Source organism: Halorussus amylolyticus, from assembly GCF_004143485.2.
Classification (GTDB): Archaea; Halobacteriota; Halobacteria; order Halobacteriales; family Haladaptataceae; genus Halorussus; species Halorussus amylolyticus.
Genome location: NZ_ML974134.1, coordinates 119,262 through 176,932 on the forward strand (window position 1 = coordinate 119,262; position 57,671 = coordinate 176,932).

The 57,671-nt window shown below is 64.6% G+C and carries 49 protein-coding genes (1 of these 49 only partly in view); 37 read left to right on the forward strand and 12 right to left on the reverse strand.

The genetic code is table 11. The annotated features are described in order from the left end of the window. Nucleotides 1-392: 392 nt before the first annotated feature. Entirely contained in the window at nt 393-866 is a 474-nt protein-coding gene (locus tag EKH81_RS11450) for a DUF5793 family protein (protein WP_132057587.1), read from the reverse strand. 147 nt (nt 867-1,013) lie between these two features. Here EKH81_RS11450 and EKH81_RS11455 point away from each other — a divergent pair, with 147 nt between their 5' ends. The 7 genes from EKH81_RS11455 to cdd all read left to right on the forward strand — a co-directional run bounded on the left by EKH81_RS11455 (nt 1,014) and on the right by cdd (nt 9,875). Continuing rightward, on the forward strand, nt 1,014-2,393 hold the full coding sequence (locus EKH81_RS11455; RefSeq protein ID WP_132057588.1) for a phosphohexomutase domain-containing protein: 1,380 nt from the start codon (nt 1,014-1,016) through the stop codon (nt 2,391-2,393). A 113-nt stretch (nt 2,394-2,506) separates the two neighbouring features. Then, nucleotides 2,507-3,673: a BMP family lipoprotein gene (locus tag EKH81_RS11460; RefSeq protein WP_132057589.1), complete on the forward strand. Its 1,167-nt coding sequence runs from the start codon at nt 2,507-2,509 to the stop codon at nt 3,671-3,673. A 95-nt stretch (nt 3,674-3,768) separates the two neighbouring features. Further along, a complete protein-coding gene (locus EKH81_RS11465) occupies nt 3,769-4,821 on the forward strand; it encodes a BMP family lipoprotein (protein WP_132057590.1) in 1,053 nt (350 codons plus the stop codon). A gap of 80 nt (nt 4,822-4,901) precedes the next feature. Further along, the gene (locus EKH81_RS11470; RefSeq protein WP_132057591.1) at nt 4,902-6,458 is read left to right on the forward strand and encodes an ABC transporter ATP-binding protein; all 1,557 of its coding nucleotides are present in this window, start codon (nt 4,902-4,904) and stop codon (nt 6,456-6,458) included. Further along, nucleotides 6,455-7,783: an ABC transporter permease gene (locus tag EKH81_RS11475; protein ID WP_132057592.1), complete on the forward strand. Its 1,329-nt coding sequence runs from the start codon at nt 6,455-6,457 to the stop codon at nt 7,781-7,783. Before EKH81_RS11470 ends, EKH81_RS11475 begins: the two co-directional genes overlap by 4 nt. Next, nucleotides 7,780-8,862: an ABC transporter permease gene (locus tag EKH81_RS11480; RefSeq protein WP_132057593.1), complete on the forward strand. Its 1,083-nt coding sequence runs from the start codon at nt 7,780-7,782 to the stop codon at nt 8,860-8,862. The genes EKH81_RS11475 and EKH81_RS11480 overlap by 4 nt, the downstream gene beginning before the upstream one ends. Nucleotides 8,863-9,488: 626 nt before the next feature. After that, complete coding sequence (cdd, locus tag EKH81_RS11485; protein WP_132057594.1) at nt 9,489-9,875, forward strand: cytidine deaminase; 387 nt, start codon at nt 9,489-9,491, stop codon at nt 9,873-9,875. Here the strand turns inward: cdd and EKH81_RS11490 are convergent, their stop codons facing one another. Continuing rightward, nucleotides 9,876-10,346 (reverse strand): hypothetical protein, encoded by a 471-nt coding sequence (locus tag EKH81_RS11490; RefSeq protein WP_132057595.1) that lies wholly within the window; start codon nt 10,344-10,346, stop codon nt 9,876-9,878. A 115-nt stretch (nt 10,347-10,461) separates the two neighbouring features. Here EKH81_RS11490 and EKH81_RS11495 point away from each other — a divergent pair, with 115 nt between their 5' ends. Then, a complete protein-coding gene (locus tag EKH81_RS11495; protein ID WP_132057596.1) occupies nt 10,462-11,283 on the forward strand; it encodes a nucleoside phosphorylase in 822 nt (273 codons plus the stop codon). Nucleotides 11,284-11,707: 424 nt separating this feature from the next. Here the strand turns inward: EKH81_RS11495 and EKH81_RS11500 are convergent, their stop codons facing one another. The 3 genes from EKH81_RS11500 to ribH are packed head-to-tail and all read right to left on the reverse strand — an operon-like array spanning nt 11,708 to nt 13,743. Beyond that, nucleotides 11,708-12,157 (reverse strand): hypothetical protein, encoded by a 450-nt coding sequence (locus tag EKH81_RS11500; protein WP_132057597.1) that lies wholly within the window; start codon nt 12,155-12,157, stop codon nt 11,708-11,710. 45 nt (nt 12,158-12,202) lie between these two features. Continuing rightward, nucleotides 12,203-13,345: a pyridoxal phosphate-dependent aminotransferase gene (locus EKH81_RS11505; RefSeq protein WP_132057598.1), complete on the reverse strand. Its 1,143-nt coding sequence runs from the start codon at nt 13,343-13,345 to the stop codon at nt 12,203-12,205. Beyond that, nucleotides 13,342-13,743, reverse strand: a complete 402-nt coding sequence (ribH, locus tag EKH81_RS11510) for a 6,7-dimethyl-8-ribityllumazine synthase (RefSeq protein ID WP_132057599.1) — start codon at nt 13,741-13,743, stop codon at nt 13,342-13,344. Before ribH ends, EKH81_RS11505 begins: the two co-directional genes overlap by 4 nt. Nucleotides 13,744-13,823: 80 nt before the next feature. On the opposite strand from ribH, the gene EKH81_RS11515 reads away from it, so the two are divergent. From EKH81_RS11515 to EKH81_RS11610, 20 genes are all read left to right on the forward strand, one after another. Continuing rightward, the gene (locus tag EKH81_RS11515) at nt 13,824-15,596 is read left to right on the forward strand and encodes a flippase activity-associated protein Agl23 (RefSeq protein ID WP_132057600.1); all 1,773 of its coding nucleotides are present in this window, start codon (nt 13,824-13,826) and stop codon (nt 15,594-15,596) included. Between the two features lie 57 nt (nt 15,597-15,653). After that, nucleotides 15,654-16,898: a 5-(carboxyamino)imidazole ribonucleotide synthase gene (locus tag EKH81_RS11520; RefSeq protein ID WP_394352041.1), complete on the forward strand. Its 1,245-nt coding sequence runs from the start codon at nt 15,654-15,656 to the stop codon at nt 16,896-16,898. Continuing rightward, nucleotides 16,895-17,527 carry a 5-(carboxyamino)imidazole ribonucleotide mutase gene (gene purE, locus EKH81_RS11525; RefSeq protein ID WP_132057602.1) on the forward strand — a complete coding sequence of 211 codons (633 nt, stop codon included), beginning with the start codon at nt 16,895-16,897 and terminating at the stop codon, nt 17,525-17,527. Before EKH81_RS11520 ends, purE begins: the two co-directional genes overlap by 4 nt. Before the next feature lie 265 nt (nt 17,528-17,792). After that, nucleotides 17,793-18,206: an NADH-quinone oxidoreductase subunit A gene (locus tag EKH81_RS11530; protein ID WP_132057603.1), complete on the forward strand. Its 414-nt coding sequence runs from the start codon at nt 17,793-17,795 to the stop codon at nt 18,204-18,206. Then, a complete protein-coding gene (locus EKH81_RS11535; protein WP_132057604.1) occupies nt 18,203-18,904 on the forward strand; it encodes an NADH-quinone oxidoreductase subunit B in 702 nt (233 codons plus the stop codon). The genes EKH81_RS11530 and EKH81_RS11535 overlap by 4 nt, the downstream gene beginning before the upstream one ends. Then, the gene (locus EKH81_RS11540) at nt 18,901-20,559 is read left to right on the forward strand and encodes an NADH-quinone oxidoreductase subunit D (RefSeq protein ID WP_132057605.1); all 1,659 of its coding nucleotides are present in this window, start codon (nt 18,901-18,903) and stop codon (nt 20,557-20,559) included. The genes EKH81_RS11535 and EKH81_RS11540 overlap by 4 nt, the downstream gene beginning before the upstream one ends. Continuing rightward, nucleotides 20,559-21,641 carry a complex I subunit 1/NuoH family protein gene (locus tag EKH81_RS11545; protein ID WP_132057606.1) on the forward strand — a complete coding sequence of 361 codons (1,083 nt, stop codon included), beginning with the start codon at nt 20,559-20,561 and terminating at the stop codon, nt 21,639-21,641. The genes EKH81_RS11540 and EKH81_RS11545 overlap by 1 nt, the downstream gene beginning before the upstream one ends. After that, nucleotides 21,641-22,102 (forward strand): NuoI/complex I 23 kDa subunit family protein, encoded by a 462-nt coding sequence (locus EKH81_RS11550; RefSeq protein ID WP_132057607.1) that lies wholly within the window; start codon nt 21,641-21,643, stop codon nt 22,100-22,102. Before EKH81_RS11545 ends, EKH81_RS11550 begins: the two co-directional genes overlap by 1 nt. Nucleotides 22,103-22,160: 58 nt before the next feature. Next, nucleotides 22,161-22,430: an NADH-quinone oxidoreductase subunit J gene (locus tag EKH81_RS11555; protein WP_132057766.1), complete on the forward strand. Its 270-nt coding sequence runs from the start codon at nt 22,161-22,163 to the stop codon at nt 22,428-22,430. Continuing rightward, nucleotides 22,427-22,828, forward strand: a complete 402-nt coding sequence (locus tag EKH81_RS11560) for an NADH-quinone oxidoreductase subunit J family protein (protein ID WP_238392172.1) — start codon at nt 22,427-22,429, stop codon at nt 22,826-22,828. Before EKH81_RS11555 ends, EKH81_RS11560 begins: the two co-directional genes overlap by 4 nt. Then, on the forward strand, nt 22,828-23,130 hold the full coding sequence (gene nuoK, locus EKH81_RS11565) for an NADH-quinone oxidoreductase subunit NuoK (protein ID WP_132057608.1): 303 nt from the start codon (nt 22,828-22,830) through the stop codon (nt 23,128-23,130). The genes EKH81_RS11560 and nuoK overlap by 1 nt, the downstream gene beginning before the upstream one ends. Nucleotides 23,131-23,134: 4 nt before the next feature. After that, nucleotides 23,135-25,174 carry an NADH-quinone oxidoreductase subunit L gene (gene nuoL, locus EKH81_RS11570; RefSeq protein WP_132057609.1) on the forward strand — a complete coding sequence of 680 codons (2,040 nt, stop codon included), beginning with the start codon at nt 23,135-23,137 and terminating at the stop codon, nt 25,172-25,174. Further along, nucleotides 25,175-26,704: a complex I subunit 4 family protein gene (locus tag EKH81_RS11575; RefSeq protein WP_132057610.1), complete on the forward strand. Its 1,530-nt coding sequence runs from the start codon at nt 25,175-25,177 to the stop codon at nt 26,702-26,704. Next, a complete protein-coding gene (locus tag EKH81_RS11580; RefSeq protein WP_132057611.1) occupies nt 26,705-28,186 on the forward strand; it encodes an NADH-quinone oxidoreductase subunit N in 1,482 nt (493 codons plus the stop codon). A gap of 620 nt (nt 28,187-28,806) precedes the next feature. Next, complete coding sequence (locus tag EKH81_RS11585; RefSeq protein ID WP_132057612.1) at nt 28,807-30,297, forward strand: DHH family phosphoesterase; 1,491 nt, start codon at nt 28,807-28,809, stop codon at nt 30,295-30,297. 62 nt (nt 30,298-30,359) lie between these two features. Beyond that, nucleotides 30,360-31,184 carry a CBS domain-containing protein gene (locus EKH81_RS11590; RefSeq protein ID WP_132057613.1) on the forward strand — a complete coding sequence of 275 codons (825 nt, stop codon included), beginning with the start codon at nt 30,360-30,362 and terminating at the stop codon, nt 31,182-31,184. A gap of 110 nt (nt 31,185-31,294) precedes the next feature. Next, a complete protein-coding gene (locus EKH81_RS11595; protein WP_132057614.1) occupies nt 31,295-32,995 on the forward strand; it encodes a methylmalonyl-CoA mutase family protein in 1,701 nt (566 codons plus the stop codon). Between the two features lie 220 nt (nt 32,996-33,215). Next, the gene (locus tag EKH81_RS11600; RefSeq protein WP_132057615.1) at nt 33,216-33,818 is read left to right on the forward strand and encodes an N-acetylmuramoyl-L-alanine amidase; all 603 of its coding nucleotides are present in this window, start codon (nt 33,216-33,218) and stop codon (nt 33,816-33,818) included. A 449-nt stretch (nt 33,819-34,267) separates the two neighbouring features. Further along, nucleotides 34,268-36,241 (forward strand): acetate--CoA ligase, encoded by a 1,974-nt coding sequence (acs, locus tag EKH81_RS11605; RefSeq protein WP_132057616.1) that lies wholly within the window; start codon nt 34,268-34,270, stop codon nt 36,239-36,241. 52 nt (nt 36,242-36,293) lie between these two features. Continuing rightward, a complete protein-coding gene (locus EKH81_RS11610) occupies nt 36,294-37,460 on the forward strand; it encodes an MBL fold metallo-hydrolase (protein WP_162224606.1) in 1,167 nt (388 codons plus the stop codon). Between the two features lie 2 nt (nt 37,461-37,462). Here EKH81_RS11610 and EKH81_RS11615 read toward each other — a convergent pair whose 3' ends face one another. Next, the gene (locus tag EKH81_RS11615) at nt 37,463-37,882 is read right to left on the reverse strand and encodes a hypothetical protein (protein ID WP_132057618.1); all 420 of its coding nucleotides are present in this window, start codon (nt 37,880-37,882) and stop codon (nt 37,463-37,465) included. Nucleotides 37,883-38,403: 521 nt separating this feature from the next. On the opposite strand from EKH81_RS11615, the gene EKH81_RS11620 reads away from it, so the two are divergent. Further along, the gene (locus EKH81_RS11620) at nt 38,404-38,997 is read left to right on the forward strand and encodes a flavin reductase family protein (RefSeq protein WP_132057619.1); all 594 of its coding nucleotides are present in this window, start codon (nt 38,404-38,406) and stop codon (nt 38,995-38,997) included. Beyond that, a complete protein-coding gene (locus tag EKH81_RS11625; RefSeq protein WP_132057620.1) occupies nt 38,994-39,812 on the forward strand; it encodes an AAC(3) family N-acetyltransferase in 819 nt (272 codons plus the stop codon). The genes EKH81_RS11620 and EKH81_RS11625 overlap by 4 nt, the downstream gene beginning before the upstream one ends. 5 nt (nt 39,813-39,817) lie before the next feature. On the opposite strand, the gene EKH81_RS11630 is transcribed toward EKH81_RS11625, so the two are convergent. Further along, nucleotides 39,818-40,150 carry a 2Fe-2S iron-sulfur cluster-binding protein gene (locus EKH81_RS11630; protein ID WP_132057621.1) on the reverse strand — a complete coding sequence of 111 codons (333 nt, stop codon included), beginning with the start codon at nt 40,148-40,150 and terminating at the stop codon, nt 39,818-39,820. 548 nt (nt 40,151-40,698) lie between these two features. Between EKH81_RS11630 and EKH81_RS11635 the strand changes: the two genes are divergently transcribed. After that, the gene (locus tag EKH81_RS11635) at nt 40,699-42,069 is read left to right on the forward strand and encodes a geranylgeranyl reductase family protein (protein WP_132057622.1); all 1,371 of its coding nucleotides are present in this window, start codon (nt 40,699-40,701) and stop codon (nt 42,067-42,069) included. Between the two features lie 118 nt (nt 42,070-42,187). Here EKH81_RS11635 and EKH81_RS19375 read toward each other — a convergent pair whose 3' ends face one another. Further along, nucleotides 42,188-42,337: a hypothetical protein gene (locus EKH81_RS19375; RefSeq protein ID WP_202935127.1), complete on the reverse strand. Its 150-nt coding sequence runs from the start codon at nt 42,335-42,337 to the stop codon at nt 42,188-42,190. A 164-nt stretch (nt 42,338-42,501) separates the two neighbouring features. Here EKH81_RS19375 and EKH81_RS11640 point away from each other — a divergent pair, with 164 nt between their 5' ends. Both EKH81_RS11640 and EKH81_RS11645 read left to right on the forward strand, forming a co-directional pair. Further along, nucleotides 42,502-42,921 carry a Rieske (2Fe-2S) protein gene (locus tag EKH81_RS11640; protein ID WP_132057623.1) on the forward strand — a complete coding sequence of 140 codons (420 nt, stop codon included), beginning with the start codon at nt 42,502-42,504 and terminating at the stop codon, nt 42,919-42,921. Nucleotides 42,922-43,096: 175 nt separating this feature from the next. Further along, on the forward strand, nt 43,097-48,160 hold the full coding sequence (locus tag EKH81_RS11645) for a S8 family serine peptidase (RefSeq protein WP_132057624.1): 5,064 nt from the start codon (nt 43,097-43,099) through the stop codon (nt 48,158-48,160). A gap of 169 nt (nt 48,161-48,329) precedes the next feature. Here EKH81_RS11645 and EKH81_RS11650 read toward each other — a convergent pair whose 3' ends face one another. Next, nucleotides 48,330-49,265 carry a thiamine pyrophosphate-dependent enzyme gene (locus EKH81_RS11650; protein ID WP_132057625.1) on the reverse strand — a complete coding sequence of 312 codons (936 nt, stop codon included), beginning with the start codon at nt 49,263-49,265 and terminating at the stop codon, nt 48,330-48,332. Nucleotides 49,266-49,267: 2 nt separating this feature from the next. Next, a complete protein-coding gene (locus tag EKH81_RS11655) occupies nt 49,268-51,166 on the reverse strand; it encodes a 2-oxoacid:acceptor oxidoreductase subunit alpha (RefSeq protein ID WP_132057626.1) in 1,899 nt (632 codons plus the stop codon). A gap of 245 nt (nt 51,167-51,411) precedes the next feature. Between EKH81_RS11655 and EKH81_RS11660 the strand changes: the two genes are divergently transcribed. Together EKH81_RS11660 and EKH81_RS19580 are read left to right on the forward strand one after the other, a co-directional pair. Then, nucleotides 51,412-54,843, forward strand: a complete 3,432-nt coding sequence (locus tag EKH81_RS11660) for a PKD domain-containing protein (protein ID WP_132057627.1) — start codon at nt 51,412-51,414, stop codon at nt 54,841-54,843. A gap of 271 nt (nt 54,844-55,114) precedes the next feature. Next, nucleotides 55,115-55,813 carry a hypothetical protein gene (locus EKH81_RS19580; protein ID WP_238392173.1) on the forward strand — a complete coding sequence of 233 codons (699 nt, stop codon included), beginning with the start codon at nt 55,115-55,117 and terminating at the stop codon, nt 55,811-55,813. Between the two features lie 3 nt (nt 55,814-55,816). Here the strand turns inward: EKH81_RS19580 and EKH81_RS11670 are convergent, their stop codons facing one another. Together EKH81_RS11670 and EKH81_RS11675 are read right to left on the reverse strand one after the other, a co-directional pair. Beyond that, nucleotides 55,817-56,029, reverse strand: coding sequence for a DUF7976 family protein (locus EKH81_RS11670; protein ID WP_132057628.1), 213 nt, complete (start codon nt 56,027-56,029; stop codon nt 55,817-55,819). Between the two features lie 3 nt (nt 56,030-56,032). Next, on the reverse strand, nt 56,033-57,067 hold the full coding sequence (locus EKH81_RS11675; protein WP_132057629.1) for an Mrp/NBP35 family ATP-binding protein: 1,035 nt from the start codon (nt 57,065-57,067) through the stop codon (nt 56,033-56,035). A gap of 133 nt (nt 57,068-57,200) precedes the next feature. On the opposite strand from EKH81_RS11675, the gene EKH81_RS11680 reads away from it, so the two are divergent. Beyond that, nucleotides 57,201-57,407 carry a TRAM domain-containing RNA chaperone gene (locus EKH81_RS11680; protein WP_132057630.1) on the forward strand — a complete coding sequence of 69 codons (207 nt, stop codon included), beginning with the start codon at nt 57,201-57,203 and terminating at the stop codon, nt 57,405-57,407. A gap of 105 nt (nt 57,408-57,512) precedes the next feature. Beyond that, a protein-coding gene (gene moaA / locus EKH81_RS11685) for a GTP 3',8-cyclase MoaA (RefSeq protein ID WP_132057631.1) crosses the window boundary here: on the forward strand, nt 57,513-57,671 show its 5' end (the start). 822 nt of this gene lie beyond the right edge of the window; only the first 159 of its 981 coding nucleotides appear in the window; the start codon lies at nt 57,513-57,515; its stop codon lies off the right edge, out of view.

The following is a 57,671-nucleotide window of genomic DNA, read 5'->3' on the forward strand; positions in this document are numbered from 1 at the left end:
CCCCACGGGGGGGGGTGGCCCACTGCCACAGGCGGGGGGGGGAGGGGGGGCGGCGTCCGCGCCCCCGCGCCCGGTTTACGCGCCACATCGAATCGGCGATACTTAAATCAACGGTGAGCGTCGCGCGTCGTCGCGGTTCGGTCGGTCTCCCGAACGTCTCGCCCATGAAACATAAGCCCCCTGTCGTCGTAGCGCGGTGTATGAAGCTTCCGAGTCTCACGACCCCGGAGGGGTTGTTCGACTACCTCATCGGGGGAATCGTGTTGCTGGCGGCGCTCGTCGGAATCGTGCTACTGCTCGCGGTGTTCGGGTTTCTCTGACCGTTCGGTGGGCGGCCTTTTCTGACGGACCTATCGGTGAAAACCCCCGCGAGGCGCGTCCGGGGACCCCGGTTACAGTTCGACGCCGCTCGGGATGAGACTGTGCTGACGGAGCAGATTGCCCTCGCTGTTGTAGACGAGGAACGTTCCCTTGTCGTACTCCACGAGGTCGTCGCCCTCGATGCTGATTTCGACGTGGTAGCGCCCGTCGGCGTCGCCAGCCTTCTTGCCGTACTCGCGGGCGGCCCGGATGAACTTCAGCACGTCGTCGGCGTCCTCGTTGAGTTCGAGCACGAAGTCGCCCGTGATGCGATTCGTGACGCTCACGACGCCCGCCGTCTCCGGGTCGTCAACAGGTCCCTGGAGGCGGAACGCTACGTCCGTCTCCGTGGCGTCGAGCAGTTCGTCGTTCGTCCCCGTGAGGCGCTCGCGGAGCGTCGAAGACGGGCCTTCGAAGTCGATGAGTACCGTCGGTTTGCGAGCCTCGTCGCCCGTTTCGACCCAATCGACGTTTCTGACATCCAGCGTGAAGTAGTCGCGCCTCATTCCGTACCGGGTGGTACGGTCCGGCGCGTCATGAACGTAACGCCGTCGGGTGTCCGCAAGGCGCGGGCCGAACGCGCCCCGACCCGACTCGGAGACATCCGACACGAACCGCGGAAAGCTAAGTACGCGGACCCGTGAGTGTCGGGCATGGACCTCTTCGGAACCGCGGGAATCCGCGGAAGCGCAGTCGAGACGGTGACGCCCGAGTTGGCGCTGGCGGTCGGCCGGGCCGCCGGGCGAGCGGCCGAGCGGGGCGACCCGGACGGACGCGAGTTCGTCGTGGCTCGCGACGGACGACAGACCGGTGCCGCGCTCGCGGCGGCGATGGAGGCCGGACTGGAGAGCGCCGGGGCCGACGTTCGCCGCGCGGGCAGACTCCCGACGCCCGCGCTCGCGTTCGCCTCGCGGGGGCGGCGCGGCGCGATGCTGACCGCGAGCCACAATCCGCCGACCGACAACGGAATCAAACTGTTCGCCGACGGCCAGGAGTACGACCGCGAGGCCGAGACGACCGTCGAGGACCGCGTCGAGGCCGACGACCCGCCTGTCGCGTGGGACGAGTGGGGCGAGAGCGAGCGCGCGAACGTCCTCGACGCCTACCGGGAAGCGGTCGTGGACTACGCCGCCGAGCAGGGCGCGCCTCTCGACGGTCTCCGGGTCGCGGTCGATTGCGGCAACGGGATGGCCGCGGTCGCCACGCCCCAAGTCCTCCGGGAACTCGGCGCGAACGTGGTCACGCTCAACGCGAACGTGGACGGTCACTTCCCCGGCCGGGAGAGCAAGCCGACGCCCGAGACGCTCACTGACCTCCGGGAGTTCGTACGAGCCGGTGACTTCGCGCTCGGAATCGCCCACGACGGCGACGCCGACCGAATCGTCGTTCTCGACGCCGACGGCGAGGTCGTCCACGAGGACACCGTCCTCGCGATTCTGGCGGCTCACTACACCGAGCGAAGCGACGCCGCCGACCCCGTGGTCGTGACGACGCCGAACGCGTCGGGGCGCATCGACGAGCAGGTCGAAGCTGCGGGCGGGCGAGTCGAGCGCGTCCGACTCGGCGCGCTCCACGAGGGCATCGCTCGGGTCCGCGAGGCGGGCGCGCCCGAGACCGAGGTCGCGTTCGCGGCCGAACCGTGGAAGCACATCCACACCGGCTTCGGCGGCTGGATTGACGGCGTGGCGAGCGCCGCGGTCGTCTGCCGACTCGTCGCCGAGGCGGGCGGCGTCTCGGCGCTCCGGGACCCCGTGACCGAGCGACCCTACCGAAAGGAGAGCGTCTCGTGTCCCGACGACGCGAAAGCCGACGCGATGGCGCGCTTGGCGACCGACGTTCCCGAGCGGTTTCCGACCGCGTCGGTCGAGACCGAGCACGGCGTCCGGGCGTCGTTCCCCGACGACTCGTGGGTGCTGGTCCGGCCGAGCGGCACGGAGCCGTACGTCAGAGTGTACGCCGAGAGCGACGATGTGGACGCGCTGATTGCGGACGCGGTCGGCGTCGTCGAGAACGCCATCGCGGAGCTCGAGTGAACGCTCGTCGCGGACGTCGAAGGTATATCTATCATCTGTCTTTTTCTCTCGAATTGGAATTTTGATTCCAAAGCGACGGTTTTATGGCTGATTGTCGAACTCGATACAGTAAGATGTCGAATATTGACAAACGGAGACGGCGATTGCTGAAGGTCGGCGGTACCGGTGCGGTCGGCATGACGCTCGCTGGCTGTACCGGCGAGGGCGACGGGAGCGACGAGACGACCGCCGAGGAGAGCGGAAGCGACGAGAGCGGCGGCGACGAAAGCGGTGGCGACGAGACGACCACCGAGGAGAGCGGCGATAGCGACGAGGGCAGCGACTCCCTCGACATCGGGATGGTGTACGCCACGGGCGGTCTCGGCGACAATTCGTTCAACGACATGGCCCACACCGGCGTTCAGGACGCCGAGTCCGAGTTCGGCGTCTCGTACCAGAACTCCGAACCCGGCAGTCCGAGCGAGGTCGCGAACCTCCAGCGTCGGTTCGCCCAGTCGAGCGACCCCGACTACGACCTCATCTGCTGTATCGGCTTCGTACAGGCCGAGGCGCTCGCCGAGAACGCCCAGCAGTTCACCGACCAGAACTGGACCGTCGTGGACGAAGTCGTCGAGGAGGACAACGTCGATAGCAACGTGTTCCGCGAGGAGGAGGGGTCGTTCCAGGTCGGCCACATGGCTGGTCTGCTGACCCAGATGGACTTCAGCGCGGGCGCTGGCGAGACCGACACCGACAACACGGTGGTCGGGTTCGTCGGCGGGCAGGAGACGCCGCTCATCGAGAAGTTCGAAGCCGGGTACACCGCGGGCGTCGAACACGCCAGCGAGGACATCGAGGTCCGGTCGGCGTACGCTGGCGCGTTCAACGACTCTGCACAGGGTCAGGAAATCGCGCTCTCGATGTACGACGAGGGTGCGGACATCGTCTTCCACGCCGCGGGCGGCACGGGCAACGGCGTGTTCCAGGCGGCCCAGGAACGCGGTCGGTTCGCCATCGGCGTGGACGCCGACCAGTCGATGAGCCTCCCCGACTACGACGACGTGATTCTCGCGAGCATGGTCAAGCGCGTGGACGAGGCGGTCTACCGCTCCATCGAGAACCTCGAAAACGGCGAGTTCGCGGGCGGCGAGATCAACACGCTCGGTCTCGAAGAGAACGGCGTCGAAGCGGTGTACGGAAACGGCATCGGCTCTGAGATTCCCGACGACGTCACGTCCGCAGTTGACGAGTCCCGCGAGGCGATTATCGACGGCGACATCGACGTCCCGACCGAAGTTTGAACGAGTCGAGTTCGCTCGTCGTCTTCGTCGGTTTCGGGCGGCCGAACCGGTAACAAAGCGTCGATTTCTTTGTTCCTGATATCGAGAGAGTGGGTATGCGGGGGAGAACCACAAGAAGGCGGGTGCTGGGGGGTATCGCGGGTGCGGCGGCGTTCGGAGCCACCGGACTCGTTCAAAACGACACGACGAACGTCGGGATGGTGTACGCCACGGGGGGTCTCGGCGACAATTCGTTCAACGACATGGCTCTCACCGGGGTCGAGAACGCGGCCGAGGAGTACGACGTGGAGTTTCGGAACGCCGAACCCGGCAGTCCGAGCGAGGTGGCGAATCTCCAACAGCGATTCGCCCAGTCGAGCAGTCCTGATTACGACCTCATCTGCTGTATCGGCTTCGTCCAGCAGGACGCACTCGCCGAGAACGCCCAGCAGTTCTCCGACCAGAACTGGATGGTCGTAGACACCATAGTCGAGGCGGACAACGTCTCTAGCTACGTCTTTCGCGAACAGGAGGGGTCGTTCCAGGTCGGCCACCTCGCCGGACTCCTCACGACCGAGGAGTTCAGCGGGGGCGCTGGCGAGACCGACCCCGACAACACGGTGGTCGGATTCGTCGGCGGCCAAGAGGTGCCGCTCATCCGGCGGTTCGAAGCCGGATACCGGGCCGGGGTCGCGTACGCGAACGACGACGTGGAAGTCCGGGTGGCGTACGCAGGGGAGTTCAACGACCCCGCGCAGGGCCAAGAAATCGCGCTCTCGATGTACGACGAGGGTGCGGACATCGTCTACCACGCCGCGGGCGGCACGGGCAACGGCGTGTTCCAGGCGGCCCAGGAGCGCGGCCGGTTCGCCATCGGCGTGGACGCCGACCAGTCGGTGAGTCTTCCGGAGTACGACGACGTGATTCTCGCGAGCATGGTCAAGCGCGTGGACGAGGCGGTGTTCCAGTCGGTCGAGAGCGTCGTGAACGACGAGTTCGCGGGCGGGTCGGTCAACGAACTCGGACTCGAACAGGACGGCGTGGCCGCGGTGTACGGGCAGGGTCTCGAATCCGAGATTCCCGAGGCGGTCAAAGAGAGCGTCGCGGAGTCGCGCGAAGCCATCATCGCGGGCGACATCGAGGTGCCGACCGAACCGGGCGAGGTCTGACCCTCGAAGTGGTCACTTTTCCGAGAATCGCGTCGGAAATCCGGGTATCTTAAGCGTACCGGCCCGGAACACCGACTAAGATGAGCGTAGCCGTCTATCTCGACGGAATAACCAAACGGTTCCCGGGCGTCGTCGCCAACGACGAGGTCGACCTCGAAGTCGAGGCCGGGACCGTCCACGCCCTGCTCGGCGAGAACGGCGCGGGCAAGACCACGCTGATGAACGTGCTGTACGGTCTGTACCGCCCGAACGGGGGAACGATACATCTCAACGGGGAGCCACGCGAGTTCGCGACCCCGCGGGATGCAATCGACGCCGGAATCGGGATGATACACCAGCACTTCATGCTCGTAGACACCCTCACCACGGCCGAGAACATCGTCCTCGGCCACGAACCCCGAAAGTGGGGCGGCCTCGCGGTGGACCGCGAGCGCGCCGAGCGCGAAGTTCGGGAACTCAGTCAGCGCTACGGCTTCGACGTGGACCCCGAAGCCCGCGTCGAGGACGTGAGCGTGGGCGTCCAACAGCGCGTCGAGATTCTCAAGGCGCTGTACGGCGGTGCCGACGTGCTGATTCTCGACGAACCGACCGCCGTCCTCACGCCCCAGGAGGTCGAGGACCTGTTCGGGGTGTTCGACGAACTCGCAGACCAGGGCAAGACGATTATCTTCATCACCCACAAACTCGGCGAGGCGATGGAGGCCGCCGACGACATCACGGTGCTTCGGGACGGCAAGAACGTCGGGAGCGTGGACGCCGACGCGACGACCCGCGAGGAGCTCGCGGAGCTGATGGTGGGGCGCGAAGTCCTGCTCGAAGCTGACAAGGACCCCGCGAATCCCGGCGAGGTCGGACTCGCGGTGTCGGACCTCCGCGTGACCGACGACCGCGGCGTCGAGCAGGTCAGCGGCGTGGACATCGAAGCCCGCGAGGGCGAGGTGTTCGGCATCGCGGGCGTGGACGGCAACGGCCAGTCCGAACTCGTGGAGGCCGTCACCGGTCTCACGACGCCCGAGGAGGGACGCGTCTCGATTCACGGCGAGGACGTGACCGGGCTTTCCCGGCGCGACCGAATCGACGACGGGATGGCCTACGTGCCCGAGGACCGACAGGAGCGCGGTCTCGTGATGGAGTTCGACCTCGTGGAGAACGGCCTGCTCGGGAGCCAGCACGCCCAACCCTACGCCGAGGGCGGGCGCATCGACTGGACCGAGACTCGCGGCCACGCCGAAGCCATCATCGAGGAGTACGACGTGCGCCCGCCGGACCCGGACGCCGACGCGAAATCACTGTCGGGCGGCAACCAACAGAAGTTCATCGTGGGCCGGGAGTTCGCTCGCGACCCCGACGTGGTGGTCGCCTCGCATCCGACTCGCGGGGTGGACGTGGGGTCCATCGAGTTCATCCACGACCGACTGCTCGACCTCCGCCGGGAGGGAAAGACCATCCTGCTCGTCTCCTCGAAACTCGACGAGGTCCAACAGCTCTCGGATAGGCTCGCGGTGATGTACGAGGGCGAAATCGTGGACATCGTGGACCCCGACCGCGTGACCGAGGAGGAACTCGGCCTGCTGATGGCCGGAGAGATACCCGAGGACGCGCCGAGCATCGCCGACTCCACGGGGGGTGAGCGATGAGCGATTCCGACCGCGACGAGTCGGGACCGGGACGAATCGGTCGCACGCTCGGGCGACTCGTGGACGCCTCGGCGGTCGAGCGCATCCTCATCAGTCTCGCCGCGCTCGCGCTGTCGGTCGTGGTCGGCGCGCTGGTCGTCCTCGTCTCGGGGTTCATCCTCTCGCCGTGCGCGTCGTCGCCGTTCCTGGCGACCGGCTTCGGCGACTTCTGTTACGACCCCCTCGAAGTGTACTGGGTGTTGCTTCAGGGCGCGTTCGGCTCGACGTTCAACCTCGCGATTACGCTGAAAGAGACCACCCTGCTCGTGTTCACCGGGCTGTCGGTCGCGGTCGCGTTCCGCGCCGGGATGTTCAACATCGGGACGCAGGGACAGCTCGTGCTGGGCGCGCTCGCGACCGGCCTCGCAGTGCTGTGGGTCGCGCCGTTCGTGCCCGCCGGACTCGTCGGCGGCGTCGTCCTGATGGGAGTCGGGCTGCTCGCCGGTGCGGTCGTCGGCGGCGTCTGGGGCGCGATTCCGGGCGCGCTAAAGGCCTACGCCGACGCGAACGAGGTCATCACGACCATCATGCTCAACTTCGTCGCGACGGGGCTGGCGTTCACCCTCGTCTCGGAGGTGTTCAAAGACCCCGAGAGCCAGACGGTCCAGACGCGGTCGGTCCCCGGCAACGCGGAGTTCCCGCCGTCGCTCCTCGAAGTACAGGACTTCTCGATTTTCGTCCTCGTCGGCGCGATTCTCCTCGCGGTCGGCATCTTCTGGCTCCTCAGAGGCACCACGTTCGGCTACGACCTCCGGACCAGCGGCGAACAGCCCGAGGCCGCCGAGTACGGCGGCGTGGACTCGAAGCGAATGATGGTGTCGAGCATGGCGCTGTCGGGCGCGCTCGGCGGTATCGGCGGCGCGGTGTACGTGCTGATGGTCGCGGGCTACTGGCAGTCGGGCATCCCGGACCTCGGTTTCGACGGCATCACCGTCTCGATTCTGGCGGGCAACAACCCCATCGGGGTGCTTCCCGCGGCGCTCCTGTTCGGCGCGCTCAAGGGCGGGAGCCTCGCCATCGAGTTCGACCTCGCGGTTCCGAAGGAACTGGTCGGCGTCCTCCGGGGGCTGGTCATCCTGTTCGTCGCCATGCCGGAGTTCTTCCGGATGATTGGCGCGCGGTACGGCTACGGCGGCGACGACTACGCGGTCGCCGCCGACGGGTCGGGCGCGGATGATGCGTCTGACGCCGACACCGACTCGGAACCCGACGACGCTTCCGAAACCGACGGTGAGACGAGCCAAATCGACGATTCGGGCCTCGAAGACGGAGGTGATGGCCGATGAGCTTCGGCCGACTCCCGACCGACCGGCGACTGCTCGCCGGGGTCGCCGGTCTCGTCCTCGCGGCGCTCCTCGCGGTCGAGGTGCTGTTCCCCGCGAATCCGGTCACCGACGTCGGGGCCGTCCTCGTCACCATCGTCGCGGACGCCAACTACGTGAGTTCGGTGCTCCGGCTGACGGTTCCCATCGCGTTTGCGGCGCTCGGCGGTATCTTCGCCGAGAAGTCCGGCGTCATCAACATCGGACTCGAAGGCCTGCTCATCATCTCGGCGTTCACGTCGCTGGCGGCCGCCGCCGCGCTCGGCGGCGGCGACCCGAACCAGACTCAGCTCTGGCTCGGGTTCGGCATCGCCGTGCTGGTGAGCACGCTGTTCGCGCTCCTGTTCGCAATCGTCTGCATCGAGTTCAAGGCCGACCAGATTATCGCGGGCCTCGCGGTGTGGCTCATCGCGCTCGGTCTCGCACCGTTCGCCAGCAAGGTCATCTGGGGGCAGGTCAACAGCCCGACCATCGGTACGTTCAACAACTGGACGATTCCGGTCCTCTCGGAGATACCGTTCGTCGGTCCCGTGCTGTTCGACGCCAGCCCGATGGTCTACATGCTGCTCGTCGCGGTCGTCGCGTCGTGGTACGCCCTGAATCGAACGTCGTTCGGCCGGTGGATAGAGGCCTCCGGCGAGAACCCGAAGGCGCTCGACACCGTGGGCGTGGACGTGCGGCGGGTCCGGTACACCGGCGTCCTGCTTTCGGGATTCCTCTCGGGCATCGGCGGTGCGGGGCTGGCCATCGGTCGCGTCGGCCAGTTCATCGGCGGCGGGACCACGATGGTCAACGGTCGGGGCTGGATAGGCATCACCGCGTACCTGTTCGGCAACTACAACCCCTTCGGCGCGTTCGGCGCGTCGTTCCTGTTCGCGAGCCTCGACGCGCTCCAGTTCCGCCTCCAGCAGGTCGGCTACAACATCCCGAGCGAACTCATCGGCATCATCCCCTACGTGACCGTGGTGGTCGTGCTGGCGTTCGTGGGCCGGACTCGGATTCCGTCTGCGGCGGGCGACCACTACGAGTCTGGCGAGGAGTAGGACTGAACGGTTCGTTTGGCTTCCGCGCTCGAATCTGAACGCTATTCGTCTTCGGTGTTCATTTTCGATGTGAACGTCGTCGAGCCTGAGTCTCGTTTTTCTTCGTGACCGCTACTTGCACGGTACCTATGAAGACCGCACAGCACCGCGACCGCAGGCCACGCCCTCCCCAACCGACTGCGTTTCTCAGTCGCTTCGCTCCCTGCGATACTCATCCCTCGCACGCATGGGCGCGCCACGAGGGCGCGCCAGCGCGCGCCGTGAATCAAAAGCGGGGATTCGCGCATCTCAACTTCGGCGCGGCGCGTGCGGTCGCACCCCTGGTGGGTGCGACCAGCCGCGCGAGGGACGACCGAATGCCCCGAAGGGGCAGGAGGGAGTCGGTTGGGGAGGACGTGGCCTGCGGTCGCGGTGCTGTGCGGTTTCATATGTACCGGGAGTAGCTAGCTCTGGCTCGTTTACGTCGGTCTCATCTCGAATGCTATCACTTCAAACAGTGTCATCTCGAACAGTCCCATCAGGAATAGTCTCATCTCGAAAACATACCTCCTTCTCACGTCCGACTCCCGAGTTCGAAATCGAGAATCCCCGAAGTATTTCGTCCCCCCGGCCAACGTTCGAGTACCATGAACGACCTCATCGAGGCCGCCCGCGAAGTCCAGGACCGCGCGCACGTCCCGTACTCCGACTACCCGGTCGGTGCCGCCCTGCGGACCGCCGACGGCACGGTGTACGTCGGCTGTAACATCGAGAACGCGAACTACAGCAACAGCCTTCACGCCGAGGAAGTCGCCATCGCGGAGGCGGTCAAGCAGGGCCACCGCGAGTTCGACGCGCTCGCGGTGAGTTCCGCGCGCCGGGACGGCGTCACCCCCTGCGGGATGTGTCGCCAGACGCTCTCGGAGTTCTGCGACGACGACCTGCCGGTGTACTGCGACGAGGGCGACGGCGCGAGCGAGTACGCGCTCGGCGAACTCCTGCCGAACACCATCACCGAGGAGATGCTGGAGTAGTTACTCTCGAACGTCGGGGAAGCAGTTGAACTCGACTGTAATTGAATCGACCGTCTCGTCGCTCTCGTCCACCGCGACGACTCGGTATCGCCCGTGCAAGGGACGCTCGCCGAGGTACTGCTCGTACCGGAGTTTGCCGTCGCTGACGCCGTCCTTGTTCGCCATCACGTCGGCGTCGCCCGCCGAGACGGGAATCACGTGAGCTAGTTTCCCGGCGGCGTCGTACAGTTCGAGGGCGTTGACGTTCTGCTCGCGCACGTCGTCGACCGAGAGGGGAACGGCGAACCGCACGTCGTCGTCTTCGACCGTCGCCATCGCACCGCCGTCGAGAAAGTCGCCGTCGCCGTGTTCGATCGCGCTCGTATGACAGCTGATCGTATCTGACCTGCCCGAGTCGGACCCGCTACAGCCAGCGAGTCCGACGGCTGTCGCGCTCCCGAGGAGGGAGAGTACTCGTCGTCTGGAGGGCATAGAATGGGGTTGAGATGATGACAATATAACCGTTTTTACTGCGTGGCGATGTTCGGCGGGCGTGTCCGGACGGAACGGCGTCCCTTTATGTCCGGCCGTAGAGTAGTCACGAGTCATGACCGGCGACAGCGAAGACCCCAACGACGAAGTCCAGTACCACGTCGAAGTCGGCGAAGGAGACGTGGCCGACGCCGTGCTCCTCCCCGGCAACCCCGAGCGCATCGAGAAGATTACCCGATTCTGGGACACGGCCGAGGAGGTCGCCCACCACCGCGAGTACCGCACCGTCACCGGCGACTACGAGGGGACGCCCATCAGCGTCACCTCGACCGGCATCGGAAGCCCGTCGGCCGCAATCGCGGTCGAGGAACTCGCGCGCGTCGGGGTCGAGACCTACATCCGAGTCGGCTCCTGCGGGGCCATCCAGCCCGACATGGAAGTCGGCGACCTCGTCATCACGACCGGCGGGGTCAGACAGGAGGGGACCAGCGAGGCGTACGTCCGCGAGGACTACCCCGCGGTCGCCGACTACGAGGTGGTCTCGGCCTTGGTCGCGGCCGCCGAACGACTCGGCTACGACTACCACACCGGTATCACGATGAGCGCCGACAGCTTCTACGCCGGGCAGGGCCGCCCCGGATTCGAGGGGTTCGAAGCCGCCGGAAGCGACGAACTGGTCGAGAGCCTGAAAGAGGCGAACGTGAAGAACATCGAGATGGAGGCCAGCGCCATACTCACGCTCGCCAACATCTACGGACTCCGGGCGGGCGCGGTCTGCTCGGTGTTCGCCAATCGCGAGACGGGCGAATTCCTGACGGAGGGCGAGAACCGCGCCGCAGAAACTGCGAGCCTCGCGGTGAAGTTACTGGCGCAGATGGACGAGGTGAAAGCAGAAGCGGGCGTGGACAGGTGGCATCCGGGGCTGAGTCTGGAGTAGTCCGGCGACTGTTTCTCAGGAGAGCTCTGACGCGAGATTTTAAATACGAAAACGGAACCAACTTCGTCCGGACGCTTCGTGCGGTTACGGGCAGATAGCTGGCGAGTCAGTCAGCAGTGTCCCAAAGCGGTTTCGCCGCCAAGCGGCGGCGAAACCGCCCCACCTCGTGACCGCCAGTCCGACTAACCTGAAAAGGCTGAGCCAACACCAAGCGCGACTAGCGGGTCAATCCACGGCCAGCGCACCGAAGGTGCGCGCACGAGCAGTCGCACCGCGAGCGGTAGCGAGCGGCTTTTTGGTCCAGATTTTTGCGCCGAGCGGTGCCCGAAGTACTCGAACGAAGTGAGAGTACGAGGACACCCGAGGCGGAAAAAGGTGGGTCTCGACTACCCTGAAAGAAGGCTGAGCCAACGCAGAACGGGAATCAGCCGACACGACGGGCGACCGCTTGCGCGGCCCGCCACCCGAGACCGGCGACCAGCGCCGACACGGCGGCGAGCGACAGTACCAGCCACGCGAGAACCGAAAATTCGGTCGCGAAGACAGTCGAAGCCAGCACCGGCCACGCGACGAACGGCACGACGAGACTCGCGACCGCCGCCACCGCGGCACCGACGAACAGGCGACGTTGCCATCGGTTGAACCGAATCCCGACGTTTTCGCCCGGCGGGATGGCGAGTCCGAGCGCTGCGACGACGAACCCGACGAAGCCGACTGCAAAGAACAGGAGGACGGCCAACCCCTCGACGAAGCCGTCGCTGTCCGGCGGTGACGGCGGAATCGCGGAGAGTTGGCTCGCTGCGAACGCCACTCCGAGAAAACCGACGCCTGTGACCGGGAGTTGGAGGACACCGAGCCGGGACCGAAGACTCATGCTCTCTGCTGGACGTGTCGCAAAAATAAGCCTTGTGTCGGCGGGCTACAGCAGGTCGGCGTCCACGAGTCTATCGACTGCTTCGCCGATTCGCTTCTTACTGTTGGCGTAGGAGATGCGCGCGTAGCCCGGCGCGCCGAACGCGCTTCCGGGGACGGTGGCGACGTGGGACTCTTCGAGGGCCTCCTCGCACCACGCCTGGTCGTCGTCGGCGACCGGCATCATCAGGTAGAACGCGCCGTCGGGTTCGGGGGCCTCGACGCCCTCCTCGCCCAAGCGGTCGAGCAGGAACTCGCGGCGCTCGGCGAACGCTTCGACCATCTCTTCGACGGCCTCGTCGGTGTTCTGGAGGGCTTCGACGCCCGCATGTTGGACGAAGTTGGTCGCACACGACACCGAGTGGGAGTGGAGCTTTCCGGACTCCGCGAGCAGTTCCTCGGGACCCGCGTAGTAGCCGAGTCGCCACCCGGTCATCGAGTAGGCCTTCGAGAAGCCGTTGACGGTGACAGTCCGGTCGGCCATCCCCTCGAAGGTGCCGAGGCTGGTCGGCTCCGCGCCGTAGGTGATTTCGCCGTAGATTTCGTCGCTGATGACGGTCACGTCGTGTTCGACCGCGAGGTCGGCGACCCCTTCGAGCGCGGCGTCGGAGTAGACCGCTCCGGTGGGGTTGCTCGGCGAGTTCACGATGAGGAGTTGAGTGTCGTCCGAAATCGCGTCGGCGAGGTCGTCGAGTGCGGGTTCGAGTTGGAAGTCGTAGGGCGCGAGGTCCACGCGGTTGAGGTCGCCGCCCGCGAGTTTGACCATCGCCTCGTAGGACACCCACGCGGGGTCGAGCAGGACGACCTCGTCACCATCGTCCACGAGCGTCTGGACCGCCTCGTAGAGCGCCTGCTTCGCACCGGGCGTGACGATGACGTTTCCGGCTTCGTGGTCGAGACCGTCGTTCTGGAGTTTTTCCGCGATAGCTTCTCTGAGCGCCGGAACCCCGTTCGAGGGCGTGTAGCCGGTGTGGCCCGCGTCCATCGCTTCCTTTCCGGCCTCGACCACGTTCTCGGGCGTCGGGAAGTCGGGTTCGCCCACGCTCAGGTCCACCACGTCCGCGCCCTCGGCTTCGAGTTCCGACGCGAGGTTGCTGATGGCGAGGGTCGCGCTCGGTTCGACGCGCTGAATGCGGTCGCTGAAGTTCATAGTGCCTCCACGAGGTCGGCAGCGGCGTTTACCGCGTCCGCGCCCTTCTCGACTCGCTCGCGCGCTTCGGCCCCCGACATTCCGGGGCCGCTGACGCCGAACGCGACCGGCGTGTCGCGGTCGAGGCTCACGTCGGTCAGCCCCTGCGCGGCGGCGTCGGCGATGACTCGGTCGTGGTCGGTGTCGCCGGTCACGATGGTTCCGACGACGGCCACGGCGTCGATATCGTCTTTACGGGCAAGCCGGTCGGCCGCGAGCGGCGTGTCGTACGCGCCGGGGACCTGAATCGTCTCGACGACCGCGATATCGCGGTCGTCGGCCGCCTCGTGGGCGTGCGCTTCCATCTGCTCGGTTACCTCGCGGTTGAACCGCGAAACCACCAATCCGAGGGAAATCATGGTCGGAAGGTCGCTTGGGCGGGTAAAAGAACTACCGTTCTCCGGAAAATTTGTATCCCTTCGAATGTTTTCGACGGGTAATGAGTCGGGATGCGGCGTCCGCGGAGTCCCGCAGTGCGGGACTCCGCGGACGCGCTGGCGAGTACGCGAGTGCGCTCGGCCGGGCCACCGGAAATCGGACGCTGGCCGCTATCGTCGCCATCGCGGTCCTCTCGCTCGCGATTCGGCTGTTCGCGCTCGAATCGCGTGTGTTCCACTGGGACGAGGGCCGGGTCGGCTACTGGATTCTGCGCTACGCCGAGACCGGCGTGTGGGAGTATCGCGCGGTCATCCACGGCCCGTTTTTCTATCACGTCAACAAGTATCTGTTCTGGTTGTTCGGGCCGAGCGACTTCCTCGCGCGCCTGCCGGTCGCAGTCGTGGGCGGATTCCTCCCGCTGACCGCGTGGCTGTTCCGCGAGCGCCTGCGCCGGGCCGAGATGGTCGCGCTCGCGGTGCTGTTCGCGCTCAATCCGCTCTTGCTCTACTACTCGCGGTTCATGCGTAACGACGTGTTGCTCGCGGCGTTCATGCTCTACGCGCTGGCGTTCTACGTTCGGCTGTTCGACACTCGAAAACCTCGGTATCTCTACCTCGGGTCGCTGATGGTCGCGCTGGCGTTCACCACGAAGGAGAACGTGCTGGTGTACGTCGTGACGTGGCTCGGGGCGGCCGTCCTCCTGTTCGACCACCGACTCATGCTCGCGGCGAACGCCGACGGCCGGCGCGCGGTCGCGTTCGAAACGCTCCGGCGCGGACGAGTCGGGCTTCGACGGTGGGGACCCCATCTCGTCGGCGCGCTCGCGCTCTTTTTCGCCGTCGTAGTGTTCTTCTACGCGCCGCGCGCTCGCGGCGTTCCGGGTCCGGGTCTCTGGAAGGCGTTCTCGAACCCCAGCCTGTTCCCTGCGGTCGTCGAGGAGGCGACTCTGGGTTCGTGGGAGAAGTTCGTGGGCAAGTGGGGCGACGGCAATCAGACCGCGTATCTCTCGACGTTCGGGCCGCTCTGGAAGGTCGTCCGGGCGGGCGCGTTCGGCGTGTTCGTCCTCTCTATCGTCGGATTCGTCGCCGACCGCTACGGAGGTGGCTCTCCCCGCGACCTCGTTTCGTTCACGTTCTACTGGGGGTTCGTCAGCGTCCTCGGCTACCCCGTCATCGTCGAGAACCCCTTCCCGTGGGAGCCGATTCACGCCGTCGCGCCGCTGGTGGTCCCCGCCGGGGTCGGTCTCGCCGTGTTCGTTCGGTGGGGTCTCGAAGCCATCGCGGACGACGACGGTCTCAGTGCCGTCCTCGCCGCGCTGGTCGTGCTGGTCGCTGTCGGACAGGCTGGAGCGATAGCGGTCGAGACGTCGTTCGTCCACCCGCAGGACCAGTACCTCGGCGAGAGCGACGAGGAAGAGAACCGACTCGTTCAGTTCGGCCAGCCAGCAGACGGACTCCGACCCACGCTCGACGTGATTCAGTCGGTCGCCGACCGAAACGACGGCATCGACGTGCTGTACTACGGGTCGGACTTCCACGTCGCCGACGAGTCCGAAAACGACGACTGGGCCGCGGGCGGCGGATGGTACGACCGCCTGCCGCTCCCGTGGTACACCGAACTGTACGGCGCGGAAGTCGATAGCACCGACAGGCTCGGCATCGTCGAGTCCGACCCCGCGCCGGTCGTCATCGCTCGGGCCGACGACCGCGGCGCTGTCGAGTCGCGACTCGCCGACGACTACCGGGCGTTCGAACACGAACTCACCATCTACGGGAGCGAGACCGTGTTCTTCGTGGACGAGGCGTATCTCGGTGCCGAAGACGCGCCCGAGTAACCACGTTCGTGTATATCGGTGAGCGAAGTTGGGAAATCTTATGCAGATGCGTCCACAATCTCGTCGGCAATGAGCGACACAGAGACGCTCGGCGTCGTCGGCGGCGGCCAACTCGGTCGGATGCTCGCGGAGGCGGCCGCGCCGCTCGGCGTCGAACTGGTCGTCCTCGACCCGACGCCCGACTGCCCGGCCTCGCCGGTCGCCCGCGACCAAATCGTAGGGAGCTTCGACGACGAGGCGGGCGTGCGCGAACTCGCCTCGCGCGCGGACTACCTCACGTATGAAATCGAGTTGGCCGACCCCGACCTGCTGGAAGCGGTCGAGGAGGAGTACGACGTGACGGTCAATCCCGACCCCGAGACCCTTCGCATGATTCAGGACAAACTCGTCCAGAAGCAAAGTCTGCGCGATGCCGGGGTCCCGGTGCCGGAGTTCCGACAGGTGGACGACCGGTCGGACCTCGAAGCCGCGGTGGAGGAGTTCGGCTACCCGGTGATGCTCAAGGCCCGCGAGGGCGGCTACGACGGCCGGGGGAACGTCCCTGTCGAGAGCGCCGACGACTTCGACGCGCTCGACGAACTCGACGGTCCCGCGATGGCCGAGGAGTTCGTGGAGTTCGAGCGCGAGGTGTCGATTATCGGCGTGAAAGGCGCGGACGGCGAGACTGCCACCTTCCCGCTCGGCGAGAACGTCCACCGCGAGGAGATTCTGCGCGAGACCGTCGTTCCGGCCCGGACCAGTGAGGACGTGGCCGAACGCGCCCGCGAGGTCGTCGAGGACGTGCTGGCGTTGCTGTCCGGCCGGGGGGTGTACGGCATCGAACTGTTCGAGACGTGCGAGGCGCGGAGCGCCTCGGATGCGAGCGGTGGCGAACCGCGAGCCGACGGCGAGATTCTGGTCAACGAAATCGCGCCCCGCCCCCACAACTCGGGTCACTACACCATCGAGGGCGCGCTGACCTCGCAGTTCGAACAGCACGTCCGGGCCGTGACCGGCCGACCGCTCGGCGCGACCGACATCCGGAGTCCGACGGTAACGGCGAACGTGCTCGGCGACGTGGACGAGACTCGCCCCGCGAACCCCGTCGGAATCGAATCGGTGCTGGCCCATCCGGGCGCGAGCTTTCACTGGTACGGCAAGCACGAAGTCCGACCGCTCCGGAAGATGGGCCACCTGACCGTCGTGGGCGACTGCGAGGCGCTTCGTGATTCGGACGGACTCGCGGGCGACGCCCGCGAGACCGACACCGAGGAACTGTTGGCGGATGCGCGCGAACTCCGCGACGAGGTGACCTTCGAATGACGAAACTTCAGGCTCTCATCGACGACCTGCGCGCGGAGGCGGAGCGCGACAGAGACCCCGAGGACACCCCCGAAATCGGCATCGTGATGGGGAGCGACTCGGACCTCGACGTGATGGCTGGCTCCGAGGACGGACGCCCCGGAGCCTACGACGCGCTGACCGAACTGGGCTTCGAGGAAGTGACCGATTACGACGACCCACCTGAAGCCCGGTTCACCTTCGAGACGTACGTGGTGTCGGCCCACCGCACGCCCGACCTGATGTACGCCTACGCCGAGACCGCCGAAGAACGGGGGCTGGACGTGATAATCGCTGGCGCGGGCGGCAAGTCCGCCGACCTCCCGAACATGACCGCGTCGCTGGCGTACCCCCTGCCCGTGGTGGGCGTGCCGGTCCAGGAGAAGTCGGTGTCGTCGGTCATCGGGATGCCGACCGGCGCGCCCCTCGTCGCGGTGGACGCTGGGAAGTCGTTCAACGCCGCGCTGTCGGCGGTCCAGATGCTCGCGCGCGAACACGACCAACTCCGCGACGAACTGGTCGCGTACCACGACGACCTGCAGGAGGGCGTGGCCGACGTTTCGCGGCGTCTTCACGAGGAGGGGACGCCCGGCTTCCGCGACGACGAATAGCTCGCGCTTACTAACGCCGCTTCCGGTGAAGGCGGTGAGTCCGTGGCAGTTTCAGGCACTTACTATCAATTATATTGGGTCGTCGCCCGATTCGAATCGGGTGCGTCCTCGCGCCCTCTGGAGGTACGCCCCGAAACGTCCCGTTTCCCGACAGTAACCGTCAGGCCGTCGAAAAGCGTGTGAGGCGACTGGATTCGTAAGAATCGCACAAATCAACGCTTATAGGGGTGCGCTCATAATCTCCGGATGGTAGGAGAATATCGGCATGAATCCATGGATAGCTATTGGCGCGTTGGCGCTGGTGGGGCTGTTGATACCGCTCGGGATGATGGCGGTGTCCAGCCTGCTCCGGCCGAGCGTCCCCGAAAAAGGAAAAACCACCGTGTACGAGAGCGGTGAGATTCCGACGGGCGGTACGCGCATCCGATTTAACATTCAGTACTACATGGTTGCGCTACTGTTCGTCGTCTTCGACATCGAAACCGTCCTCATCTTCCCCTGGACGGTCATCTACCGGGAGGCGGTTTCGATGGAAGGGGTCGGACTCGCAGGTGCGTTGTACCCGATGCTTGCGTTCATCGGTATCCTCGTCGTCGGTCTCGGCTGGGCGTGGCGACAGGGTGCCGTCGAATGGGTCCGCAACCCGACCGACTCACAACGGAGCGTGGATAGACAATGAGTAACGAACCACGGGACGTAATTCGCGGGAGTACAGACGCACAGACAAAGACCCAAGAGGCCCGGATGGAGGGGGTGGACAACCGCTTCAACTCGAAGCTTCGCGAGGCGTTCGGCTCCTCGCCGTTCATCCTCACGAAGTTCGACAAATTCATGAACTGGGTGCGGGGGTCGTCGATGTTCATGTTGCAGTTCGGTATCGCGTGCTGCAGCATCGAGATGATGCACACGTACGCGGTCAAACACGACCTCGACCGATTCGGGTCGGGCGTGCCGCGGGCGTCGCCCCGGCAGGCCGACGTGATGATTGTGCCCGGCACCATCGTCACCAAGTTCGCCCCCCGGATGAAGCGGGTGTACGACCAGATGCCCGAACCCAAGTTCGTCGTGAACATGGGGTCGTGTGCCATCTCGGGCGGCCCGTTCCAAGAGGGCTACAACGTCATCAAGGGCGCGGAGGAGGTCATCCCGGTGGACATTCACGTCCCCGGCTGTCCGCCCCGCCCCGAGGCGCTCATCTACGGCGTCGTCAAGATGCAAGAGCGCATCGCCAACGGCGAGTCGAGTCCGGTGACGGTCAAGCCCTACGAACTCGAACAGTTTAGCGACCTGAAACAGGACGAACTGGTCGATAAGCTGGCGAGCCAAATCGACGAGGACGACCTCGTCATGCGCTACAACTGGGCTGATTCGCCATGAGTTCCTACGAAGAACAACTCGACACGGCCGAGGGCGTCGATTACGACGCGATAGCGGACCTGCTCGGCGACCGCGTGGTCCGCCGGGAGACCCACCTCAACGCCGAGGGATTCGTCGTCCGACCCGACCAGGTCGCGGAGTCGCTCACGCTGCTGCGCGAGGAGGCCGGGTTCGATCACCTCTCGATGGTGACCGCACAGGACTACGAGGACCGCTACGAGACAATCTATCACCTCACGAAGTACGCCGACCGGACCCACGAGGTCAGCGTCGTCGTGCCGACCGACCCGGAGAACCCGGTCAGCGAGTCGGCCGCGTCGGTGTACAAGACTGCGAACTGGCACGAGCGCGAGGCGTACGACCTCGTCGGCGTCGAGTACGACGGCCATCCTGACCTCCGGCGGATTCTCCTGCCCGAGACGTGGCAGGGCCACCCGCTGAGTTCGGACTACGACCAGGACAAGCCCCAAATCGTCCAGTTCGACGAGCACAAGAACCCATTGGAGGACGACCACCGGGGCGCGGACTCGGACACGATGTTCCTCAACATCGGGCCGCACCACCCCGCGACTCACGGCGTCCTCCACCTCAAAACCGTCCTCGACGGCGAGCAGGTCGCCGACGTGGACCCCGACATCGGCTACCTCCATCGGTGTGAGGAGCAGATGTGCCAGCAGGGCACGTACCGCCACCAGATTATGCCGTACCCCGACCGGTGGGACTACGCGTCGGCGGGCCTGCTCAACGAGTGGGCCTACGCGCGCGTCGCGGAGGATTTGAACGACATCGAGGTGCCGGAGTACGCCCAGATTATCCGGACGATGAGCGCGGAGTTCTGCCGCATCGCGGCCCACCTGCTCGCGGTCGGCACGTTCGCGCTCGACATCTACGGCGACTTCACCGCCATCTTCATGTACGCGATGCGCGACCGCGAGAAGGTTCAGAACATCCTCGAAGACCTCACCGGTCAGCGGATGATGTTCAACTACTTCCGCCTCGGCGGCGTGGTCTGGGACCTGCCCGAACCTCGCGAGGAGTGGTTCGAGAACATCCGGGACTTCCTCGACGACCTCCCGGGGACCCTCGAAGAGTACCACGACCTCATCACCACGAACGAAATCTTCCAGACGCGGGTCATCGGCACGGGCGTCCTCGACCCCGAGGACGCGAAGCAGTTCGGTACGACCGGACCCGTCGCCCGCGCGTCGGGCATCGACTACGACATCCGGCGCGACGACCCCTACGGCTACTACGACGAACTCGACTGGAACGTCGTGACCGAGGAGGGCGGCGACAACTACGCCCGCTTCCTCGTCCGGATGCAGGAAGTCGAGGAGTCCGCGAAGATAATCAGCCAGTGCGTGGACCTGCTCGAAGACTGGCCCGAGGACGAACGCAACATCCAGTCGAACGTCCCGCGCACGCTCAAGCCCGACCCCGACACCGAAGTGTATCGAGCGGTCGAAGGCGCGAAGGGCGAACTCGGCATCTATATTCGGTCGGACGGCACCGACAAGCCCGGCCGGTTCAAGATTCGGAGTCCGTGCTTCTGTAACCTCTCGGCGCTCAACGCGATGAGCAAGGGCGAGTACGTTCCCGACCTCGTGGCGACGTTAGGTAGCCTCGACGTGATTCTCGGGGAGGTGGACCGTTGATGTTCGCTCCCCTGCAGTCCGACCCCGTTCTGCTCCCCGAGACCATCGCGCGCCTGCTGTTCGGTTCCGAGATAGCCATCTGGCAGGAGGCCGTCGCGGGGTTCCTCGCAGCGTTCCTCATCGCCAACATCATGCTGGCGAACGCTGGCGTGGCCGGTCCGTGGGCCAAGCGGAAGATTACGGCGGCGTTCACCGACCGTATCGCGGTCAACCGAATCGGCCCGGCGGGACTGCTCATCATCCCGGCGGCGGCGGTCCAGTTGATGGCGAAAGAGCTCATCATCCCGGACGGCGTGGACCGGCCCGCGTACGACCTCGCGCCGATTCTGCTTGCGCTCTCGGCGCTCCTCGGGTTTGCGGTCATTCCGATGGGTTCCATCTTCGGAATCAATCTCCAGATGGCCGACCCCGAGACCGGACTCGCGTTCGTGTTCGCGGTGGCGTCCATCGCGACCCTCGCGCTGACGATGGGCGGCTACGCGTCGAACAACAAGTACTCGCTGATGGGCGGTCTCCGCGCGATTGCGCAGAACATCGCCTACGAGATTCCGCTCATCGTGACCGCGGCGTCAGTCGTCATCTTCACCGGCACGCTCCAGACGAGCGAAATCGTCGCCCAGCAGTCCGAACCGCTGGTCACGATTGCCGGACTCACGATTCCGTCGTGGTTCGCGTTCGTGAACCCCTTCGCGTTCGTGCTGTTCATGGTGGCGAACCTCGCGGAAGTCGGACGGAACCCGTTCGACATCCCCGAAGCGCCGACCGAAATCGTGGCGGGGTACATGACCGAGTACTCCAGCATCTACTTCGTCCTGTTCTACATGGGCGAGTTCATCCACATCTTCCTCGGGGGCGCAATCGTCGCCACCGTGTTCCTCGGTGGACCGGCCGGTCCGGTACTTCCCGGCTTCATCTGGTTCATCATCAAGATTTGGGCGGTCTTCCTGTTCACCCAGTGGGCACGGTCGGCCGTGCCGCGGGTCCGAATCGACCAGCTCATCGAGATTGGCTGGAAGGGCATGCTGGTCCTCTCGTTCGCCAACCTCGTTCTCACCGCGGTCATCGTCGGGGTGATGCTCTAATGATTGGAGTCCTCAAATCAATGGCGACGACGCTGAAGCACGCAATGGACGGGTCCACGTTCACGGTCGAGTACCCCGACGTGGCACCCGAAGTGAGTCCGCGGTTCCGCGGCGTTCACAAGTTCAGCCAAGAGCGATGCATCTGGTGTCGCCAGTGCGAGAACGTCTGTCCGAACGACACGATTCAAATCGTTCAGGACGACCAGCGCAACGGCGAACAGTACAACCTCCACATCGGACAGTGCGTCTACTGTCGGCTGTGCGAGGAGGTCTGCCCGGTGGACGCCATCCTGCTCACCCAGAACTTCGAGTTCACGGGCGACACCAAGGACGACTTGGTGTACAACAAAGAGCAGTTGAAGAACGTCCCGTGGTACAAGGACATCGACCCGCTCGAATCCCGCGAACCCGACCGGGGTGCGTGGATAGGCGAGGGCGAAGGAGAGGTAGACTACCAATAACGAGACGCCCATCTCGAAACCTTAAAAGGGCGATTCTGAGAAATCCAAGGTGACTGAAATGGTATACGAGACGCTCGCGTTCGGGCTGTTCGCTGTCGTGACGATAGCGAGCAGTCTGGGCGTCGTCCTGGTGCGGGACGTGTGGCACTCAGCGTTACTGCTGGGTGTCGCGCTACTCTCCGTCGCCGTCCACTACGTAATGTTGGAGGCGGAGTTCCTCGCGGCGATGCAGATCCTCGTCTACGTCGGCGGGGTTCTGGTCCTCATCACGTTCGCCGTGATGTTGACGCGCCAGGCACAGACAGAAGAGGAGGTGACAGAAGCATGACCAACCAAGACAGAGGCAGTTTGTTGCCGGGGCTGGCGGCCGTCGCGCTGTTCGGCGTGCTGGCAGTCGTGTTCGTCCGGGCGTCGTTCGGCGACCCGGCGGGCGGTTTCGCGGGTAGCGAAGGCGTCACCGCGAGTATCGGCTACGCGATGTTCAACATCGCCCACCCCGACGCGATACCGAGTGAGGGATTCCTCGTGGCGTTCCTCCTCATCGCGGTGGTGCTCGACGCGGCGCTCGACGGCGCGGTGTTGCTCGCCCGGCGCGACGAGGGTGGCGAAATCACGACGGCGCTCCGCTCGGACGCGGCCGAGACCGACACGACCGAAGAACGAGTCGCGACCGACGGTGGAACCGTCGACGCTGACAGCGACGACACACAGGAGGGACATAACTGATGGTACCTATCGAGTACTACCTCCTGCTGTCGGCCGCGGTGTTCTGCATCGGCGTGTTCGGCATCCTGACCCGCAAGAACGCGCTGTTGTTCCTGATGAGCGTCGAGCTACTGCTCAACGCCGCGAACATCAATCTCGTCGCGTTCTCGCGGTTCCACGGCAATCTGACCGGACAGACGTTCAGCCTGTTCACGCTCGCGCTCGCGGCGGCCGAGGTCGCCATCGGTATCGGCATCATCCTCGTGCTCTACCGCAACTTCGCGGACGTGGACGTGACTAAAGCGACGACAATGAGGTGGTAAAACGATGGCAGCACTCCCCTTCGAACTCGCACCGGCCATCGCGGCCCTGCCGTTCGTATCGTTCCTCATCGCGCTGCTCGTGGGCGCGTTCGCGCCCCGGCTCCTGCCGAAGGGCGGCGCGATTCCGGGCATCCTCGCAACCGCGGGGTCGCTCGTGCTGTCGGTGTGGGCGGCCGTAGCGGTCTGGAACCACCCCGACGGGATGTACCACGACTCGATAACGTGGGTCGCCGGAGTCGGAGACGCGGCGTTCGACCTCCAGTTCGGCATCCTGCTCGACCCGCTCTCGACGATGATGCTCGTCATCGTCTCGCTGGTCGCGGTCCTCGTCCACGTGTTCAGCCTCGGCTACATGAACGACGAGGGCGAGACCGGCCTCCCGCGCTACTACGCCGGACTCGGCCTGTTCACCGCGAGCATGCTTTCGTTCGTGTTCGCGTCGAACCTGCTGATGGCGTTCATGTTCTTCGAACTCGTCGGCCTGTGTTCGTGGCTCCTCATCGGCTTCTGGTTCCGCGAACCCGGTCCGCCGAGCGCCGCGAAGAAGGCGTTCCTCGTCACCCGCTTCGGGGACTACTTCTTCCTCGTGGGCGTCGTCGGCGTGTTCGCCACGTTCGGCACCACGGCGTTCGTCGGGAGCGAGTCGTTCCCGATACTCGCCGACCAAGTACTCGCAGGCGAGGGCGCGAGCGTGACCACGTTCCTCGGACTCGACCCGCAGGCGTGGTTCTCGGTTCTCGGCCTGCTGATTCTGGGCGGCGTCATCGGGAAGTCCGCTCAGTTCCCGCTCCACACGTGGCTTCCCGACGCGATGGAAGGCCCGACCCCCGTCTCCGCGCTGATTCACGCGGCGACGATGGTCGCGGCCGGTGTGTATCTCGTCGCGCGAATCTACGGCTTCTACGCCCTGCTTCCGCAGGTAATGGCGCTCATCGCGCTCGTCGGCGGCTTCACCGCGCTGTTCGCCGCGACCATGGGCGTCGTCAAGCGAGAAATCAAGCAGGTGCTCGCGTACTCCACCATCTCCCAGTACGGCTACATGATGCTTGGACTGGGCGCTGGCGGCTACGTCGCGGCCACCTTCCACCTGATGACCCACGCGTTCTTCAAGGCGCTGCTGTTCCTCGGTGCGGGGTCGGTCATCATCGCGATGCACCACAACGAGAACATGTGGGACATGGGCGGTCTGAAGGAGAAGATGCCCGTGACCTACTACGCGTTCCTCTCGGGGTCGCTCGCGCTGGCGGGCATCGTCCCGTTCTCGGGCTTCTGGTCGAAGGACGAGGTGCTGTACGAGGCGCTCGTCCACGGTCTCGAAAGCCCCATCCTGCTCGCGGCGTACGCGATGGGTCTGCTCGCGGTGTTCTTCACCGGGTTCTACACCTTCCGGATGGTGTTCCTCACCTTCCACGGGAAGCCCCGGACAGACACCGCCCGCGACCCCCACGCTGTGGGCTGGAACGTGAAGGTCCCGCTGGTCGTCCTCGGCACGCTGGCCGCGGTCGCGGGACTCGTCAACATGGTTCCGGTCGCGGAAGTGACGGGCATCCACCTCGAATTCCTCCACGACTGGCTCGACGCCGGTCCGGAGGCGCTGACTGCCCATCACTACGCCGACCTGATTCCGTACGCGTCGGGCGAAATCGGTAGCCCGCTTCTGACGGTGCTGCTGAGCGCTGGCGTCTCGCTCGGCCTCGCGCTCTCGGGCGCGGGTGCGGCGTGGCTCCTCTACGACGTGCCGGAGCCGATTCGGCACACCGACCGGCTCGGTCGGGTCAAGACGGTGCTGTTCAACAACTACTATCAGGACGAGTTCCAGGTGTGGCTCGCCAACGGCGTCACCCTGCCGCTCGCACGCGTCGCGGACAAGTTCGACCAGGGCGTCATCGACGGCGTGGTCAACGGCGTGTCGAGCGTGAGCCTGTTCAGCGGGGGTCGCATAAAGCGCATCCAGACCGGCGTGGTGTCGAACTACGCCTTCCTGCTGACGATGGGCTTAGTCGTCTTACTCGTCTTCATCGGCGTCACAGGAGGTTGGTTCTGAATGTGGATTGAAGCACTCATCGCGGTCACGCTGGCCAGCGCGGCCGTCGTCTTCCTCGCCCCGAACAAGGTGGCGGGGAAGCTGGCGTTCGTGCTCAGCCTGCTCCCGGTCGGCGGGAGTCTCTGGATGTACAGCACGTACGAGGCCAGCGGGAACGCCCTCTTGGAGGGCAGCACGCTGGCGTTCGAGACGAACTACCAGTGGGTCGTCGCGGGTCCGTACAGCCTGAACTGGCACGTCGGACTCGACGGCATCAGTATGCCGCTCATCGCGCTGACCACGGTGCTCACGTCGCTGGCGCTGCTGGCGTCGTGGACCCCGATTCAGGAGCGCCAGAGCCAGTTCTATGGCCTGATGCTCTTCCTCGAAGCGAGCCTGTTGGGCGTCTTCTCGGCGCTCGACTTCTTCGTCTGGTTCGTCTTCTGGGAGATGGTGCTGGTGCCGATGTACGTCCTCATCGGCGTCTGGGGCGGGCCGCGCCGGAAGTACGCGGCCATCAAGATGTTCGTCTACACGAACATCGCGAGCCTCGCGCTGTTCATCGGCTTCGTCGCGCTCGTCTTCGGTCTCGGCGACTCGGTGACGACGTTCGACATGCCGACGGTCGCCCAAGCGCTACGCGCGGGCGAACTCGGTTCGCTCGGTCCTATCGGTCCGGAGACGCTGAAGGTCGCGGCGTTCGTCGCGATGTTCGTCGGCTTCGCGGTCAAGGTGCCGGTCGTTCCGTTCCACACGTGGCTCCCGGACGCCCACGTCGAGGCCCCGACGCCGGTCTCCATCATGCTGGCCGGTGTCCTGCTGAAGATGGGCACCTACGCCCTGCTCCGGTTCAACTTCACGATGCTCCCGGATGTGGCGCAGGCGAACGCACAGCTCATCGCCATCTTCGCGGTCGTGAGCGTGCTCTACGGCGCGATGCTCGCGCTCGCACAGACCGACTTGAAGCGCATCGTGGCGTACTCCTCGGTGTCGTCGATGGGGTACGTCATCCTCGGTCTCGTCGCGTACACCGTCTACGGCATGGGCGGCGCGACGTTCCAGATGGTCGCCCACGGTCTCATCTCGGGACTGATGTTCATGGCGGTCGGCGTCATCTACAACACGACTCACACCCGGATGGTCTCCGACATGTCCGGGCTGGCGAGCAAGATGCCGTTCACCGTCGCGGTGTTCGTCGCGGGCGCGTTCGGCTACATGGGACTGCCCCTGATGGCCGGGTTCGCCGCGGAACTGTTCATCTTCCTCGGCTCGTTCGGCGCGTTCGAGGGGTCGGTGTTGTTCACCGCGGCCGCGATGTTCGGCATCGTCATCGTCGCGGGCTACCTGCTGCTCGCGATGCAGCGCACGCTGTTCGGGCCGTTCGAGTTGGAGACTGACTACGAGGTCGGTCCCGCGGCGTTCCACGACGTGGCACCGCTCGTGGTGCTCATCCTGCTCGTGATTCTGCTCGGCGTGGACCCGAACATCTTCTTCGGCATGATTCAAGACGCAGTCAATCCGATTGCGGCGGCCACCGGAGGTGGTGCCTAAATGGCGTACCAGCTTCCGGGATGGGCGGCACTCGCACCCACGCTGACGTTCGTGGCGGCCGCGTTGGTGCTGTTCCTCATCGATAGTATCGACCCCGACTCGGAGAACCGCGCCCTGCTGGCTGGCACCGCGACCGTCGGGTCGCTGGTGGCGGCTGGCTTCGCGGCGTGGTTCCTCATCGCGGGCACGGGTGAGGAACCGTTCACGCTCTACGCCGACTCGCTCGTCGTGGACTCGATGAGCCTGTTCTTCGCGTTCGTGTTCGCGAGCGTGACCGCGATGGTGGTCGTCGCGAGCTACGACTACATGCGCGACCACTCCTACCAGGGCGAGTACTACGCGCTGGTGATGCTGGCCGCGACCGGGATGACGCTGATGCCCGCCGCGAACAGCCTCGCGGTGGTGTTCATCAGCCTCGAACTCGCCAGTCTGCCGTCCTACGCGCTCGTCGCGATTCTGAAGAAGAACCGCGGGAGCGTCGAGGCCGGACTCAAGTACTTCCTAATCGGCGCGCTGTCGTCGTCGATTCTGGCGTACGGCATCAGCCTCGTCTACGGGGTCAGCGGCACGCTGCTGCTCCCCGAAATCGCGAGCGCGGTCGAAATCGAGGGACTGACCGGCGTCCTCGGCATCGGCGTGCTCATGATTCTGGGCGGGTTCGCGTTCAAGACCGCGAGCGTTCCGTTCCACTTCTGGGCACCCGAAGCGTACGAGGGCGCACCCGCGCCCATCTCGGCGTTCCTCTCGTCGGCCTCGAAGGCCGCCGGGTTCGCCGTGGCGTTCCGGGTGTTCACGGTCGCGTTCCCCGTCGAAGCGTACGTCGCGACCATCGACTGGGTGCTGGCGGTCCAGATTCTCGCGGTCGTCACGATGACGCTCGGGAACTTCGCCGCGGCCACGCAGGATACGGTCAAGCGGATGCTCGCGTACTCGTCGGTCGGCCACGCTGGCTACGCGCTCATCGCGCTGGCCTCGCTGACCGGCACCGGGAGCGACCAGTTCGTTCTCGGCGGCGGGATGGCCCACCTGCTCGTCTACGGCTTCATGAACACGGGCGCGTTCCTGTTCGTCGCCCTCGCGGAGTACTGGTCCGTGGGCCGGACCTTCGAGGACTACAACGGTCTCGCCAAGCAAGCGCCGTTCGCGTGCGCGGCGATGACGCTGTTCATGTTCAACCTCGCCGGACTTCCGGTCGGGGCCGGGTTCATGAGCAAGTACTTCCTGTTCGCGGGCGCGGTCGGCGCGGGCTTCTGGTGGCTCACCGCGGTCGGTGCCATCAACTCCGCGCTGTCGCTGTACTACTACTCGCGGGTCGTCAAGGCGATGTGGATAGAGGAGCCGACTCAGGAGTTCGCCATCGAGTCGAAGCCGGTCGGTCTCTACGCCGCCATCGCGGCGGCCGCGGTCGTCACGGTCCTGCTCCTGCCCGGGTTCGGTCCGGTGTGGGCGTTCGCGCAGGACGCGGCCGCGGCGCTCGTCTGACGGACTCGCGCTTCGATTTTTGATTTCGGTCGTTCTTTTTCACTCGGTGTTGTTTTCCGCTTGGTCGAAGTATCGAGAGAATTCCGTAGACCGTTGGAAGTGGTTCGTTGGAAGTGGCCCGCTGACGACAAGAAGCTAGCTACCTCCGGTACCTATGAGAACCGTACCGCACAACACCGCAACCGCAGGCCACATCCTCCCCAACCGACTGCGGTCCTCACGCCTCACTTCGCTCGGCGTTGCGGTCCTCATCCCTCGCACGCATGGGCGCACCCACGAGGGGTGCGCCAGCGCGCGCCGTGACCCACGGACACGGTGTCTCGCATCTCTACTTTGAAATATGGCGCGTGGGGTCGGCCCCTCGGGGGCCGACAGACCGCGCGAGGGATGAGTGAGCGAGCGACCGCAGGGAGCGAGTGAGCGAATCGGCTGGGGAGGGTGTGGTACGGTCTTCTTAGGTACCGGGAGTAGCTAGCTTCATCGTGCGTCCGATTGTTTCGACAGAGCTGACTCTTCCGACTCCACGCCCGTATCGAGTATCGTTCGATTTTACTCATCGAACCACGCGCACGTTTCGTAGACGGTAGACTTTAGGCCGAGCAAGCGAAACCGCGGGCTAGATGGTTTCCCGCCTCGTGCTGGGATGCGGACCCGTCGGCCAGACGCTGGTGGAAGCGATAGCCGACACGTCCGGGAGCCTGCTCGTCATCGACGACAGCGAGAACCGCGTCGAGACGCTTCGCGACGAGAAAGTCTCGGCGACGTGCGACGACCCCAGCGACCCCGCGGTCGTCCTCGACAGGACGACCGACGCCGAGGTGGTGATAATCGCGGACGAGGACCCCGAGGCCAACCGTCAGGCCGCCGAACTCGCGGCCGAGGAGTTCCCCGACGCCTACCTGATAGTGTATCTCGGCCGGGGGTACGACGACGCCGACCGCGAGGCGATGGCGGCGGTCGCCGACCGACTCGTCGACCCGACCGACGTGCTGGCCGACCGCGTCCTCTCGGTCTCGGTCGGCGAGAACGCAGACCGGACCGCGAAGCTCCAGCGCACCCTTCGGGGCATCGACGGCACGCTCGGGGTGTTCATGCACGACAACCCCGACCCCGACGCCATCGCGAGCGCAGTCGCGGTGTGTCGCATCGCCGAGACCGTCGGCGTCGAGGCCGAGGCCTGTTACTTCGGAGAGATTTCCCATCAGGAGAATCGGGCGTTCGTGAATCTGCTCGCCCTCGACCTGCGGGACTTCGACGCCGCCGACGACTTCGACCCCGAGGAGTTCGGGGCCATCGCGCTCGTGGACCACTCCCGGCCGGGCGTCAACGACCAGCTCCCGCCCGAGACGCCGATAGATATCGTGGTGGACCACCACCCGCCGAAAGAGCCTGTCGAGGCGGCGTTCGTGGACCTCCGGAGCAACGTGGGCGCGACCTCGACCCTGATGGCCGAACACGTCCAGCGACTGGGTCTCGAACTCACCGAGGATGTGGCGACCGGGCTACTGTACGGCATCCGAGTCGATACCAAGGACTTCGCCCGCGAGGTCTCGACCGCCGACTTCGAGGCCGCGTCGTACCTGCTACCCAACGCCGATACGTCGATTCTCGACCGGGTCGAGAGTCCGTCGATTAGCGCCGACACGTTCGAGACGATGGCCCGCGCCATCCGAAACAGGCGCATGGAGGGGACCGTCCTCGCCACCTGCGTCGGGTCGCTGTCCGACCGCGACGCGCTCGCGCAGGCGGCCGACCAACTCCTCAACATGAACGGCGTGACGACGACGCTGGTCTACGGCTTTCGGGACGGAACGGTGTTCGTCTCCGCGCGCGCTCGCGGGACCGACATCGACCTCGGCGAGACGATGCGGGCCGCGTTCGCCCAAATCGGGAGCGCGGGCGGTCACGCCGACATGGCGGGCGCACAGATTTCGCTCGGCCTGCTCGGCGCGGTCGAAGCCGAGGAGGAGTCGTCGCTCACGGAAGTCGTGAGCGACGTCATCACCGAGCGCTTCTTCGAGACGGTTCGGTCGGTTCCCGAGAGCGACGGCGAGTACGCTCCGGAAGGCGAGATGAGCTTCGACACGCCCGTCGTCGAACCCGAGAGCTAAATCGCGCGAACCGGGCGCCACGACCGGGAAACCTTTTCAATCGGGGTCTCGTCGGTGAGTGCATGGACGTGTCGGTGCCGGACGGCGGCGTGGCCGGTGGCAAGCCGAAGGTCAAAGACTACATGACGCGGGACGTCTCGACGGTTTCGCCCGACGCCACCGTCGAGGAAGTCTCCCGGCGAATCGCCGAGAGCGACGAACACAACGGCTTCCCGGTGTGTGACGGCCGCCGAGTCGAGGGGTTCGTCACCGCCCGCGACATGCTGCTGGCCGACCCCAACGAGCCGATTTTCAAGGTGATGAGCCAGGAGCTCATCGTCGCCCACCCCGATATGAACGTCAACGACGCCGCGCGGGTCATCCTCCGGTCGGGCATCCAGAAGCTTCCGGTGGTGGACGACGCGGGCAACCTCGTGGGCATCATCTCGAACACCGACGTGATTCGGTCCCAAATCGAGCGCGCGACCCCCGAGAAGGTGGGCAAACTCATGCGAACGCTCGAATCCATCCACGACACCGAGGTCGAACAGACCCGACGGCAGGTCCCGCTGGCCGAACTCACGCCGACGCAGGGGAAGGTGTACGCCGACGAACTCGAAGGCCGGAGCTACGAACTCGAACGCGGTCTCGCCGAACCGCTCGTGGTCATCGACTGCGGCGGGGACGGTGGGGCCGACCTCCTGCTGGCCGACGGCCACCATCGAGCGCTCGCGGCCGACCGACTCGACATCGACGAGATGGACGCCTACGTCATCGTGGTGGACGAGACAATCGAACTCGGCATGGCGAAGACCGCCGAGAAGGAAGGCCTCCGGACCATCGACGACGTGAACGTGGTCGATTACGCCCGCCACCCTCTCGTAGAGACGACGAAGCGGTTGCAGTAGGGACCTTCGTTCGACGGCAGTCGTCGCCATCGTCCCGGAACGCCCGTCCGGACTGTCCGAATGGTTCGGAACCCAATCATATTATTTAGCTCTGGGGCAAATATTGACCCATGTACGACGACGACGACCTCGCGGCGATACGCGACGCGAAGGCCGAGTGGGAAGACGAGACTCTCGACCCGGTCCTCGACGCCTACGGCGAGCGCAAGGACAGCTTCGCGACCGTCTCGAATCTCGAAGTCGACCGGCTCTACACCCCCGACGACGTGGCCGATTTGGACTACGACGAGGATTTGGGCTTTCCCGGCGAGGACCCCTACACGCGCGGGGTCTACCCCACGATGTACCGCGGCCGAACGTGGACCATGCGCCAGTTCGCCGGGTTCGGCACGGCCGAGGAGACCAACGAGCGGTTTCACTATCTCACCGACGAGGGCCAGACCGGCCTCTCGACCGCGTTCGACATGCCGAGTCTCATGGGTAAGGATTCGGACGACCCGCTCTCGGACGGCGAGGTCGGCAAGGAAGGCGTGGCGGTAGACACCCTTCGGGACATGGAGATTCTGTTCGACGGCATCGACCTCGGCGAGGTCTCGACCTCTTTCACAATCAACCCCTCCGCGCCGGTCATCTACGCGATGTACATCGCGCTCGCCGACCAGCAGGGAGTTCCGCGCGAGGAGATTCGGGGCACTCTCCAGAACGACATGCTCAAGGAGTTCATCGCCCAGAAGGAGTGGGTCATCCCGCCCGAACCCAGCCTCGACATCGTGACCGACACCATCGAGTTCGCCAGCGAGGAGACGCCGAAGTTCAAGCCCATCTCGATTTCCGGGTATCACATCCGAGAGGCCGGTTCGACCGCGATTCAGGAACTCGCGTTCACCCTCGCGGACGGCTTCGCCTACGTCGAGGACTGTCTCGACCGCGGGATGGACGTGGACGAGTTCGCCCCGCAACTCTCCTTCTTCTTCAACTCCCACAACTCCATCTTCGAGGAGGTCGCGAAGTTCCGCGCGGCCCGACGCATCTACGCGAACGTGATGGACGAGTGGTACGGCGCAGAGACCGAGGCGAGCAAACAGCTCAAGTTCCACACGCAGACCGCGGGCCAGAGCCTGACCGCCCAACAGCCCCTGAACAACGTCGTTCGAGTCACGATTCAGGCGCTCGCCGGAGTGCTGGGCGGCACCCAGAGCCTCCACACCAACAGCTTCGACGAGGCGCTCGCGCTCCCCTCCGAGAAGGCGGTCAGGGTGGCGCTCCGAACCCAGCAAATCATCGCCGAGGAGTCGGGCGCGGCCGACATCGCCGACCCGCTCGGCGGGAGTTTCGCAATCGAGAGCCTGACCGACGAAGTCGAGGAGAAGGCGATGGCCTACATCGAGGAAATAAAAGGGATGGGTGACGGCTCGGTCCGCGACGGCGTCCTCGACGGCATCGAACAGGGCTACTTCCACCGCGAGATTCAGGACGCCTCCTACGAGTACCAAGAGCGCGTCGAGCGCGGCGAGGAGACCGTCGTCGGCGTCAACGAGTACCAAATCGAGGAGGACACCAAACCCGAAATCCTCCACGTGGACGAAGACACCCAGCGAAAACAGCTCGACCGCCTCGCAGAAGTGAAAGCCGAGCGCGACGACGCCGCGGTCGAGTCGGCGCTCGACGACCTCCGGGACGCCATCGAGTCCGACGAGAACGTGATGCCGTCCATCGTGGACGCGGTGAAGGCGTACGCCACGATGGGCGAGATTATGCAGGTGTTCGAGGCCGAGTACGGGAGCTATCAGGAAACGGTGAGCGTGGCGTAGGCGGTCTACTAGCGACTTGACTCCTTGTGGTGCTGTCGTCGGACGTGAGTCTCGGTCCCGAACCATCCGAATCTCGGGATGGCTCCCGGACTCCGAGGACCGTTTTCACCTCCGAGCCGCCGGTGTTCGCCGGAACGCGCTTGTTATTTTAACTACGGCAGTAATTCTTACTTAGGCTAGAAAAATTATATTAAATGCCAGTACAACGAGTATAACTGCAATGCAATCCAGACGAGACGTACTGAAGAAGCTCGGTGCAGCAAGTACAGCAGGACTCGCAGGGACGGCAGCCCTGTCGGGGTCCGCCGCGGCAGGCATGCCGGGGGTCGACTGGAAGCCAGCCGACTCCAGCAACTACACGAGTGCGGACCGTGGTGCGAGCGAGATTAACTGGATCATCATCCACACGGTGCAAGGGTCGGCCAGCGGCGCGGTCAGCTGGTTCCAGAATCCCGACGCCGACGTGAGCGCCCACTTCACCACTGCCGAGGACGGCTACCTCTACCAGAGTCTCTCCGAGGTCAACATCGGCTGGCACGCTGGCAACGGGAGCTACAACGATACCTCCGTCGGCATCGAAAACGGCGGCTACGTCAGCGAACCCTACCCGGACGCCCAGTACCAAAAGACGGCCGACCTTGTCGCCTACCTCTGTGAGCAGTACAACATCCCGAAAGAGCGCGCCACCTGGGTACCCGAGAACGCGTGGGACAACACCACCGGCGGCATCATCGGCCACGACCAGGTCCCGGGTAGCACCCACACCGACCCCGGCGACAACTGGGACTGGAACCACTTCATCGACCTCGTCAACTCCTACTGAACGGACGACTGACCGCGCCGACGGTTCGAGTCGGCGTTTTCGGTGAACGGAAACCGAACGCTGTGCAAATTTCTTCCGGTCGCACTCGTCAGCATCGGCACGGAGTACACCGTTCAGCACTACGACCTCGTAGTCTCGCCATTTCCGCCACGGTGACAATCGGCGCAGGCGTGAGGTATCTCACGCGGGTCGTAATTCTGAACACGGTCACCGTCGAATCTTGTCGATGTGGTGTTCGTCATCCATCACCTGTTCGTGAACGGTCCGGCCGATGCACACCACACCCCTCCCGACGGAGTGGACGCTAAAGTGACGACCCCTCACTCGGCAGTCACGTAACCCCCGATTACCGACCTCTCCGACGCCGAACGCCCCGCCACCCCCGACTTGCGGTGTGCTACAACTCGGCAAGCTTTATTGCTCCGCTTAATGAGTATAAGAACGAACTTATGTCCGACGACACAGTCGAACTCGAAGCACGGCTCGAAGAACAGGAAGCGTTCGAGCCGCCCGAGGAGTTCGTCGAACAGGCGAACGTCTCCGACGCCTCGATTTACGAGGAGTTCGAGGAGAACTGGCCGGAGTGTTGGGAGCAGGCCGCCGACCTCCTGACGTGGGAGGAGGAGTACGACGCCGTCCTCGACGATAGTGACGCCCCGTTCTACGAGTGGTTCACCGACGGGAAGCTGAACGCCTCGGCGAACTGTCTCGACCGACACCTCGACGACCGGGGCGACGAGGTCGCAATCGACTGGATAGGCGAGAAGGGCGAGACGCGCACGTACACATACGGGGACCTCCACCGTGAGGTCAACGAGTTCGCCGCGGCGCTCCGCGAGTTGGGCGTCGAGGAGGACGACGTGGTGACGATGTACATGCCGATGATTCCGGAGCTTCCGGTCGCGATGCTCGCGTGCGCTCGCATCGGCGCGCCCCACAGCGTGGTGTTCGCTGGCTTCTCGGCTGAGGCGTTAGCGACCCGGATGGAGAGCGCGGATTCGGAGTACCTCGTAACGTGCGACGGCTACTACCGCCGGGGCGACCTCCTCAAGCACAAGGAGAAGACCGACGAGGGTCTCGCGCAGGTCGGCCACGACGTTTCAGACGTGGTGGTCGTAGACCGCGGCGGCGACGAGTACGACCACGACCTCGCGGACAACGAACACGACTACGGCGACCTCGTCGCCGAGCAGGAGGGCGCGGAGGTCGAACCGGTCACGCGCGACGCCGAGGACATGCTGTTCCTGATGTACACCTCGGGCACGACCGGCGAGCCGAAGGGCGTCAAGCACACGACCGGGGGCTACCTCTCGTACGTCTCGTGGACCAGTCAGGCCGTTCTCGACATCAAGCCCGACGACACCTACTGGTGTTCGGCCGACATCGGCTGGATTACCGGCCACTCGTACATCGTCTACGGACCGCTCGCGCTCGGCACGACCAGCGTGATGTACGAGGGCACGCCCGATTACCCCGAGCGCGACCGCCTCTGGGAAATCGTCGAGGAGTACGGCGTGGACATCTTCTACACCGCACCGACCGCGATTCGGGCGTTCATGAAGTGGGGCACGGAGTACCCCGACGGACACGACCTCTCCAGCCTCCGCCTGCTCGGCACCGTGGGCGAACCCATCAATCCCCGCGCGTGGAAGTGGTACTACAAGCACATCGGCGACGAGTCGTGCCCCATCGTGGACACGTGGTGGCAGACCGAGACTGGCGGCATGATGGTCACGACCCTGCCGGGCGTCGGCACGATGAAGCCCGGAAGCGCGGGCCCGCCCCTCCCCGGAATCGACGCCAAAATCGTGGACACGAAGGGTGACGAGGTCGAGGCCGGACGCGCGGGCTACCTCACGGTGAACAAGCCGTGGCCGGGCATGCTCCGGACCGTGTACAAGAACGACGACCGGTACATCTCCGAGTACTGGGAAGAGTACTCCGACTCCGACGCGGACGAGTGGGTGTACTTCCCCGAGGACGGCGCGAAGATAGACGACGACGGCTACATCACCGTCCTCGGACGCGTGGACGACGTGCTCAACGTCTCGGGCCACCGCCTCGGAACGATGGAAATCGAATCGGCCATCGTCGGCGTCGAGGGCGTCGCCGAGGCCGCGGTCGTCGGCGGGAACCACCCCGTGAAGGGCGAGGCGGTGTACGCCTACGTCATCACCGAGGAGGGTCAAGGCGAGGACGACGCGATGCGCGACCGCATCGTCGCGGGCGTCGAGGACGCCATCGGCCCAATCGCGCGACCCGAGCAGGTCGTCTTCACCCCCGAACTCCCGAAGACTCGCTCCGGGAAAATCATGCGCCGCCTGCTCGAAGACATCGCCAACGAGGAGGAACTCGGCGACACCTCGACCCTTCGAAACCCCGACGTCGTCGCGGACATTCAGGCGAAGGTCGGCGACGACTGACGCCCCCGGAAATCGCCACACCGTTTTCTTTCTCCGGACCGTATCGCCCGCCATGACAGACGAATCGCCCGAAACGAACGAACCGTCCGAAACGCCGTCGGTGTCGGCCGAGGAACTCCACCGCCGAATCGCCGCGGGCGAACGCGTGAATCTGCTCGACGTTCGAAACCGTGAGGAGTTCGAGTCGTGGCCCATCGAAGGCGAGTCAGTGGACGCGACCCAGATTCCGTACGCCGAGTTCGTGGCCGCGAAGGCTCGCGGCGAAATCGCCGAGTTCGCCGCCGACCGCGACCTCGCGGAACCGACAATCGCGGTCTGTCCTCGCGGCGAGGCCAGCGCCACCGTCGCCGACCTGCTCCGCGAGGAGGGCATCGACGCCCGAAATCTCGCGGGCGGGATGGAGGCGTGGGCCCGGGTGTACGCCGCCACCGAACTCCCGGTCGCGCCCGCGGACGCGTCCGCGGGCGCGACCGTCGTCCAGTACGACAGGCCCGCGACCGGATGCCTCTCGTATCTGGTCGTCTCGGGCGGGGAAGCCGCGGTCGTGGACCCGCTTCGGGCGTTCGCCGACCGATACGTCGCCGACGCGCGGGCCCGCGACGCCGACCTCGTCTACGCCATCGACACCCACGTCCACGCCGACCACCTCTCCGGAGTGCGAACGCTGGCCGAGACGACCGCCCGCGGCCTCGAATTCGACGCCGAACTCATCGGCGACGGCGACGAGATTTCGGTCGGTGACGCGACGTTGACCGCGCTCGCCGCACCGGGTCACACCACCGAACTCACCGCGCTCCGACTCGGAACGGTGTTGTTCTCGGGCGACGCCCTGTTTCTCGACAGTTTCGGCAGGCCCGACTTGGAGCGCGGCGACGATGGCGCGCGCGACCTCGCGGCCACGCTCTACGACACCCTGCGCGAGCGCCTGTTCGCGCTCCCCGACGAGACGCTGGTCGCGCCCGGCCACCGCACGTCCGGCGCAGAACTGGGCGACGATGGCACGTTCACTGCGAGACTCGATGCGGTTCGGGACCGAATCTCTCTGGCCGACGACCGCGAGGCGTTCGTCTCGCGCGTCACGGAGTCGCTTCCGCCCCGGCCCGCGAACTACGAGCGAATCATCCCGGCGAATTTGGGGCGCGAGGACGTTGACGACGAGGAGGGGTTCGAGTTGGAACTCGGGCCGAACAACTGCGCTGTGGCGGCCGAGGGCGAGTGACGCTACCGACTGCGTAGCGGCTTCGGACGGTCTCGAACGTCGAGAAACAGCGAGAGCGACGTGAGTATCAGCCCGAATGCGAACTGAAGCGGGTGGAGCGTGAGTCCGCTCAGGCAGGCACCCGCTTCGAGACACCCCGCCCTCGGACGAAGGCCGAAAAAAATCGTCGCCGCGAACCCGACGGTGACGCTGAGGGCACCGAGTCTTCGTATCCAACTGTCCATCCGTATCGCACGAAGCGCCTGACATACTCCGAGGACTCCGAGCAGCAAGTACGTTCCGAGTATCAAAAAGAGGTAAAAGTCCGGAACCGTCCACCTCCAAATCGCGACGTACGCCAGTATCGGTATCACTGCGATGCCGGTACTGGTGAGTAGCGAGAACGCCACGCTACGACTCGGCGACTTCGCAGTCGGGTTCATCTACCGTCCTATCTCAGGAGAACTTACATATACCTACTGTCGAACGCGCTCGGATCACGTTCGAAAAACTGCGCGACCGACTACGCCGAATCGCTCTCTTCGTTCGTCTCGCTCGGCGACCATCTCCTTTCGGCGATTTCGTGCTTCCTCGGCTTTGTCGTCGGCCATGTGTGTGAGTTGGCTCGGGATACGTTTTGGCTTGGTGGTCGGATTTGAAGACGGCGATGTGGACCGACAGAACGCCTCCGCCACGAATTACGGACATAGCGAAGAACGCCTCGAAAGCCCCCGCCCGGTCGCGGTCGTTCAGCGACTAAACTGCACGCGACCGGGCGGCCCCTTTCAGTCCTCCCTGCGGATTGTGTCACCGGCTGTTTCCGGTGGACTGTGTCACCGGCCGATTTCGGCGGTTGTGTCACCGAGCTACGCCGTCCGTTCACGCCGTCTCGCTCAATATATTGTTACTTCGCACCCGCGGCCGCGACCGCAACCCCTTCATTTCCGCGCCCCGTTTCGCGGGTATGGAAATCGACCCGAGCGAGGAGTCGTCGCTCTACCGGACCCTGGCGGGCGCGGTCGTCCCCCGGCCCATCGCATGGGTCAGCACGACCGCCCCCGACGGAGTGGACAACCTCGCGCCGTACAGCTTCTTCAACGTCGTATCTGTGGCTCCGCCCGTCGTGATGTTCGCGCCCGTGAACGACGACACCGCGCCCGAGGGCCTGAAGGACACGCCCCGAAACATCCGGGCGACCGAGGAGTTCGTGGTGAACGTCGTGACCGAACCGCTCGCCGAGGCGATGAACGCTACGAGCGCAACCCTGCCAGCGGGCGAGAGCGAGTTCGACCACGCCGAACTGTCCCGAGCCGACTCGCGCGTGGTCGCCCCGCCCCGAATTGCCGAGACGCCAGTCGCCTTCGAATGCTCGCTCTACGAGATGGTCCCGGTCGGCGACTCCACGATGGTCCTCGGCGAAGTCGAGTGGGTTCACATCGCCGACGAGGTGACGACCGACGGCAAACTCGACGTGACGAAACTCGACGCCGTGGGTCGGCTCTCGGGGAGTTTCTACACGACCGCTCGCGACCGATTCTCGATGGAGCGTCCGCCATGACCGACGAAGCGGCGGCCATCGAGCGGTCCGACGAACCGGTGACGGTCGAGCGTCTGGTGGACGACCTCCGAACCCTCGGCGTGGCTGCTGGCGAGACCGTGGTGGTCCACTCGTCGCTGTCGGCGCTCGGGTGGGTGGTCGGCGGGCCGCCCGCCGTCGTCGACGCGCTGCTGGAAGCCCTCGCGCCCGACGGGACGCTCGTGATGCCGACCCACTCGACGCAGTACACCGACCCCACTGACTGGGAGAATCCACCGGTCCCCGACGACTGGATGGACACGATTCGTCGGTCTCGACCGCCCTACCGTCCCGCCATCACGCCGACGCGCGGGATGGGCGCGATTCCGGAGTGTTTCCGGACCTACCCCGAAACACTCCGGAGTCGCCACCCCACCTACTCGTTCGCGGCGTGGGGCGCGAACGCCGAGGAAATCGTCGCCGACCACGGATTCGACCACGGTCTCGGCGAGTCGTCGCCGCTCGCGCGGGTGTACGACCGCGAGGGGTGGGTCCTCCTGCTCGGCGTCGGCCACGACAGCGACACCTCGCTCCACCTCGCCGAACACCGCGCGGACTACGAGAAGACGGTGATGACCCAAGACGCGCCGGTCCTCGTCGATGGCGAGCGCAAGCGAATCGAGTTCGCGGAACTCGACTACGACGACGCCGACTTCGAGGACGCCGGGGCGGCGTTCGAACGCGATTGCCCGAACGACCTCGCGCGCGGACGGGTCGGGTACGCGAACGCGACCCTCCTCGACCAGCGCGCGCTCGTGGACTACGTGAGCGAGTGGCTCGGCGAAAACCGGGCGTGAAAAGCTTAGTCGTCGTCCGCGGCGGCCGTCTCGGTGGTCGCGGCCGACTCGTCTTCGATGCTCGGCGGGTACTTCCCGCGGTCGAGTTTGAGGTCCGACTGGGGTCGAGCCATGCACGTCAGCGCGTAGTTCTCGGCCTCCTCGTCGGTCAGCCCTCGGGCCGCAGGCTGGGTCACGTCGCCCTCGACGATTTCGGCCGAGCAGGCCAGACACATCCCGACCCGACAGGAGTACTCCTGGGCGATGCCCTCTTCGATGCACTTGCTCAGGATTGTCTCCGTGTCGGAGACCTCGATGGTCTCGCCCGTCCCGACGAACTCGACGGTGTACTCGGTCATACGCCCGGATACGAAACTCCGACACTTCACTCTTTATCCCCACCCGCGAGATGTACGTCGAATCGTTTCGGGTTCAGTGGTTCGTCACTCGTTCTACGTCACAGCACCGAAAACTGCGAACAGCCAGAAGGCCCCTGTCAGGCCGCGGTGCGGATGCGGTTCTCACTGGCTCAAGCAGTCGCTCGCTTCTTCGTTTCACGATGAACTTCGCCGCTGTGTTGTGGAAAGCCCCGGCCCCTTTCTTTGCACCGTAAACACTGGAGTCCAGAACAGCCAGAAAGCCCCCGCCCGGTCGCGGTCGCTGAGGCGGATATTTCGGGCCTCTCCGCAACGCCCGGCCCGAAATAGAGCCGACTCAGACGACCAAGGTAAACGCGACCGGGCGGCCCCTTTCAGTCCCTCCCTACGGATGATTCACCGGCAGATTCCCGGTGGTTTGTGTCACCGGGCGCGACGACCTCGCGCCCGCCGCCCCCGAGATTGGGCGCGGCGGGCGGCGCGAGGTTGCGTATAAAGAGTTTTGCCCTCTGCGTCTCGTATCCGAATGTATGGCTACTCACGAGTACGATATCGTCGTCGTCGGGGCGGGGACGGCCGGGTGTTACACCGCCGCCACCGCCAGCGACGCGGGCTACGATGTCGTCGTGGTCGAGCGAAAGGACGAGGAGGAAGCGGGCCACATCGCCTGCGGAGACGCTTTAAAGGGCGCGGACGCCTTCCCCGAGGCTATCCCGAAGTCCCAACTGGAGTCGTCGTTCACCAACACCGACGTGGACCACGGCCGATTCGAGATTCCACAGGAGAACACGGTCCTCGAAATCCCGGTGCCGGGCGAACTCGCGGTCATCGACCGGTGGGAGTACGGCCGGTCGGTCATCGAGGGCGCGAAGCGCGCTGGCGCGGAGTTCCACTACGACACCGTCGTCAAGGACGTGACCCAGCGCGAGGACGGCCGCGTCACGGGCGTCCGGGGCAAACGCGACGGGAGCGTCCAGCGGTACAACGCCGACGTGGTGGTGGACGCCGCGGGGTCGCTGTCGCTCCTGCAGGACAAGACCGACCTCTCGGACGCTACCTTCGACACCAACGTCACCTACTCGCAGTTCTGCTCGGCGTACCGGGAAATCGTCCACGTCGAGGAACCGGTCGAGTGGTCGGACGCGCTCGTGTTCAAGCCGACGAAGCGCGCCGCGGGCTACCTCTGGTACTTCCCGCGAACTGACACCGAGATTAACGCCGGACTCGGCTTCCAGATGAACGAGGAGCCGATGAAACTGGTCGAGGACCTCAAGCAGGACCTCCGGAATCGCCCGGAGTTCGCGGGCGCGACGGTCGAGGACAAACTCGGCGCGGCGCTCCCGACTCGGCGACCCTACGACTCGGCGGTCGCGCCCGGCTTCATGTCGGTCGGCGACGCCGCGGGCCACGTCAACCCCACCACGGGCGGCGGCATCGCGGGCGCGGCCTACGCGGGCAAGTACGCGGCCGAGGCCGCCATCGACGCCATCGAGGACGGCGAGGTTTCGGAGGCGAACCTCTGGGAGTACAACGAGAACGTGATGGACCACTTCGGCGCGCGCTACGCCGGACTCGACGTGTACAACATCTTCTCGACCGCGGTGGACGTGGACGACCTGATGGGCCTGCTCGGCGCGCTTCCGGCGACCAAACTCGCCGAGGCGCTCTACTCGGGGAGCGCCAACGTCGGGTGGTGGCTCAAGATTCAGACCGCCATCAAGGCCATCGGCCACTGGGACCTCGTGACCGACCTCTACCGGACGAAGTCCCACGCCGACGACCTCATCGACCACTACGGGTCGTACCCGAACTCGCCCGACCGACTCTCGGCGTGGCAGGCCAAGCGAGACGCCATCATGGACGACATCTACGCCACGACCGGCGCGGACCCGAAGTACTGAGCGCCGAGGGAGTACCGAGCGCCGAACGGAGTGATTTTCGACGGTAGGAGAAGCGGCGACGGCGACCGCGATTCGCGAGGCGAATCGCGGTCGCCACTGCTGATTCTGTGCTCTGGTTCTATTCTTCGACCCGCTCACGGAGGTCGTCGATGTCCTTCTCCAACCGACTCATCGCGGCGTCGGCGTCGATGTAGCCTCTGTCGTACTCGGTGTACACTTTGCCAGCGTTTTGGAGGAACTCCTTGACTGCGTCTTCGGTATCGCTCATACGCCCACGAACGCGGGTCGCCGAGTTAGGTCTGGTGCATTCGGGTTGCGGTCACGCACTCGCCGAGGGAGGCGGTCGGGTCGGCGACGCCGACCCGACCGCGCTCGCCGAACGAAAATCGGTATCGAAAGGAAGAATTGGCGTCCCTTCCCTCCCTCGAACTGATGGACGCAGGCCAACGCATCGCCGCGGTCGAGGACGTGCCCGCCGACACGACGTTCCTGTTCACGGTGCGCGACACCGACTCGGACGAGGAAGACGAAGCGATTCTGACCCGACTCGACGACGGAATTTCGGGGTGGGTGAACCGATGTATGCACTTCACCCACATCCGCCTCGACAAGGGGTCGGGCGCGCCCACGCGCGACGGCGAACTCGTCTGCGCGAACCACGGGGCGATGTTCGAGAGCGACACGGGTCGCTGCACGTACGGCCCGTGCGAGGGCGCGTCTCTCGATAGCATCCAAATCGAGGTTCGAGACGACGCCGTGTATCTCACTGACGACGACTACGAGTTCGTCCGCGAGGGCGAAATCGAGACCGACCCCGCGGACCTCTCCTCGACGTCGAACGTCGAGTTCTGATTTCGCTCGGGGAGTCGTTCCGAATCAGAACTCCCGAACCGCTTCCGAACGCGAACCCGGCCGTCTATAGGATTCGGTTTTGCGAAATTTGAAAATATCTAAAAATACTATCCATAAACTCTTTAAAATTATAATATAGTGTCTGTGGTATGGCTTTCGAGCCGAGACACAACGCATGAGGAAGAGAACAGCTACCACGAACGACGAATCCGTACCGTCAGTCTCACGGCGGCGAATTCTGCAGGGAACCGCGGCGGCGGGCGCGTTCTCGCTGTTTCCGATATCCGGAGCGAGCGCGGACGGTCCGACCGAAGTCGTCGTCCGGGCCGAGCAGGTCGATATCCCGTTCTCCTCATCGGACTCCACGGTCGACCGACTCAAGGCGACGGCCACCGAGAGCCAGAAGCCCATCGTCGGGTACGTCGAGCGAACCGACGGCTTGGAGGTGAAAAATCAGTTCTGGCTCTCGAACTCGCTTCTACTCGACGTCGAACCCGAGGAGTTCGACCCCGAGACGCTGATGGCCCAGAAGGGCGTCGCGGAAGTCCACGCCAACAGCCAGTTCGAGATTCCGGACCCCGACGCGGCGAGCGCCGACGCCGAGGAGACCGACGTCACGTACGGTCTCGAACAGATGGGCGTCCCGGAAGCGTGGGACACCTACGGCACGCGCGGCGAGGGTGCCAAAATCGCGGTCCTCGACACCGGCGTCGACCCCGACCACCCGGACATCGACATCGCGCCCGAGAACTTCTCAGAGTTCGACTCCGACGGGAACGAGGTCGATTCCGACCCCTACGACTCGGGATACCACGGCACTCACGTCAGTGGGACCGTAGCGGGCGGCGACGACTCGGGAACCGCCATCGGTGTCGCCCCGGAGGCGGAGCTTCTGCACTCGCTCATTCTACCCGAGGGCGGCGGGTCGTTCACGCAGATTATCGCTGGCATGCAGTGGGCGGTCGAGCAGGACGCCGACGTCATCAACATGAGTCTCGGCGCGTCGGGCTACTCGGCTCAGATGGTCGAGCCGGTCCGAAACGCCGAGGACGCCGGGACGCTCGTCGTGGCCGCGGCTGGCAACGACGGTCCCGGCACGTCGGGGTCGCCCGGCAACGTCTACGACAGCTTCGCGGCCGGTGCGAGCAACGAGGCCGAGGAAATCGCGAGCTTCTCGGGCGGCGAGACCGTCACCACCGAGGACGCGTGGGGAAGCACTGCGCCCGACGAGTGGCCCGATTCCTACGTCGTCCCCGACGCGGCCGCGCCCGGCGCGGACGTGTTGAGTTCGTACCCGGTGGACCACAGCGACGGCCCGTACAACGCCATCTCGGGCACGTCGATGGCGTCGCCGCACATCGCCGGTCTCGCGGGGCTGATGGAGTCGGCCTCCGGCGGAGGCTTCTCTCCCGACCGGATGAAGAAAGCGCTCACGGCGACGGCCTGGAAGCCCGACGGAGAACCCGACAACCCCGACACCCGGTACGGCCACGGCATCGTGGACGCGGTCGCCGCTGTCGGCCGACTCGCGGCCGACAGCGGCGTGACCGGGACCGTCACCGACGCCGACGGCGCGCCCATCGAGGGCGCGACCGTCGAAATCGCCGGCTTCTCGACCGAGACCGACGCCGACGGCGAGTACGAAGTCCGTGCGACGAGTGGGACCTACGACCTCACTGTCGACGCCTTCGGCCACGCCAGCCAGACCGTCTCGGTCGAAGTCGACGACGAATTCCTCACGCGCGACTTCACGCTCGCGGACAACCTCGCAGTGACGCCGGTCACCGACCAGCCCGACGGACTGGAGGCCGGTGAGTCGTTCGACGTGGAAGTCGAAGTCGCCAACGCCGAGACGCTCACCGCCGCGCTCGTCGGGGATTACGAGGGCGACGCGGCGATTTCGGTAGACGGCGAGGCCGCCGAGTTCGACGAACCGGTCTCGCTCGACGGACCCGTGTCCGACACCGTGACCGTGACGGTCGAGACCGGAGCCGACGGCGTCGGCGACCTCGACCTCGAACTCACGCTCGCGGGACTCGGCGAGACCGTTTCGGTCACGACCGGCTCTACGTCCGTCTACGCGGACTCGGTCTCGGTCGGCATCGTCGACGACTCGGGAGCGTACGGTGCCGACGTACAGAGCCTCCTCGAAGCCGGGACCCACCCGCGGTACGATTTCGCGACGCTCGACGCCGCGACGGCGCTCGCGGCCGCGACCGACCGCGAGCACGACGCGTACGTCGTCCAGAACCTCGGCACTGACGACGACCTCGTCGCCGAGTTCGTGGAGGTCGGGTCCGCACCCGAGGTCGGTGTCGTCTACCTCGACCAGTTCGGCGAGGCCAGCGAGGGCGTCTCGCAGATTTCGGACGCCACCGGCGACCCGAGTTCCACGACCGACGCGTACGTCGAGTTCGAGGCCCCGCCGGTCAACTACACGGTGGACCGCGACCACCCGGTACTCGACGGTATCGCCGAGGCTGGCGACTCGGTGACGGTCAACGAACCCGACTCGGTCTCGTCGGGGTTCTACTCGTACGGCGGTTTCCACTCGCACTTCGAGGACTACCGCGGTCCCATCTCGGGCACGACGCTCGCAGGGGTCGCGCTCGGGGCGGCCGAGTCGGGCGACGCGCTCGCGGTGGACGACCTCTCGCGGGTCGTCGTCGCCTCGTCGCTCGGGGTCGGCGAGTACGTCGACCGGGACGCGTTCACCGACGACGGCCGCGCGCTCCTCGCGAATCTCGTCTCGTACGCCGCACAGACGCCGCCCGTCGCGGTCGTCGAGACTCCGGCCGAGCGAATCGCACCGGGCGAATCCGCGACCGCCGAAATCGAGGTCTCGAACCTCCTCGAGGTCGCGTTCGACGTCTCCGGCCTGCGGTTCATCGACGAGAGCGACCTGACGCTGTCGGTCGAGGGCGAACGGGTCGGTCTCGGCGAGCCGATTACCTACGACGAGCCAATCGACGGCGCCGTCGAGGCGACCATCGAGACGCCAGCGGGCGAGGTCGGCCAGTTCGCGCTCGACATGCGAGTCGTCTCGCTCGACGACCGCGACCGGGAGGTCGAGACGGCGGCGACGTTCCGCCCGACGACCGCCTACGAGTCGCCCATCGAGGTGCCGAATCAGCTCGACGACCTCCAAGCCGCGGTCGATTTCGTCACGTCCGGCGACGAGGTCGTGGTCGGCGGCGGCACCTACGAAGTCGCCGACGAGCGGGGCACCCAGACGGGCCTGTACGTCGGCACGTCCGGCGTCACGATTCGCGGTGCCGAGGGTGCCACGCCCGAAATCGTCCACGCCGACGACCTCGACTCGCCGAACGTCGTCAACGTCGCGGCGGACGACGTCACCATCGAGAACCTCTCGGTGAACGTCCTCGGCGGCGAGATAGACCCGAAGAACGAAATCGGAAACGCCGTTCGAATCGGCGAACTCGTGACCGGCACTACGGTCCGGAACGCGACCGTCGCCGGGACGGCAGGCGTACTTCTCGGCCAGGATACGTCCGACCTCCACGTCGAGGACATCACCGTAGTCGATAGTGACATCGGCGTCGGAACCGACGTGAACGGAGGCGGTCCGGTCGCGAACGCGACCATCACCGACGTCACGTTCGAGCGCCCGGCCGAGTCCGGGTGGGGCGGCGTCTACGTGGAAAACGCCGACGGAGTCACGGTGACCGACTCCGACATCACGTACGGCGAGGGCTACCAGGCGGGCGTCCTCGTCTGGGGCGACTTCGATGCGAGCGACGACAACCGCATCGCCGACAACACCATCGTCGGTCCCGACGACGACGACCCGGACACCGACACCGACAACGGCATCTTCGTTGACGAGGCCAACGTCGAAATCGAGGGCAACGACATCGCCGACGCCAACGTCGGAATCCGCGTCGGCGACTTCGGCTTCGGCGAACGCGACGTGTCCATCGAGGGCAACACCGTCGAGAACGCCGCCACCGGCTACCTCCAGACCGGCGACTACGTCTCGCTCGAAGGCAACGTCTTCGAGGCGGAGACGGGTCTCGATGTCGGAGGCGACTTCTACGGCGTCGATGCCGACGCTGTCGTGGCGCGACACAACGACTTCTCGGCGACCGACGTGCCGTTCGTCGGCGACCCGTCGGACGGTGCCACCGCTCCCACCGGCCCGTTCGACTTCCGGCTGAACTACCTCGGCGAGCGGTCGTACGACGACACCATCGCGGACGGCGACGCCGCCTACGACCCGTTCCTGACGGCACCGCCGGAGGAAGTCGAGGCGTCCGAACCGACCCGAATCGCTACCGACCTCTATCTCGACCCGGACGGGTCGTACGGTCTCGGCATTCCCGGCCCGACCGACAGGACCATCTACGAGATTCTCGGCGTCGAGAGCTTCCGTGAGTTCGCGGGCGACCTCGAATACTGGCACGAGGAGTCCGGCAAGTGGAAGCGCGTCACCGGCCAAGGGAAACTGAAGTACGTCGAGACGCTGTCGGCGTTCAAGGTCACGCCCGACGAGGGCGTGCGCGCGGTCGTGGACTTCCGAACGCGTGAGGACACGCCGCCGGGCCACCACGAGTCCAATCCGGGAACGACCACCCTTCAGAAGGGTTGGAACGTCGTCGCCGCACCGCAGTACGGCGACGCGAGCGAGGTGTTCGACGCCGACGCAATCGATGAGGTCGCGGACGAACTCGATTCGCCCGGCGGGCAGTTAGGCGAGGGCGACGTGGCGGCGTTCACCGGCTACAAGGTCCGTGCAAGCGAGAGCGCGGAGTTGGCCGCCGGACTCGACGCCTACGCTCCGACGATGACCGACCTCTACGAATCGCTCGGACTCGACGCCGACATCCACGACGGCGTCGGTCCCGACGCCGACCCGACCGAGACGGACGTGACGGTCGCGGACGTACTCGACGCGGTGTCCGACGACGAGGCGACCGACGCGGTCGCCTCGCTCGTGGGCCACCGCATCGGCCAGCGCCTCGAATCGGTCGGGGACGCCGAGACGGCGGCCGACGAAATACGGTCGGTGGCGACCGAAACGGTCGAAGCCGCACCGTCGGGCGACCGCGCCCTCGTCGAGGACGCGGCCGCCCGAGTCGCCGCCCTCGCGTTCCGGACGACGGTCGGCGCGGTGTCGGCCGAGGAGGACGGTGACTTCGCCACCGAATCCGCGCGAATCGCGGCCGAGAACGGCGGCGGCGCGACCAGCGCGCTGTCGGTGTTCGGACTGTCGCTCTGAGCGGCGAGTCGAACTTCGTTCGGCTTTCGGGTCGAATCGATTCGAAGCGAATCGATTCGAATTCGAGCTTTTCTGTCGGTGCGGGATTTTCGGCTCCGCGAGCCACTCCGAGGACACTGTCGGCACTGGCACGGATTTGTATCGCTCGAAAAAATGCGGTGCGGTCGGCTCAGCGGTGCCGGTCGAGCAGGTCGTAGCTGCGCTCCCACTCGTAATCGTCGTCGAAGTACCGCTCGGCCAGCGGTTCCTCGGGCATGTCGCCCGTGGCCTGCTTCTCCTGCTGGTAGGAGGGACGGTCGTCGTCCACGTAGAACCGACCCGTGAGGACTTCGCCCTCGTAGAGGGCGTCCTCGGCCTCGTACATCATCTCGGCCGCCTCACGGCGGTCGTGGATGTCGAAGTCGTAGTCGTCGCTGTCCTGAATGTCGATGTACGGGACGTACTGCTTCGCGTCCTTGTTCCACGTCGGACACTGCGTGAGGAAGTCGATGTGCGCGAAGCCGTCGTGCTCCATCGCCTCCGCGATGATTTCTTTCGCCTGGTTCGGGTTGACCGCCGCGGTTCGGGCGATGTACGACGCGCCCGAAGTCAGTCCGAGCGAGAGCGGCCGAATCGGACTCTTGGCGCTCCCGTGGGGCTGAGTCTTCGACTTGTGACCCTTCGGACTGGTCGGGGAGGTCTGGCCCTTCGTCAGCCCGAAAATCTCGTTGTCGAACACGATGTAGGTCATGTCGTGGTTCTCGCGGGCGGTGTGCATGAAGTGGTTCCCGCCGATGCCGTAGCCGTCGCCGTCACCGCCCGCCGCGATGACTTCGAGACCGGGGTTCGCGAGCTTCGCGGCGCGTGCCACCGGGAGCGACCGGCCGTGAATCGAGTGGAAGCCGTAGCTCCGGAAGTAGCTCGACAGCTTGCCCGAACAGCCGATACCCGTGACGAGGAGCGTCTCCTCGGGGGTGCGACCGACTTCCGGCATCGCCTGCTTCAGCGCCTTGAGGACGCCGAAGTCGCCACAGCCCGGACACCACGTCGCCTGGGGTTCGATTTCGGGCGTGAACTCGTCGCGGTCGATTTCGCGGTCTTCGCCGATTGCGTTGAATGCACTCATGATTAATCACCCGTTGCGGATTCGATGCGGACGTTGTAGTCGCCCACGTCGGCCTCCTCGCCGAGCCGTACTTCGAAGCCGGAGACGACCTCCGCTGGCTCGAAGGGGTTGCCGTCGTACTTGAGCAGGCTGTACAGTTTGTCGCCGAACCGGCCGAGTTGGCCCTGAATGTGTCGGCGGAACTGCGCGGTCGCGTTCATCTCCACGACCAGCGCCTCGTCCACGCTTTCGAGGAACGCAGTCACGTCGTCCTTCGCGAACGGCATGATGTCGCTGACGTTCATCGCCTTGACCGAGTGGCCCTCGTCGTTGAGGCGGTCCACCGCTTCCTCGGCGACGCCCTTCGTCGAGCCGAAGCTCAGGATGCCGTACTCGGCGTCCTCGGGTCCGTAGACGGCCTGATGGTCGGCGTTCTCCGAAAGCTCGTCCGCGATGGAGTCGAGCTTCGCCATCCGACGCTCCATCTGGAGGACGCGGTTCGTCGGGTCCTCGCTGATGTGGCCGACCTCGTTGTGCTCGTTGCCCGACGCGAGGTAGTTACCGCCCTTCTGGCCGGGGAGCGAGCGCGGACTGACGCCGTTCGCACCGCTCTCGGCGTCGTACATGAACCGCTTGAATCGGCCCGCTTCCTGGGCCGCGTCTTCGAGGTCCTCCTCGGTGACGATGCTCCCGAGGTCGGGGTTCGGCTCCTCGTCGAAGACCGACTCGGGCACGGTCTGGTGGCCGCCCGAGAGCTTCTGGTCGTAGATGACGATGGCCGGAATCTGGTAGTCGTACGCGAGCTCGAACGCCTTGCGTGTCTGCTCGTAACACTCCGCGGGGTCGCCCGGCGCGAACACCACGCGGTTCGAGTCGCCCTGCGAGGTGTACAGAACGTGTTCGAGGTCGCCCTGCTCGGGCTTGGTCGGCATCCCGGTCGAACCGCCAGCGCGCATCGATTCGACGAGCACGATGGGCGTCTCGGTCATCTCCGCGAGACCGAGCGGTTCGGACATCAGCGCGAAGCCGCCGCCCGACGACCCGGACATCGCCTTCGCGCCCGCGTGGCTCGCACCGATTGCGAGCGACGCCGCCGCGATTTCGTCTTCGACCTGCTCGGAGATACCGCCGAACTCCCCGAGATTCTGGGTCATGATGGTGTACACGTCGGTCCACGGCGTCATCGGATAGCCAGCGATGAACCGACAGCCCTCGTCGAGCGCGCCGTAGGCGATGCCGTGCGACCCGGAGACGAACACCGGCTCCTCGTCGTGGTCACCCGTGGGCGCGCGCAGGTCGTGCGTGAACTCGTAGTCCTCTTTGACGCCGTCGTAGGCGTCGTGGAGGATGGTGAGGTTGGCCTCCAGCACGTCGCCGCTCATCGCGTCCTCCATCAGTTCCTCGATGGGGTCGAGGTCGAGGTCGAGCAGCGCGGCGGTCGCGCCCACGCCCGCGGTGTTCCGCATGACTTCGCGGCCGTGTTCCTTGGCGAGACCTCGAAGGTCGAGGTCGTAGACGTGCCAGTCGTTCTCCTCGACGCGCTCGTCGAAGTTCTCGACTTCGTCAGTGTCGAGCAGTCCGGAGTCGTAAACGATGATTCCGCCTTCGCGGAGTTCGTCCAAGTTCTCCGAGAGCGGCTTTATCTCCTCGTTGCCGTAGTACGCCTGCTCCTGTGGGTTCCGGGCGAAACTATCGCCCAGCGCGAGCAGGAAGTTGTACCCGTCGCCCCGCGACTTCACTTCCTCGTCGCTCGCCCGAATCTCTACGTACGTGTGGCCGCCGCGGATGCGCGACGGATAGTGACGATGCGTGAAGACGTTCAGGCCCGACCGCATCAGGGCCTTCGCGAAGTTCTGGCTCGTGGAGTCGATTCCGTCGCCGGAACCGCCCGCGACTCGCCAGATGAGTTCGTCATTGGTCATATTGGTAGCTCACGGCCGTTAGGCCTAGTGTTTGAAGAATCGGGATGCACGCAGTAAAGCCTTTGCTATAGATTAGCAAGGAATTTTCGTGAGGGTTGGGCGATACTGGTAGATTTTCTACGTTTCTGAGCTATCGTCGGACTGTGAACGAAAGTGTGGGTCGAACTCTCGATTCCACCCCTATATTTTCCGCAAATTTAATCACGTAATTTTTTAAGTGAACGGGAGTCAAACCCGGCCCAAGAATGAGGACGCCGAGTTTCGCCGTTGTCACGGTCGTTGCCGCCGTCGCCGTGTTGCTTCTCACCGGTGCGACCGCCGGAGTCACCACCCCCGAGAACGAACCTCCGCTTCCCGATGCCGGACTCGACCAAGAGGTGACCCGGGGAGCGACCGTCCTGCTCGACGGAACCGAGTCCTACGACCCGGACGGGGACATCCAGACGCACGAGTGGACGATTCGAACCCCGGACGGCACGACGACGACACCGAACTGTGCGTCGTGCGCCGAAACGTCTTTCGACCCCGACGAGACCGGCCGCTATCGGGTCACGCTCACCGTCACCGACGACGAGGGGGCGACTCGCTCGGACACGCTCTACGTGGACGTCTCGCCCGGTGCAGACCCCGAGGTCTCGGTATCGGGAGAACAGGACTCGACTGCGGGGAGCGAAGAGACGTACACTGCCTCCTTCGAGACCGGAGCCGCGGCGCTCGACTACGTCGTTTGGACCGTCGATGGAACGGAAATCGCGAACCGCTCGCTCTCGGCCGACCAGTCATCCGACACCGTGACCAAGCGCTTCCCGACCTCGGGGTCGCGAACGATTACCGCCACCGTCTACGATGCGGACGGTCAATCGAGTACGGATTCTCTGCAAGCCACCGTTCGAAGCGACTCCGACCCGCCCGCCCAATCGCCGGACGACTCGTCTAAGACTGGTCCCGACACCGCAATTGCTGACCGAGTCTCCCCGACCGTAATCGGCGACGAGGTCGTGACGGGGTCCGAACCGCTCCGCGGCCACTACGAACTCCAGACGGATGCGTCCGAAAACCGCATCGAGTCCGTCGAGTGGCGGACGACGGCCGACCGGGTCGGAACGGGTCGGTCGTTGACGCGGACGTGGACTCCCGGCGACCACGAGATTTACGCGCTCGTCACGTATCGCGACGGCTCGGAGAACGTCGCCACGTTCGCCGACGACTCGACCGACGTTGTCGCCGACCCGCGACCCGAAGTGTCGGTCGATTCGCTCGACCGGTTCGGAGCGATTTCGGGTGAGGCCCTCGGCCTCGACGAGTACGGAAATCTCGAGACGGTACGCGTCGAAGTCGGTGGTGACGTCGTCGCGACTACGCAACCGACGCGACCGGGGCAACGTGGGAACACCGACCGACAGATACTACGGTTCTCTCAGTCGGAATTTACCCCGGGCGAGCGCCATCGAGTGACGGTCGTCGCTACCGACGAACGAGGGCAGGTCTCGGAGACCAGTACCGAGATCGTGCCAGTGAAAGAACCCGAGATCGTTCGGTCGGAGTTCGTCAACGGGCCGGTGGACTCGTACCACGAGCGTATCGACCCGAGTCGCTATACAGCGCGTCACGTGCTGGAGATTGATTTGAATGGTGTCGATCCGGAAAATTTGACAATAAATCATTACTCTAGGAAGTCTGTTGAGCGAGTGAATCACAAATCTTCTCGTCAATCAAACTATATTGAAGAAAATGACACAATCTTCGTAAAGACGCTTTGGAAAGCAGACTATCCTGGGAATTATGACATAGATGCAGAATATATTGTGGAAAATAAACAAGAATCATGGTGGAAGGAGGATACTTCTTATTTTGAGGTCACTCCAAGCAAACCCGAACTCCGTCTCGATGTCGTCAATGATGGAACGAAAGATTACATCACACGAGAACACGGCATCGTCGTAGATGCGAGCGACTCCTTCGACCCTGACAAAACCGAGCTAAAATACATCTGGCAGTACGGTGCGAAGCCGACGAAACCCGACAACACGACCGCGAAGTTTAGTGCCTACGAAAGAGCCGCGAGCATCGTGGAGGACGAGCACGACCTTCGAACGAAGCGTGATTTCGACTTCCTCGAATACTTTGTTCCTGAAATCGAGGAGACGGAGGTCCTAGACGAGACGCCGTACTACGCTGACGAAACTGTTCGCGTTCGTGTGAAGACGGAAGCGTACGGCCTCTCGAAACGAACCTACTACGAGGATTTCGAGCTCGGACTCTCCGTTGGTCATCCGGATGCGAAAGTTATCGAATGGAAAGCAGTCGAAGCAACGGACAGCAGCCACTCGGACGCGACCGAAGACGCGTATCGATACGTGGGACTCCTCGAGATTCCTGCCTCGGCGTTATCTGGAGGTTCTTCGCCACCAACAATAGCAGTTTACAACGAAGAGAACACGCAAAAAGAGCACGAAGTGGAACTCCCAACTGAGAGCGTGTGGGAGAAGGACGGTCAGTATTGGACGAACCTCACCGTGAGCGACATGACGTACGTCGTCGAAGAACCGGAATTCGACGAAGTAACCGTCGATTCCACGGACGAGCGTAATCGGTATCAACGTCGTGGATATTCGGTCGAAGAGAAGGAACAGGAGACGGAATATGCGCTTCAAGAGCGCGTCAAGGTCCAAGACGCCGAATACGAGACTGAAACGAAAACGTTCGACTCGCGACGAATGCGAGATGCGCTTCTCGCATCTCAAGACGAGTGGTATCCCGGTGGAACGTCCGAAGAGGAGATCACGCGGACGGAAGTTGATACCGAGTGGCGAGACAGCGTCAAACCAAAGTGGCGGGATTCGAACCGATGGAACGGCGAATTTACGGGGCAGACGCGCCAAAAGAAGGTGAGGCCTGCAGAGTATCAGATCGAAAAACAGTACGAATACGATAAAGAGGTCGAGAAAACGGGGACAAAAACGGTCACGAGGACGAGGACGGTGTCGGTTCGCCGCACCGGAACGCGAACAGTGACGCGGTGTCTCGACTTCGGGTGTTACGAAACGACAGAGACGTACACGTACTACGACACCGAGACTCGTACGTACACCACAACGCGGTCGTACACGTACACGGTCACGAGGACAAAGACGTACTGGGCACCTTCGAAGACGGACTCAGACCATCGGGCGACTGGTGAGACTCGACGCGTCAAACTGAGGGATGCGGTCTACGAGACCCAGTACGAAATCGAGGAAAAGAGTCGGTACACCGACACCAAAACGGTCTACGAAGCCCAGCGGGACGTGCTTACGCAACCTGCAGAGTACGATTGGAGACCCGTAGAAACAACTGGAGATAGACAACACGCATACAAAAAGGCCCAACGAGACGAGGATTTACGGATCGGCCAAACGAACACCGATACCTCTTGGGACCTTCGGAAGCAGACCGGTAGTACTCGCCACGAGCAGGCGACTTACACCAACGAGAGTCAGGTGGTCGAAACTTCGGCTGTCGTAGAGGGTGACGTTGTTCAGCGGTACGTCCGCAAGGACTCTGGGGAGGAACGAACAAAGCGGGTTTCCGAACAGACTGAAGAATTCACATTCGATGATGTGAAAGATCGTTGGGATATACTCGACAGACTTCGCCAGCCCAATATAAATTCAAGAAACCAGAAGTTAAATAGATAAGATTAAATAAAAAGATAAAATTTATTGTGGTGCACACATGGATGTGATAAAATGTTGCTTTGTACTGATAGCTTTATTTCTCTTGTGTGGATTCTCAACGTCAGTTGTTAGTGAAGTCGGTATGACCCAAGAAACAAATCTCTCCAGAACAGTCGCAGATTCAACGGGGATGTTGTACGAGGTTGATTTCAACCCAAACAATTCTACATTGAGTATAGGTATTACTAACCCTACATCACGAGATGGAGACCATACAGCATACACCGTAACAGTGGATGAACAACGCGTCCACAGCGCCGATTACAGACTCGACCAGAACGAAAGCCGAACCAACGAAGTGAATATCACGCCGGGACTCAACGCCAATCAAGACAATCACACCGTCACGTTCTCGACGTACGGCAATGCCACGCAGTTCAATTTCACGCGTGAAATTAACTCCAGTGATTCCGGTCCCGTGCCAACACCCCACATCACAGACGTAGAGGTGACGAGCGGCACCGTCAAAGGAGAATCCTCTGCGGTGGCGAACGTCACCATCGCTAACCCCTCGAAGCAACTCTACAGCACCAAGCTCATGGTCCACACCGTCAGAACCGATGGGAGCCTCTATCCCGCGTCAGTTCGCCCCGGCGACTCGCGCACTATCACGGTCGAACTGCTCGACGAGGATGGAACCGAAATCGCTGGCGAAGCACGCCTTTACACGGGCAACATGTCCACGCAAGAAGGTGCAATCGACCAGGTAGAGTTCGCCGGACAGGCCGGAAGCGACACATCGACGTGGAACACGTCGTACGAGCCAGTCCGGCCGACGTGGATGGACGACAATTACGAGTACGAAAACGCCAGCTACGAACCACCCTTGGACGAAAAGCTGAGTCGTGGGTACGACTTTGCTGGCGTTCCGTTGATCTACTTCCCGGTCGCGCTCCTCGTCGGAGGCATCGCACTGCGAAAACTTCGGTAGGACTTACGACTCTTTCGTCCGCAGAATCTCGCGCATATTCAGGTAGATGTCCTTCGGCGAAGTCTCCTCGTCGGGGTCGTAGAGGTCGCTGACGCGATAGAGCATCGCGGAGACTTGCTCGCTCTCGGAGGAGTCGCCGCGAACGTCCTCGGCGATTTCTCGGAGCGTCTCGACGCGCTCCGGGTCCGGTGTGTGCGTTTCGTGGTCCTGAGTCATGGGCTACTGTTGGGTCCTGCGTTTGATAATCCCGACGTTGTTGGCGACGTTCTCCGTGAGGACACGGAAGGCGTCGCCCGTCTCGCTGTCCTCGTCGAGGACAATTGGCTTGCCTTCGTCGCCGCCGGTTCGGACCGACGGGTCGATGGGAATCGACCCGAGGAACGGCATGTCGTTGTCCTCGGCGAACTTCGCGCCGCCGCCGCGCCCGAAGATGTCGTGTTCGTTCCCGCAGTCCGGGCACCGAAACGTGGACATATTTTCGGCGATGCCGAGGACGTTGGTGTCGTGGCGACCGAACATCCGGAGTCCCTTCCGAGCGTCGTCGATGGCGACCGCTTGAGGTGTCGTGACGACGACCGCACCCGTGACCGGGACGCTCTGGAGCAGGGTGAGCTGGGCGTCGCCGGTTCCCGGCGGAAGGTCCACGACCATGTAATCGAGGTGCCCCCACTCGACGTCCTCCCAAAGTTGGGTGAGGACCTTGTGGACCATCGGGCCCCGCCAGATGACGGGGTCGTCCTCGCCGACGAGGAACGCCATGCTCATCAGTTTCACGCCGAACTTCTCGGGTGGAATCATGGTGTCGTCCTCGGTTGCTCTGGGCACTTCGTCGGCGTCCACCATCCGGGGGACGTTCGGACCGTACACGTCGGCGTCGAACAGGCCGACGCGCGCGCCGAGTTGTGAGAGGCCCGCCGCGATGTTGACCGCGACGGTGGATTTGCCGACACCGCCCTTTCCGGAGGCGACCGCGATGATGTTCTCGACGTTCGGCAGGATTTGTTCGTCAGCCGAGAGGTCGTCGTCCACGTTCGCGGTGAGGTTCGCCTCCAGTCCCTCGTCGGCGAGGACCGCTCGGACGCGGTTCGCGATTTGGGTTTCGTGCGGGGAGTACGGCGCACCGAGCGCGAGTGAGATGTCGGCGGTGTCGCCCTCGACCGACACGTCGTTGACGAGGTTCAACGAGACGATGTCGTCACCGAGGTCGGGGTCCTCGACCCGTCGGAGCAGGTCGCGTACGGCGGATTCGTCCATGCGGGCGAGTACGGGCCGACCGAGCGATAAGGCTTGTGGACGACGAACTGGATTCGGTTACTTCGAGCGTTTCGGGGCGGCGAGCGGCGTCACGCACCCATTACTTAACCTCGAAGAACACGTGTTCAAGGGCATGCCCGACCGCGAATCGGCCCCGGTCGAAGTCGGCGAACACTACTCGGTCGAAATCGAAGACCTCGGGAGCGAGGGCGACGGCGTCGCCCGAATCGGCTCGTTCGTCGTGTTCGTTCCCGACGCGGACATCGGTGACCGCGTGGACATTCGAATCGAGCGCGTCGGCGGGAATCACGCGACTGCCACCGTGGTCGAAGGGGATTGAAATTGTGAGTCGCCTCACGACCTGTGGCGGCGTAACTAAATTCGGTTACGAAACCCCGTTCTTCCCCCGCGATTTTAAGGGTTCGCACGCGAAAGCTTCAACGTAATGTTGGAGGACGACTTCGGGCGCGAGGTTTCCGGGGTGCGAATTTCGCTCACCGACCGATGTAATTTCGACTGCGTCTACTGTCACAACGAGGGGCTCGGCGACACTCGCGGCCCGATGGACCCGCAGGACGGGGAGATGACGGCCGACGAGGTCGTT

Bases quoted from the DNA above. Each gene is read 5' to 3' on its own strand.
- EKH81_RS11580 (WP_132057611.1), top strand. From the start codon at position 26,705: ATGGCGTACCAGCTTCCGGGATGGGCGGCACTCGCACCCACGCTGACG.
- EKH81_RS11505 (WP_132057598.1), bottom strand. From the start codon at position 13,345: ATGAACTTCAGCGACCGCATTCAGCGCGTCGAACCGAGCGCGACCCTC.
- EKH81_RS11535 (WP_132057604.1), top strand. From the start codon at position 18,203: ATGAGTAACGAACCACGGGACGTAATTCGCGGGAGTACAGACGCACAG.
- EKH81_RS11460 (WP_132057589.1), top strand. From the start codon at position 2,507: ATGTCGAATATTGACAAACGGAGACGGCGATTGCTGAAGGTCGGCGGT.
- EKH81_RS11475 (WP_132057592.1), top strand. From the start codon at position 6,455: ATGAGCGATTCCGACCGCGACGAGTCGGGACCGGGACGAATCGGTCGC.
- EKH81_RS11575 (WP_132057610.1), top strand. From the start codon at position 25,175: ATGTGGATTGAAGCACTCATCGCGGTCACGCTGGCCAGCGCGGCCGTC.
- EKH81_RS11630 (WP_132057621.1), bottom strand. From the start codon at position 40,150: ATGACCGAGTACACCGTCGAGTTCGTCGGGACGGGCGAGACCATCGAG.
- EKH81_RS11470 (WP_132057591.1), top strand. From the start codon at position 4,902: ATGAGCGTAGCCGTCTATCTCGACGGAATAACCAAACGGTTCCCGGGC.
- EKH81_RS11660 (WP_132057627.1), top strand. From the start codon at position 51,412: ATGAGGACGCCGAGTTTCGCCGTTGTCACGGTCGTTGCCGCCGTCGCC.
- nuoK (WP_132057608.1), top strand. From the start codon at position 22,828: ATGGTACCTATCGAGTACTACCTCCTGCTGTCGGCCGCGGTGTTCTGC.
- acs (WP_132057616.1), top strand. From the start codon at position 34,268: ATGTCCGACGACACAGTCGAACTCGAAGCACGGCTCGAAGAACAGGAA.
- EKH81_RS11595 (WP_132057614.1), top strand. From the start codon at position 31,295: ATGTACGACGACGACGACCTCGCGGCGATACGCGACGCGAAGGCCGAG.
- nuoL (WP_132057609.1), top strand. From the start codon at position 23,135: ATGGCAGCACTCCCCTTCGAACTCGCACCGGCCATCGCGGCCCTGCCG.
- EKH81_RS11585 (WP_132057612.1), top strand. From the start codon at position 28,807: ATGGTTTCCCGCCTCGTGCTGGGATGCGGACCCGTCGGCCAGACGCTG.
- EKH81_RS11620 (WP_132057619.1), top strand. From the start codon at position 38,404: ATGGAAATCGACCCGAGCGAGGAGTCGTCGCTCTACCGGACCCTGGCG.
- EKH81_RS11480 (WP_132057593.1), top strand. From the start codon at position 7,780: ATGAGCTTCGGCCGACTCCCGACCGACCGGCGACTGCTCGCCGGGGTC.
- EKH81_RS19375 (WP_202935127.1), bottom strand. From the start codon at position 42,337: ATGAGCGATACCGAAGACGCAGTCAAGGAGTTCCTCCAAAACGCTGGC.
- EKH81_RS11495 (WP_132057596.1), top strand. From the start codon at position 10,462: ATGACCGGCGACAGCGAAGACCCCAACGACGAAGTCCAGTACCACGTC.
- EKH81_RS11640 (WP_132057623.1), top strand. From the start codon at position 42,502: ATGGACGCAGGCCAACGCATCGCCGCGGTCGAGGACGTGCCCGCCGAC.
- EKH81_RS11555 (WP_132057766.1), top strand. From the start codon at position 22,161: ATGGTATACGAGACGCTCGCGTTCGGGCTGTTCGCTGTCGTGACGATA.
- EKH81_RS11590 (WP_132057613.1), top strand. From the start codon at position 30,360: ATGGACGTGTCGGTGCCGGACGGCGGCGTGGCCGGTGGCAAGCCGAAG.
- EKH81_RS11540 (WP_132057605.1), top strand. From the start codon at position 18,901: ATGAGTTCCTACGAAGAACAACTCGACACGGCCGAGGGCGTCGATTAC.
- EKH81_RS11645 (WP_132057624.1), top strand. From the start codon at position 43,097: ATGAGGAAGAGAACAGCTACCACGAACGACGAATCCGTACCGTCAGTC.
- EKH81_RS11530 (WP_132057603.1), top strand. From the start codon at position 17,793: ATGAATCCATGGATAGCTATTGGCGCGTTGGCGCTGGTGGGGCTGTTG.
- EKH81_RS11610 (WP_162224606.1), top strand. From the start codon at position 36,294: ATGACAGACGAATCGCCCGAAACGAACGAACCGTCCGAAACGCCGTCG.
- EKH81_RS11490 (WP_132057595.1), bottom strand. From the start codon at position 10,346: ATGCCCTCCAGACGACGAGTACTCTCCCTCCTCGGGAGCGCGACAGCC.
- cdd (WP_132057594.1), top strand. From the start codon at position 9,489: ATGAACGACCTCATCGAGGCCGCCCGCGAAGTCCAGGACCGCGCGCAC.
- EKH81_RS11650 (WP_132057625.1), bottom strand. From the start codon at position 49,265: ATGAGTGCATTCAACGCAATCGGCGAAGACCGCGAAATCGACCGCGAC.
- EKH81_RS11680 (WP_132057630.1), top strand. From the start codon at position 57,201: ATGCCCGACCGCGAATCGGCCCCGGTCGAAGTCGGCGAACACTACTCG.
- EKH81_RS11465 (WP_132057590.1), top strand. From the start codon at position 3,769: ATGCGGGGGAGAACCACAAGAAGGCGGGTGCTGGGGGGTATCGCGGGT.
- EKH81_RS11625 (WP_132057620.1), top strand. From the start codon at position 38,994: ATGACCGACGAAGCGGCGGCCATCGAGCGGTCCGACGAACCGGTGACG.
- purE (WP_132057602.1), top strand. From the start codon at position 16,895: ATGACGAAACTTCAGGCTCTCATCGACGACCTGCGCGCGGAGGCGGAG.
- EKH81_RS11615 (WP_132057618.1), bottom strand. From the start codon at position 37,882: ATGAACCCGACTGCGAAGTCGCCGAGTCGTAGCGTGGCGTTCTCGCTA.
- EKH81_RS11560 (WP_238392172.1), top strand. From the start codon at position 22,427: ATGACCAACCAAGACAGAGGCAGTTTGTTGCCGGGGCTGGCGGCCGTC.
- EKH81_RS11515 (WP_132057600.1), top strand. From the start codon at position 13,824: ATGAGTCGGGATGCGGCGTCCGCGGAGTCCCGCAGTGCGGGACTCCGC.
- EKH81_RS11455 (WP_132057588.1), top strand. From the start codon at position 1,014: ATGGACCTCTTCGGAACCGCGGGAATCCGCGGAAGCGCAGTCGAGACG.
- EKH81_RS11550 (WP_132057607.1), top strand. From the start codon at position 21,641: ATGATTGGAGTCCTCAAATCAATGGCGACGACGCTGAAGCACGCAATG.
- EKH81_RS11500 (WP_132057597.1), bottom strand. From the start codon at position 12,157: ATGAGTCTTCGGTCCCGGCTCGGTGTCCTCCAACTCCCGGTCACAGGC.
- EKH81_RS11600 (WP_132057615.1), top strand. From the start codon at position 33,216: ATGCAATCCAGACGAGACGTACTGAAGAAGCTCGGTGCAGCAAGTACA.
- EKH81_RS11670 (WP_132057628.1), bottom strand. From the start codon at position 56,029: ATGACTCAGGACCACGAAACGCACACACCGGACCCGGAGCGCGTCGAG.
- EKH81_RS11655 (WP_132057626.1), bottom strand. From the start codon at position 51,166: ATGACCAATGACGAACTCATCTGGCGAGTCGCGGGCGGTTCCGGCGAC.
- EKH81_RS11635 (WP_132057622.1), top strand. From the start codon at position 40,699: ATGGCTACTCACGAGTACGATATCGTCGTCGTCGGGGCGGGGACGGCC.
- ribH (WP_132057599.1), bottom strand. From the start codon at position 13,743: ATGATTTCCCTCGGATTGGTGGTTTCGCGGTTCAACCGCGAGGTAACC.
- EKH81_RS11450 (WP_132057587.1), bottom strand. From the start codon at position 866: ATGAGGCGCGACTACTTCACGCTGGATGTCAGAAACGTCGATTGGGTC.
- EKH81_RS11545 (WP_132057606.1), top strand. From the start codon at position 20,559: ATGTTCGCTCCCCTGCAGTCCGACCCCGTTCTGCTCCCCGAGACCATC.
- EKH81_RS11675 (WP_132057629.1), bottom strand. From the start codon at position 57,067: ATGGACGAATCCGCCGTACGCGACCTGCTCCGACGGGTCGAGGACCCC.